Origin of the sequence: Streptomyces sp. NPDC059247 (genome assembly GCF_042754005.1) — a bacterium.
Taxonomy (GTDB): Bacteria; Actinomycetota; Actinomycetes; order Streptomycetales; family Streptomycetaceae; genus Streptomyces.
Window position 1 is genome coordinate 54,897 of record NZ_JBHYZW010000003.1, and the last position, 57,257, is coordinate 112,153.

Sequence of the window (57,257 nt, forward strand, 5' to 3'; positions counted from 1 at the left end):
CGCCATTGCCTCAGAAAAGGGGCGATCGGCCAGGGATCATCCGATACTCGGCGCAGGGCGGCGGCCTCTGCCGCGGCGGCGACGCGGAGGAGGGTGGACCGTGCAGTTCGACGACGACGCCGACCTGGACACCTCGGAGGTCAAGGACGTCCGGGGCAGCCGCGTCCCCGGCGGGAGGGCGACCATCGGCGGCGGCATCGCCGGGGTCGTCGCGCTGCTCCTCGGGCTGTTCTTCGGGATCGGTCCCGAGCAGCTCGGGCTCTCCTCCGGCAACGACGAACCGGCGGCGACCGCGTCCTCGGTCGCCCAGGTCGACCAGAGCTGCCGGAAGGGCTCCGACGCCAACACGCGCGCGGACTGCCGGATCGTCGCCGTCGTCAACAGCGTGCAGGACTACTGGCGGGCCGCGTACGCGCGCCGGGGCGGTACGTACGCGAACGCCCGGACCGTGCTGTTCAGCGGCCGGGTCGCCACCGCGTGCGGCACCGCGACCTCGGCCGTCGGGCCCTTCTACTGCCCCGGCGACCGGCAGGTCTACCTGGACCTGGGCTTCTTCGACGAGCTGCGCACCACGTTCGGGTCGAGGGGCGGGCCCTTCGCCGAGGCGTACGTGGTGGCGCACGAGTACGGCCACCACGTCCAGAACCTGATGGGGACGCTGAGCCGCGCCCAGGACGGGCGGACCGGCGCGGACTCCAACGCCGTCAAGGTCGAGCTCCAGGCGGACTGCTACGCGGGGGTGTGGGCGCGGCACGCGACCACCAGCCCCGACGACCGGACGGGCCGGCCGCTGCTCACCCGGCTCACCGACGCGGACGTCCGGGACGGCCTGGACGCGGCGGCGGCGGTGGGGGACGACCGCGTCCAGGAGCGGTTCCAGGGCCGGGTGACACCGGAGAACTGGACGCACGGCTCGGCGGCGCAGCGTCAGCGGTGGTTCCTGGAGGGCTACCGGACCGGTGACATGGCCCGGTGCGACACGTTCCGCTGACCTGTCGGAGGCGGCTGCGAGAATGAGACCCGGGTCACACGGGAACGGATCGAGAGGAAGTGATCGGGATGACCGGGGCACCCCAGGTCTGTCCGACCCTGCTGTACGCGGACGCGAAGGCGGCGGTCGCGCAGCTCACGGACGCGTTCGGGTTCACCGCGACGGCGGTGTACGAGGGCGAGGACGGGCGGATCGCGCACGCCGAGCTGTCGTACGGGAACGGGATGGTGATGCTGGGCAGCAAGGGCACCGGGAGCGAGTTCGACCGGCTGATGACCGGTGCGGGCCCGGTCGGCGTCTATGTGCACGTGGACGACGCCGACGCCCACCACGCGCGCGCGGTCGCCCACGGCGCCGAGATCGTGCTGCCGCTCCGGGACCAGGACTACGGCTCGCGGGAGTACGCGGCACGGGACGCCGAGGGGAACGTCTGGAGCTTCGGGACGTATCTGCCCGGCGCCGCCGAGTAGCGGGGCGCCGGGCGGAGGACGGGACGCGCCGGGCCGGGGCCCGTCACGCTCCCCCGGTGTGGACCTGGAAGGCGGCCCTGCGGACCGCCTTCGCCAGGGCCGGGTCCGGGTGGGCGGCGGCGAGGGCGACCAGGACCTGGACCGTACGGGGGTGACCGACGGCGCGGACCTCGTCGAGCAGCGCCGGGACGGTGCCCTGCACGGCGGAGTCGAGGTGCCGGACGAGCAGCGTGCTCTCGCCGTGGTCCGCGACGGCCGCCGCCGTGTCCACCCAGAGCCAGGTGGCCTCCTCGCGGGTCAGCACCTCCTGGGCGTCGTCGGGGTCGGCGCCCTCGTACTCGGCGAGCCAGAGCAGGGCGTACGGGCGCAGCGACGGCTCGGCGACGGTGGCGCGGACCTCGGCCTCTGCGGGGGCGCCGACGACCCGGAGCGCCTCGAAGGCGAGCCCGCGCAGCAGGGCGTCCTCGCCCCGGGCGACGGTGAGGAGTTCGGTCACCGCGCTGGAGAGGGTGCGGGCGGCGAGCCAGGCGCGGTATTCGGCGCGGGCGGGTCCGGGGGTGAGCCGGGCGCAGCCCCTGAGCATGTCCTCGGCGGACTGCTCGATGTTGCCCGCGGGGCTCTGCGCGGCGACGCAGATCTGCTCCAGCTTGACCCAGACCGCCCAGTTGCCGAGCGGGGTGAGGGTGGCGTGGCGCCCTTCGGTGCCGGGGCCGAGGGTGAGCGCGCCGACGGCCGCGAGGCCTTCGAGGGCCCAGTCGAGGAGGGCGGGGAGCCCGTCGGTGCCGGGGGTGTCCTGGGTCTCGGGGGCGGGTTCCGCGGGCGGGACCTCGCAGCGCTCCTCGCGCAGTTCCTCGACGCGCTGGCCGAGGAGGTCGAGGAGGACGGGGACGTCGACCGGGCCCTGGGAGAGCTGGAGGAGCGTGAGGACCTGCGGGAGGGCCTCGACGACCTCGGCGACGGCGCCGGGGGCGACGTCCTCGGGGGACGGGTGCACCAGGGACCAGGCGTCGAGGAGCGCGACCCAGCCGCGCAGCACGGCGGAGTCGTCGCGGTCCCAGGCGTGGAGGCGCCAGCCGGGGCGGGCGGTGCCGCCGTGGAGTTCGACGAGTCCGGCGAGCCGGGCCCGGTCCCAGCCGGCCCGGATCTGGCCGGGTGTCAGGTCCAGTGCGGCGGCGGCCCGTTCCTGGGCGGGGCCGCTGCCGGGGGCCGCGTCGGCGCCGCGCTCGACGGCGGCCCAGCGGGCGATCCGTACGGCGTCGGCGAGGACGTGCCGGGCCTGGCGGGCGAGTTCCGCGCGGGGCGGAGTGCCCTCGGGCGGCCTCGGCGCCGGCCGGGTGCGCCGGGTCGTCACGGCCCGTCGGGCAGTGGCCAGCGCCCGCGGGCGGACGAGTCGGAGTCTGGAGTTGCGCGCCAATGGTTCATCGGGCTTTCGAGACGTCACGGGGGCAGTCTTCCCGCTGACGGCCCGAAAGCCCAATCGGAATCGGCCACCCCGTCGCGGCGGGCGCGGGCGGAGGGGTCCGGGGCCCGGTCGGCCCCGGCCGTCCGGCCCTTCTCAGAGGAGGGGGGTGAGGAAGCGGCGGAGGCCCTCCTCGTAACGGACGGGGTCGGCGTTCCACAGACAGGCGTGCGGGGCGTGCCGGACGGTCTGGAGGGTGACGAGGTCGGGGCGGCGGGCAGCCAGCTCGACGGAGGGTTCCCAGGGGGCGAGGGTGTCGTCGGGGCCGTGCAGCAGGAGGACGGGGACGCGCAGGGCGCCGGGCGCGGAGGCGGCTTCGAGGAGGTCGCCGTGCGGGCCGGTCCTGCCCTGGGCGGCGCGGACGGCGAGCGGGACCAGCGGTCCGGGGACGTGCCGGGCGGCGGCGAGGTTGCGCAGAGTGGCCTCCCAGTCGAGGACCGGGGAGTCGAGGACGAGTCCGGCGATCCGGTCGCGGACGCCGGATTCGGCGGCGGCGCGCAGGGCCATCGTGGCGCCGGTCCCCCAGCCGTGCAGGACGACCTTGGTGGCGCCCCGGCGGAGGGCGTAGCGGAGGGCGGCGTCGACGTCGCGCCATTCGGAGGCGCCGAGGTGGGCGAGGCCGTCGGGGGAGGGCGGCGCGCCCTCGTCGCCCCGGTAGGCGGGGATCAGGACGGGGACCTTGCTCCGGTGGAAGAAGGGGAGGACGTTCAGCGGGTGTTCCCGGGTGGTGCCGAGGCCGTGCAGGGCGATGACCCAGGTGGTGCGGGGGGCGGCGGCCAGCCAGGCGGGCAGGGGGCCGAGTTCGCCGGGGATCTCGGTGTCCTCGTGGGGGATGCCGAGGGCGGAGGCCGGGGTGCCCCGGTGGAGCTGGGGGGTGAGGCGGACGCGGACTCCGGGGGCGACGACGCCCAGCTCGACCCGTTCCAGGCGCCGGACGACGGTGTCGGCGGTGTGCGGGACATGGTCGAGGACGGGGCCGACGACGGCGTGCAGGCCGTGGCCCTCGATGCCGTAGGTGCCGGGGCGCAGTGAGGCGAGGTCGCGGGTGAGGGTGATCTGTCCGGGACCGGTGGCGTGCACGGTCAGCCGGGGTTCCCCGGGCAGGGGACGTCCGGACGGTGCCTTGAGGACGGCATCGCTGGCGTACCGGCCGGCCGCGACCGCGACCGCGCCGACACCGAGCAGGGTGGTGACGGCCGCTGCCGTCGCTGTAGCCGGGCGCACGTTCCCAGTCTCGGCAGGGTGGCGGCGGGCTGCCACCGGACGGGGCCGACCGGGGGTCCGGGGAGCGGTCCCGGGGTCCCCCGGGGGAGTGACATGGGTCTCCTCAGGGGGGTCCCCCGGTCGGATGATCCGGTCCGGGGAGCGGAACCGGGTGGCGGGGGTGGAACCGGGACAGGTCGTACGTGCCCGGTGTCGTCCGGGATTACCCGGGGTTGCGGGGTGACCGCATCGTGGACAGCGGGTGCTCCGGAGCCATAAACGGAATCTGTTGACACCGGATAGAGACACCGTCGCGCCCTACCCAGTTCACCTTCCGTTCACCCAGGTTGCTTACGTTCGGCTGGCCACTGACGTCAAACGATTGCCTGGGTAAATGGAACACATCACGCTGCTGCTCGCCATTGTGGTCGTGACAGCTCTCGTGTTCGATTTCACGAACGGTTTCCACGACACCGCGAACGCGATGGCCACGACCATCTCGACCGGTGCGCTCAAGCCCAAGACGGCGGTGGCCATGTCCGCCGTGCTCAACCTCGTCGGCGCGTTCCTGTCCGTGGAGGTCGCCAAGACGATCTCCGGCGGGATCATCAACGAAGAGGGCATCCGAACAGAGGTGATCTTCGCCGCGCTGGTCGGCGCGATCCTGTGGAACCTGCTGACCTGGCTCCTGGGCCTGCCGTCCAGCTCCTCCCACGCCCTCTTCGGCGGCCTCATCGGCGCCGCGGTCATGTCGGCCGGCTGGTCGGCCGTGAACGGCCCGACGATCATCACCAAGGTGCTGATCCCGGCCATCGCCGCCCCGCTCGTCGCCGGTCTCGCCGCGATGCTGGCGACCCGCCTGACGTACAAGATCGGCGCGAAGACCGAGCAGAAGCACACCGCCAAGGGCTACCGGGTCGGCCAGATCGCCTCCGCCGGTCTCGTCTCGCTGGCCCACGGCACCAACGACGCCCAGAAGACGATGGGCATCATCACCCTGGCGCTGGTCACCCAGGGCGTCGTCGCCCCCGGTGCCAACCCGCCCTTCTGGGTCATCGTCTCCGCCGGTGTCGCGATCGCCCTCGGCACCTACCTCGGCGGCTGGCGCATCATCCGCACCATGGGCAAGGGCCTCACCGACCTCCAGCCGCAGCAGGGCTTCACCGCCCAGACCAGCGCCGCGACGGTCATCCTGGCCTCCTCGCACCTCGGCTTCTCCCTCTCCACCACCCAGTCCTGCTCGGGTGCCGTGATGGGTGCCGGTCTCGGCCGCAAGGGCGGTGTCGTCCGCTGGTCGACCGCGACCCGGATGTTCGTCGCCTGGGGCCTGACCCTGCCCGCCGCGGGTCTGGTCGGCGCCGGTGCCGAGTTCCTCACCAAGCAGGGCCCCTGGGGCATCGCCGCCACCGCGGCCGTCCTGGTCGGCGGCTCGGCCTACATCTGGGTGCTGTCCCGCCGCAAGCCGGTCGACCACCACAACGTCAACGAGGTCGAGTCCGACGCCCCGGCGGAGCCCGCGGGCGTGGTGACCACCGCGATGGCCGCCGTCACCCCGCCGCCGCCGGCCGGCTCCTTCGCCGCCGTCACGGACGCGGACCTGAAGACGACCATCCCGGCCCCGGCCCCCATCGACCCGTCCGCTCCCCCGGCCTCCGCCGCAGCGGTGTAAGGAACGAACGACATGAAGATCGACTGGGCGGCCCTCGGCTCCGTGTTCGGAGTCAGCCTCGTGGCCACGCTCGCCCTCGTGGGCCTCTTCACCCTCGGCATCGTCGGCCTCTCCAAGCAGGAGCAGGCCGCCGCCCGGGGCGGCTCCGCCGTCCTGGCCCGCACCGGCGCCTACGCCTGCTTCGCCCTGTGCGTGGCGGCCGTGTCGTACGGCATCTACCTGATCGTCGCCTGACGGTCCACGCCCCCCGGAGGCCGGGTGGCCGCACCTCGTGTGCGGCCACCCGGCCTCCGCGCGTCCGGGCCGTGTCTGTGGTGCTCCGCACAGTGACCCGTCGCAGGTCAAGGTGAGTTGACGGCTGTTCTCGGGGCGTGGTGGACTGCCGGGGCCAAGACGGCGGCAGAAGAGGAAGTCCGGTGCGAATCCGGCGCGGTCCCGCCACTGTGACCGGATCCGAGGGGTCCGGGAGCCAGGAACTCTCGCCGCCGGTGACGTCGATCCAGGGCGCGGACCCTGAGTGAGGACGGAGCGCCATGCCCGGCCGCCCCAGTACCACCGGTGTGTTCGCGTGCGGCGCCGCCGCCGGTCTCGCCGTGGACCTGCTCGTCGGCGACCCCCGGAGGGGCCATCCCGTCGCCGCGTTCGGCCGGGCCGCCGCCGCCGTCGAGGACCGCCTCCACCACGACCACCGGGGCTGGGGCACCCTGCACACCGCCGTCTGCGCCGGGACCGCCGCGGCCCTGGGCGCCCTCGCCGCGCGGACCGTGCGGAACCGGCCGTCCGCCGCCGTCGCCCTCACCGCCGTCTCCGTCTGGGCCGTGGTCGGCGGGACGACCCTGGGCCGGGAGGCCCGCGCGATCGGCGGGGCGCTGGCCGCCGGGGACCTGGAGGTGGCCCGGGAGCGGCTGCCGCACCTGTGCGGGCGCGACCCGCAGTCCCTGGACGGGCCCGCGATGGCCCGCGCCGTCGTCGAGTCCGTCGCCGAGAACACCTCCGACGCCGTGGTCGGCGCCCTGTTCTGGGGCGCGGTCGCGGGCGTGCCGGGGCTGCTCGGCTTCCGTGCCGTCAACACCCTGGACGCGATGGTCGGCCACAAGTCCGCGCGGCACCGCCGCTTCGGCTGGGCCTCGGCCCGGCTCGACGACCTCGCGGGCTGGCCCGGCGCCCGGCTGACGGCCGTCCTCGCCACCGTCGCGGGCGGGGACCCGCGCGGGTCCGTACGGGCCTGGCGGGCGGACGCGGCGCGCCACCCCAGCCCCAACGCGGGCCCCGTCGAGGCGTCCTTCGCGGGCGCGCTCGGCGTACGGCTCGGCGGCACCCTCGCGTACGGCGGCCGGGTCGAGCACCGGCCGGTGCTCAACGCGACGGGCCGGGCCGTCGAGGTGCCCGACATCGAACGGGCGGTCCGGCTGTCCCGCCGGGTCACCGCGCTCACCCTGGCCGTCTGCGTGGGCGGCCGGATACTGACCGACACCGTGAAGCGGAGGACGAAGTGAGGGGTGGGGGGCTGCTGGTCGCCGGTACGACGTCCGACGCCGGGAAGAGCGTCGTGACGGCCGGGATCTGCCGCTGGCTGGTCCGCGAGGGCCTGAAGGTGGCGCCGTTCAAGGGACAGAACATGTCCCTGAACTCCTTCGTGACCCGCGAGGGCGCCGAGATAGGCCGGGCCCAGGCCATGCAGGCGCAGGCCGCCCGGGTGGAGCCGACGGCGCTGATGAACCCGGTGCTCCTCAAGCCGGGCGGCGACCGCTCCAGCCAGGTCGTCCTGATGGGCCGGCCGGTGGGCGAGATGAGCGCCCGGGGCTACCACGGCGGACGGCAGAAGGAGCTGTTCGAGCCGGTGATGGCCTGCCTGGAGGAGCTGCGGAGCACCTACGACGCGGTGATCTGCGAGGGCGCGGGCAGCCCCGCCGAGATCAATCTGCGGCGCACCGACATCGTCAACATGGGGGTCGCGCGGGCCGCGCGGCTGCCCGTCGTGGTGGTCGGCGACATCGACCGGGGCGGGGTCTTCGCCCAGTTCTTCGGCACGACGGCGCTGCTGGCCCCCGAGGACCAGGAACTGGTCGCCGGATACCTGGTGAACAAGTTCCGGGGCGATGTGAGCCTCCTCGAACCGGGCCTCGACATGCTGCACGGGCTGACCGGCCGCCGCACCTTCGGCGTCCTGCCGTACGCGCACGGCCTCGGCATCGACGAGGAGGACGGGCTGCGCGTCTCGCTGCGCGGCACGGTCCGCGAGTCGGTCGTCGCCCCGCCGGTCGGCGCGGACGTGCTGCGGGTCGCGGTCTGCGCCGTACCGCTGATGTCCAACTTCACGGACGTGGACGCGCTGGCGGCCGAGCCGGGCGTCGTCGTCCGGTTCGTCGACCGGCCCGAGGAACTCGTCGACGCGGACCTCGTCGTCGTGCCCGGCACCCGGGGCACGGTCCGGGCGCTGGCCTGGCTGCGCGAGCGGGGACTCGCCGACGCCCTGGTCCGGCGCGCGGCCGAGGGCCGTCCGGTGCTGGGGATCTGCGGCGGCTTCCAGGTCCTCGGCGAGCACATCGACGACGAGGTCGAGTCGAGGGCGGGGGCCGTCGCCGGGCTCGGGCTGCTGCCCGTACGGGTCCGCTTCGCCCGTGAGAAGACCCTCGCCCGGCCGTCCGGCGAGGCCCTCGGGGAACCGGTCGAGGGGTACGAGATCCACCACGGCGTCGCCGAGGTGCTGGGCGGCGAGGCGTTCCTCGACGGATGCCGGGCGGGGTCCGTGTGGGGCACCCACTGGCACGGCTCGCTGGAGAGCGACGGTTTCCGGCGCGCGTTCCTGCGGGAGGTCGCCGCGGCGGCCGGGCGCCGCTTCGTCCCTGCGCCCGGCACCTCGTTCGCGGCGCTCCGCGAGGAGCAGCTCGACCGGCTCGGCGACCTGATCGAGGAACACGCGGACACCGACGCGCTGCTGCGGCTGATCGAGAACGGTCCGCCGCCCGGCCTGCCGTTCGTGCCGCCGGGAGCGCCGTGAGCGCGGGCGGGGCCCCGGGCGCGGGCACCCGTACGGCCGTCCCCACCGGCACCGGAAGCGCGGGGTCCCGGACGGGACGCCCGTGGAGCGAACTCGACGAAAGGACCGGCCGATGAGCGCCCGGTACCCGTTCACCGCCGTCGTCGGCATGGCCGACCTGCGGCTCGCACTGCTGCTCAACGCCGTCAGCCCGGCCGTGGGCGGGGTGCTGGTCCGGGGCGAGAAGGGGACCGCGAAGTCCACCGCCGTCCGGGCGCTCGCCGAACTGCTGCCGCCGGTGCCGGTCGTCGCGGGCTGCCGGTTCAGCTGCGACCCGGCCTCGCCCGACCCGGGCTGCCCCGACGGCCCGCACGACGCCGCCCCGGCGGCCGAGCGGTCCGCGCGGATGGTCGAGCTGCCCGTCGGCGCCTCCGAGGACCGGCTCGTCGGCGCCCTCGACTTCGAGAAGGCGCTCGCCGAGGGCGTGAAGGCCTTCGAGCCGGGGCTGCTCGCCGCCGCGCACCGGGGCATCCTGTACGTCGACGAGGTCAACCTGCTGAGCGACCACCTCATCGACCATCTGCTCGACGCCGCCGCCATGGGCTCCTCGCACGTGGAGCGCGAGGGCGTCTCCGTGCGGCACGCCGCCCGCTTCCTGCTCGTCGGGACGATGAACCCCGAAGAGGGCGAGCTGCGTCCGCAGCTGCTCGACCGGTTCGGCCTCACCGTGGAGGTCGCGGCCTCCCGGGAGCCCGCGCAGCGGGTGGAGGTGGTCCGGCGGCGGCTCGCGTTCGAGGACGACCCGGACGCGTTCGCCGCGCGCTGGGCCGACGAGGAGTCCGCGCTGCGGGCCCGGATCGTCGCCGCCCGCGAACGGCTGCCTCGGGTGGTCCTCGGGGACGCGGCGCTGCTCCAGATCGCCGCGACCTGTGCCGCGTTCGAGGTGGACGGGATGCGCGCCGACATCGTGATGGCCCGGACCGCGACCGCGCTGGCCGCGTGGGCGGACCGGACCGAGGTGGACTCGGAGGACGTGCGGCAGGCCGCGCTCCTCGCGCTGCCCCACCGCCGCCGCCGCAACCCCTTCGACGCGCCCGGTCTCGACGAGGACAAGCTCGACGAGACCCTGGAGCGCTTCAAGGGCGAGGAGCCCCAGGGGGACCCGGACGACGAGCCCGAGCCGGACGGTCCGGGCGACGGCGGCCCGGACGGCGGCCCCGGCGGGGGCGTACCGCCGCAGGGCGAGGGCCCGGACGCGGTGCCGCAGGGCCCGGCGGACGGCCCGGCGCCGGAGGCCCCCGCGCCCGACGCGCCCGCGCCCGACTCCCCCGCGTCCGCTCCGGCGCCCGCCGCGCGGGAGACCGGCGCGGAATCCGGCCCGGACTCCGGCGCGGGCTCCGGCGAGCGCGCCGCCGTCGCCGCCGCCGAGCCGTTCCGCACGAAGGTGCTCAGCGTGCCCGGTCTCGGCGAGGGCGCGGCCGGGCGCCGGTCCCGGGCGCGGACCGAGCAGGGCCGCACCACCGGCTCCGTACGGCCCCGGGGGGCGCTGACCAAGCTGCATCTGACGGCGACCGTACGGGCCGCCGCGCCGCACCAGCGGGCGCGCGGCCGGAGCGGGCCCGGACTGGTGCTGCGCCGGGACGACCTGCGGCAGGCGACACGGGAGGGGCGGGAGGGGAACCTGGTGCTGTTCGCCGTGGACGCCTCCGGTTCGATGGCGGCGCGGCGGCGGATGAGCGCGGTCAAGGGCGCCGTCCTCTCCCTGCTGCTCGACGCCTACCAGCGGCGCGACAAGGTCGGTCTGGTCACCTTCCGGGGCCGGGACGCCGAGGTCGCGCTGCCGCCGACCTCGTCCGTGGACGCCGCCGCCGCCCGGCTCGAACAATTGCCGACGGGCGGCAGGACCCCGCTGTCGGCGGGGCTCCTCAAGGCCCACGACGTGCTGCGGATCGAGCGGCTGCGGGACCCCTCGCGCCGCCCGCTGCTCGTCGTCGTGACCGACGGCCGGGCGACCGGCGGCGGCGCCGACCCGGTGGCGCTCGCGGCCCGCGCGGCCCGGCTGCACGCCGCCGAGGGCATCGCGTCGGTCGTCGTGGACTGCGAGACGGGGCCGGTGCGGCTGGGGCTCGCCCGGGAACTCGCCCGTGAACTCGGCGGCACCGCCGTCACCCTGGAGGAGCTGCGCGCCGACGCGATCGCCGGGCTCGTCAGGGACGTACAGGGGGCGCGTCCGGCTCGCGCGGGGCGCGCGGGACAGACCGCACACACCATCAGGAGGGCCGCTTAATGCCACAGGGACAGCCGACCGTCGTTCCGGACGACGGTCTCACCACCCGTCAGCGCCGCAACCGGGCCCTGGTGATGGTGCACACCGGCGTCGGCAAGGGGAAGTCGACCGCCGCGTTCGGCATGGCGCTGCGCGCCTGGAACCAGGGCTGGCCGGTCGGGGTGTTCCAGTTCGTGAAGTCCGCCAAGTGGAAGGTCGGCGAGGAGAACGCCCTCAAGGCGCTCGGCGAGACCGGCAAGGGCGGCACCGTCACCTGGAACAAGATGGGCGAGGGCTGGTCCTGGATCCAGCGGGAGACCGCCGAGGGCGAGCAGACCCACGAGGAGAAGGCCCGCGAGGGCTGGGAGCAGGTCAAGCGGGACCTCGCCGAGGAGACGTACAAGTTCTACGTCCTCGACGAGTTCGCCTATCTGCTGCACTGGGGCTGGATCGACGTCCAGGAGGTCGTCGAGGTGCTGCGGGACCGTCCCGGGCAGCAGTACGTCGTCATCACCGGCCGCAACGCCCCGGCGGAGCTGGTGGACTTCGCGGACCTCGTCACCGACATGTCCAAGGTCAAGCACCCGATGGACGCCGGGCAGAAGGGCCAGCGGGGCATCGAGTGGTAGCACGTCTCGTCATCGCCGCGCCCTCCTCGGGCGCGGGCAAGACCACGGTCGCGACCGGTCTGATGGCCGCGTTCGCCGGCCGTGGCCTGGCCGTCTCCCCGCACAAGGTCGGCCCCGACTACATCGATCCCGGTTACCACGCCCTGGCGACCGGCCGCCCCGGACGCAACCTCGACTCCTACATGTGCGGTACGGGGCTCGTCGCGCCGCTCTTCGCGCACGGGGCGCGCGGCTGCGACCTGGCCGTGGTCGAAGGGGTCATGGGCCTCTACGACGGGGCCGCCGACCAGGGCGAACTGGCCTCCACCGCGCAGGTGTCGAAGCTTCTGAAGGCGCCCGTGGTGCTGGTCGTCGACGCCTCCTCGCAGTCGCGGTCGGTGGCGGCGCTCGTCCACGGGTTCGCGTCCTGGGACCCGGAGGTGCGGATCGGCGGTGTGATCCTCAACAAGGTGGCCACCGACCGGCACGAGCACCTGCTGCGGGAGGCGCTCGGGGAGTCCGGGGTGCCGGTGCTCGGCGTGCTGCGGCGGGCGCCCGCCGTGGCCACGCCGTCACGGCACCTGGGGCTCGTGCCGGTCGCCGAACGGCAGGCGGCGGCCGTGGCGGCGGTGGCCGCGCAGGCGGAGCAGGTACGGGCCGGGTGCGATCTGGAGGCCCTGCTCGCGCTGGCGCGCAGCGCGCCGGAACTGTCCGCCGAGCCGTGGTCGGCCGGGTCCGCCGAGGTCGGGGCTCCCGGTGGACCGGCCGGGGCCGTTGCAGTGGCCGGGTCGGGGGCCGTCGGGGTGCGGCGGCCGGTGGTCGCCGTCGCCGGAGGGGCCGCTTTCACCTTCTCGTACGCCGAGCACACCGAGCTGCTGACGGCCGCCGGGGCGGAGGTCGTGACCTTCGACCCGCTGCGGGACGAGGAGCTGCCGGAGGGCACCTCGGGGCTGGTGATCGGCGGCGGGTTCCCCGAGATGTACGGGGAGGCGCTGTCCGCCAACGAGCCGCTGCGGAAGGCCGTGGCCTCGCTGGCCGCGTCGGGGGCGCCGGTCGCCGCCGAGTGCGCCGGACTGCTGTATCTGGCGCGGTCGCTCGACGGCCTTCCGATGTGCGGGGTGCTCGACGCCGACGCCCGGATGTCGGAGCGGCTCACGCTCGGGTACCGGGACGCCGTCGCCGTCAGCGACAGCGTCCTCGCGCCCGCCGGGGCGCGGATGCGGGGCCACGAGTTCCACCGGACCGTGATCGAGCCGGGCGCCGGTGAGCTGCCCGCGTGGGGCCTGCGGCAGCCCGAGCGGCGGGTCGAGGGCTTCGTACGACGGGGAGTGCACGCCAGTTACGTGCACACCCACTGGGCGGGCGCGCCGGGGGTGGCCGCGCGGTTCGTCGGGCACTGCGCGGGCGGTCCGGTCGCGTGAGGTCAGCCGCCGGAGATCCCCACCACGCACCAGATGAAGCCGACGCCCGCCACCGTGCACAGCAGGGTGGAGAGGGCCGGGTGGTCGTGGTGGGCCTCCGGCAGGATCTCGGCGGCGGCCAGGTAGAGCAGGACTCCGCCGAAGAAGCCGAGATAGGCGCCGAGCAGTTCCTCCGGAAGGGTGAACAACAGGGTGGAGGCCGCGCCGACCAGGGGCGCGAGGGCGTCCGCGACGAGCATCCCGAGGGCCTTGCGGCGGTCGTTCCCGTAGAGGCTGGTGATCGTGTACGTGTTGAAGCCGTCGGCGAAGTCATGGGTGATGACGGCGAGCGCGACGGTGGCGCCCATGCCGCCGCCGACCTGGAAGGCGGCGCCGAGGGCGATGCCGTCCATGAGGCTGTGGCCGACCATCGCGGCGGCGGCCGTGAGGCCGACCTGCGGGACCCGCTCCTTCCCCTTCGACGGGCCGCCGGGCTCCGCGCCCCAGTCGGCGGCACCGTGGGCGGCCCTGCGCACGGCGAGGAGCCGTTCCACCACATGGGCGAAGAGGAAGCCGCCGACGAAGAGCAGCAGGGCCTCGGGGACGCCGAAGACCTCGCCGCCCGCCGCCGACAGGGCCTCCGGCAGCAGGTCCAGTCCGACCACGCCGAGCATGAGGCCCCCGGCGAGCCCGAGGACCAGATGGCGCCGGTCGGTGACGCGCTGCGCGACCCAGCCGCCGAAGAGCGTCATGAGGAACGCGCCGAGCGCGACGACTACAGCCATGGGCCTTTGGTAACGGATGGGGTGCCGTACGCGCACCTCGGCGTCGGGGCGCGGTCCGGGGTCCCCGCCGACGAGGTCCTAGCCCTGATCGGGGCGGTACTGCGGGAGGCGGGGCTGACGCGCGGGGACGTCCGCGCGCTGGCCACGCTGGACGCGCGGGCGTCGGAGCCGGGCATCAGGGCGGCGGCGGAGTCGCTCGGCGTACCGGTGCGGGGGTATCCGGCAGAGGACCTCGCGGCGGTACCCGTACCGCATCCGTCGGCGCTCCCGCTGGCCGCCACGGGCACCCCGTCGGTGGCGGAGGCGGCGGCCCTGCTGTCGGCCGCGCGCGCCGGTACAGGGGCGCTTCCGCGTGCGGGGGCGGGGGCGATGCCCGGGGCCGAAGCTGGGCCCGGGGCAGGAGCGGGGCCCGGGGCAGGAGCGGCATCCGGGGCAGGAGCGGGGCCCGGGAGCGGAGGGGAGTCCGGGGCGGACGCGGGGGGCGGGGACGGAGGGGAGCCCGGGGCCGGAGGGATCGCGGGCCGGGGCTTACTCCTCGTACCGAAACGGAAGTCGCGGCGCGCAACGTGCGCTCTCGCCGCTTTCGTACCGGTTCGTCCGAACGAAGTTGCCTCAGGCGTACGGTTGTTGCCCGTGACGCACGGGTACATCGCTGGCGAGCCCGGCTCACCCCCCACCCTCCCCACCCCCCCACACGACGGCGGTCATGGATCTGTACCCCGATACCGACGCCCACGACCTGCGCCACCACGGTGACGCCGAGGTCCGGGACGAGAAGCTCACCGATCTGGCGGTCAACGTCCGGACGGACACCCCGCCGCACTGGCTGCGCGAGCGCATCGCCGCCTCCCTGACCTCGCTGGCCGCCTATCCCGACGGCCGGGCCGCGCGGGCGGCCGTCGCCGAACGGCACGATCTGCCCCCGAACCGGGTGCTGCTCACGGCGGGCGCGGCGGAGGCGTTCGTGCTGCTGGCGCGGGCGCTGCCGGTGCGGCGGCCGGTGGTGGTGCATCCGCAGTTCACCGAGCCGGAGGCGGCGCTGCGCGACGCGGGCCACACGGTGGGCCGGGTGGTGCTGCGCGCGGCGGACGGATTCCGGCTGGACCCGGCGGCGGTCCCGGAGGAGGCGGACCTGGTGGTGGTCGGGAACCCCACGAACCCGACCTCCGTCCTGCACCCCGCCGACCGGATCACCGAGCTGGCCCGCCCCGGGCGGATCCTGGTGGTCGACGAGGCCTTCATGGACGCGGTGCCGGGCGAGCGGGAGTCGCTGGCCGGGCGGACCGATGTGCCGGGGCTCGTGGTGCTGCGCAGCCTCACCAAGACGTGGGGTCTCGCCGGGCTGCGGATCGGGTACGCGCTGGCCGCGCCGGAGACGCTCGCGCTCCTGGAGCGGGCGCAGCCGCTGTGGCCGGTGTCGACGCCCGCGCTGGTGGCGGCGGAGGCCTGTGTGTCGCGCGGGGCGCTGGCGGAGGCGGAGCACGCGGCGCACCGGATCGAGGTGGAGCGGGCCCATCTGCTGGCCGGGCTCGCGGAGTTCGAGGAGGTGCGGACGGTGTCGGCGGCGGCGGGTCCGTTCGTGCTGGTCCGGATCGAGGGGGCGGACGCGGTGCGGGAGCGGCTGCGGACCCTGGGGTTCGCGGCCCGCCGGGGCGACACGTTCCCGGGGCTCGACCGGAACTGGCTGCGGCTCGCGGTCCGGGACCGGGTGACGACGAACCGGTTCCTCCAGGCCCTCGACCAGGCCCTGTTGATGGGCGGGTGAGCGGGGGCCGGGGAGGGCGGTGTCGTCACCGCCCTCCCCGGCCCGGACCGCCCTTCGGCGCCCCCGGCGCGCCCCCTCGGGCCGTCAGCCCCGCGAGCGGGCGCGCGAGCGGGTCAGCGCGAGGGCGCCGCCGCCCGCCACGAGGAGGGCGAGCGCCCCGCCCGCGAGGTACGGGGTGGTGGAGCTGCCGCCGGTCTCGGCGAGGTTCTCGGTGGGCGTGTTCCCCCCGGTGTGCGGCTCGGTGCCGCCGGTGCCGCCCGTGCTGCCGGACCCGCCGGACCCGCCGGTGCCGCCCGTGCCGCCCGTGCTGCCGGACCCGCCGCTGCCACCGGTGCCGCCCGTGCCGCCGGGCTGGCCGGTGGGCTGGGTGGTCGGCTTCTCCGTGGGCTTCTCGGTCGGCTTCTCGGTCGGCTTCTGCGTGGGCTTCTCGGTGGGCTTCTCCGTCGGCTTCTCGGTGGGAACCGTGCCCTTGGGCGTCTCGCAGGTGGCCTCGACGAGCGTCACGGTGCCGTCGACCTCGGCCACGCCGAGGTTCAGCGGGTTGACCTTCACCTTCAGTTCGAGGGCGGTCGCCGCCGCCGTACGGGAGGTGGTGGAGGTGCGGGAGAGGTCGAGGGTGACCTCGCCGACACCGGGGACGGAGACGTGCGTCCGGCCGCCGGTGGACAGGGTGGTCTTCTTGCCGAGCACGGTGACGTGCCCGAGCAGGTTGGACTCGGCGACCGGCTTCCTGCCGACCTCGCACAGCGCCCTGGAGGTGACCTGCTCGACCTCGATCAGGGAGAGCAGCGGGAGACCGGGCACGTGGACCCGGGCCTTGACGAGGTTCACGTACCCCTCGGACTTCCGCTTGTCGACGGTGGCCTTCGAGGTGGCGACGTCGGCGGCGAGGACGTCGACCGGCTTTCCGTTCTCGGCGCCCTGGACCCTCACGGAGAGGGCCGTCTCGCTCTCGGTCTCCGGCGCCTTGACCTCGTTGAGGGAGGCCCGCAGCGGCACGTTCACCGTCTTGCCGAGGAGGGAGACGTCGAGACCGGCCCGCAGGACGACGGCGGTGGCGCTTCCTTCGCCGCCCGCCGCCTGGGCCGCCGGCGCCCCGAGGAGGACGGGACCGGCGGCCAGGGCGGCGACGGTCGCGGCGGCGGCGGAACGGCGCACGGACATGCCGAAGGTGTTGCTGTTCAAGATGGTGGAACCCCCACAAGAGACATGGCGTCGCCTGCCGCTCACCACGGGGACAGTGGGTCGGTGCGGCCTCGGCGACTTGAGACACCGGAATCTTTACGCACGGAGAGTGAACCGGCAGTCGCCTGGCGTGAGTTCACTCCAAAGGGGGGTTTCCGTGTTCATTTTCGATTTTTTTCGACACAACCGTTGCCGGTCGTCACGCGTCTTTCGCACGCGGGGGCGAACCGGCACGGGTGCGGGAAGAGTGAGAACGACCAGCCCCGTGCGGGGGTAACGGATCGTCAACCCGGCGCGTCCCGCCCCCGGCGGCCCGGGGCCCGGCCGTTCAGCTCGCGCGCCAGTACCCGAGCGCGTGGACGCGCTCCTTCGGCAGGGCCAGTTCCTTGCGCGCGTACGTGGCGAGGGTGCGGGTGGTGGCGGTGTCGCAGGCGATCCAGACGTACGGGTCGGCGTCGGCGAGCGCCGGGAGTTCGGCCTTCACCCGGGCGACCAGGTCCGCGCCGCCGTCCTTGCGGGGCACCCGGCGCAGCTCGTGGTGGTCGGGGTCGAGCCGGACCGGCAGTTCCTCGTCGGAGGCGTGCTGGGTCTCGAACCAGACGGTGGCCGGGATTCCGGGGAGCGCGTCCAGCAGGGAGTTGACCGCGGGCAGGGAGGCCGGGTCGCCGATCACCAGCAGCCGTCCGGGGCGCGGCTCCGGCGCCTCGAAGCCGGTCCCCTGGAGGGTCGCCTCCAGGGTGTCGCCGGGGGCGCAGGCGCGGGCCCAGTGGCTGGCGGGGCCGTCGTGGAGGGCGAACTCCAGGCTGAAGGTGCCCGCGTCGACGTCCGGGTCGACCAGGGTGTAGCCGCGCTGGTGCGGTTTGCCCGCGTTCTCGAACCAGGCGCGCACCCACATCGTCGGGTGGGTCCCGGCAGCCGCGAGGAGCCCGCCGTCCGTGAAGCGCACCCGGCGGTAGTCCTCGGTGACCCGCTCGGCTCCCGTCACGGTGAACGTGAAGTCCTTGCCGCGCATCAGCTTGAGAACGGCACCCTGCCAGCCGTGACCCACCGTGATCCCCTGTCCTGAAGTCCTGTAGATTAATTTAGGTCAGCCTAACCTAAGAAACACCGGAAGGGCATGGCCGTGACCATGGCGGAATCAGGGACGGGAACGGGGTCTGCGTGAGCATCGAGGTCTACCGGGACGCCTGGGGCGTCCCCCATCTGCGCGCCGCCGACCCGGACGAACTCGCCTTCGCCCAGGGCCGGACCACCGCCCACGACCGGGCGTGGCAGCTGGAGGTCGAACGGCACCGGGCCCAGGGCACCACCGCCGCGTTCCTCGGCTCCGCCGAACTCGACTGGGACGTCTTCGCCCGGCGCACCCGGCTCGCCGACACCGCCCGGCGCTGCTACGAGCGGCTCGCCCGCGAAGACGCCCCGACGGCCGCGTGGGTCCGCGCCTACGTGGCCGGGGTCAACGACGGTCTCGCCGAAGGGGCCCGGCGCGCGCCGGAGTTCGCCACGACGGGACTCGTGCCCGGCCGCTGGGAGCCGTGGACCCCGCTCGCGGTCTGGCTCTCCACCCACATCCTCTTCGCCGGTCTCCCCACCAAGCTGTGGCGCGAGGAGGTCGCCGGGCGGCTCGGCGAGGAGTGGACCGAGCTCTTCGCCACGGACGGCCCCGGCACCTCGGGCTCCAACGGCTGGCTGGTCACGGGCGCCCGGACGGAGAGCGGGGCGGCCCTGGTGGCCGGGGACCCGCACCGGTTCATCGAGGCGCCCGGCGTCTACCAGCAGATCCGGCTCGCCTGCCCCTCGTACGACGTGGTGGGACTCGCCGTGCCCGGTGTCCCCGGGCTCGCCCACTTCGGCCACACCGGCCCGGTGGCCTGGGCGATCACCAACGCGATGGCCGACTACCAGGACCTCTACCGGGAGCGGCTGCGGCGGCTCCCGGACGGCGGTCTGGAGGCGTACGGCCCCGACGGCTGGAGCCCGGCGACGGTCCACACGGAGACCGTCGAGGTCAGGGACGCGGAACCGTTCGTCATCGAGGTGATCGAGACGGACCGGGGCCCGGTGATCTTCGACGCGGCGGCCCGGCCGGGGGCCCCTGCCGCCGGGGACGGACGGGTGGGCGAGGGTGCCGGGGACGGGCCGGTGGGAGACGGTGTCCTCCACGCCCTCAGCCTGCGGCACCCGCCCCGCGTCACCGGCGACCTCGGCTTCGGGACGCTGCCCGCGCTGCTGCGCGCCCGGACCGTCGCCGACGTGGACACCGCCCTCGACGGCTGGGGCGAGCCCGTCAACGTGGTCCTCGCCGCCGACACCGGGGGCGGCACCCTGCACCGGACCGCCGGCCACGTACCCGTACGGCACCGGGCCAACTCCCTCCGGACCGTGCCCGCCTGGGACCCGGCGCACGCCTGGGGGCCCGCGCCCGCGCCGCTGCCGCGCGCCGAGGTGACCGGGCACGCCGTGATGGCGAACGCCCGGGGCCTGGCCGCGCCCCTCGGCATCGAGTTCGCGCCGCCGCACCGGGCCGACCGGATCGACGCGCTGCTCGGCGCCCGCGACCGGTGGACCCCGGAGAACACCGCGACCGTCCACACCGACACCGACAACCCCTCGGCGGCGCGGCTCCTCGCGGCCGTGGACCGTGCCGGGAGCGGCCTCTCCCCCGCCGCGTCCGCCGTGCGCGACCGGCTCCTCGCCTGGGACCGGCGGATGGACGCGGAGAGCACCGGAGCCGGGCTCTACGCGGCCGTGCGCGGAGCCGTGGTGCGCCGCCTCGCCGCCCACGAGGCCTTCGCCGCGCTGCGCGACGCCCACACCCCGTACCCCGCGCTCCTGCGGCCCTGGCTGGTCCTCGGCCCCCGGGTGGCCTTCGCCCTGGAGACGCTGCTGGTGGCCGGTCCCGTGCCCGCGGGGGACGTCGACCGGATCGTGCGCGAGGCGCTCGACGAGACCGGGTCCGGCGAACCTCCCGCCGCCTGGGGCGCGACCCACCGGCTCGCGCCCTGGCAGGCGCTGCCCGACCCGGACGACGAGCGGTGGCCGGGACTGGGCGGTGACCACGACTGCGTGCTCTCCACGTCCAGCGTGCCCGGCTGGACCGACCGCAGCGCCCGCGCCTCCGCCGCCCGCTACGTCTGGGACCTCGCCGACCGGGAGCGGAGCCGCTGGATCGTGCCCCTCGGCGCGTCCGGCGTGCCCGGCGACCCGCACCACCGGGACCAGCTCCCGCTGTGGCTGCGGGGCGAACTCGCCCCCGTCACCACCGACTGGCACCACCTCACCAAGGAGCAGGGATGACCACCGCCGTTCACGTCCAGCACGTCGAGGGCTTCGGCACCGTCACGGTCCGGCCCGTGGACCCCGACCGGGACGCTCCCCTCCTGCACGGCTGGGTCAACGAGGAGCGGTCCCGCTTCTGGGGCATGGTCGGCACCACCGTCGAGCAGGTCCGCGAGATCTACGCGCACCTCGACTCGCTCACCACCCACCACGGCTTCCTGGTCAGCAGGGACGACGAGCCGGTCGCGCTCTTCCAGACGTACGACCCGGCGGCCGACCGCGTCGGCGAGTGCTACGAGGTGCTGCCCGGGGACCTCGGAGTGCACCTGCTGATCGCCCCCGGCACGGCCCCTCGGCCGGGCTGGACGGGACAGCTGCTCACCGCGCTGATCGCGTTCTCGCTGCGGGACCACGACCGGGTGGTGGTCGACCCGGACGCCTCCAACGAGAAGGCCGTCGCCCGCATGGTCCGGGCGGGCTTCGCCCTCGGCCCGCTGGTCGTGCTCCCCGAGGTGGACCTGCCGGAGGTCTTCATCCCGGAGAAGAAGGCCCAGCTCGCCTTCCTGACGAAGCGCTGAGGCCGGGGCCCCGGGGAGCGGCCGGACCGTCCCTCCGGGGCACCCCTTGGGGTGCGGTGCCGGACCCTCGGGCCGGGGCCGTCCGGACTCCGGCTTCCGGGGCCCGGACGGTCCCGGCCACCGACGAGCGGCGAGCGCTCGGCCCGGCCCTCACGGTCTGACGGCCGGGCGGCCCCGGGCTCCGGACGCCCGCGGGGCCTACGGGCGGCATCGGGCCGACGGGTGGTCGGGCCGTGGGCCCCCTAAGGCCGCAGGGCCTACGGGCGGCACCGGAGCGACGGGCGGTCAGGTCATGGGGTTATGGGTTCATGGGCCCGTGAGGCCACCCGGCCGTCACGTCGTCACGCCACCGCCCGGCCGTTGACGACGATCCGGCGCGGGGCCGCGAGGGCGCGGACGTCCGCGCGCGGGTCCTCTCCGTAGACGACGAGGTCGGCGGGGGCGCCCTCCTCCAGGGACGGGCGGCCCAGCCAGGCCCTGGCCCCCCAGGTGGTGGCCGACAGCGCGTCGAGCGGCGGGATGCCCGCCCGGGTCAGCTCCTCGACCTCCTCGGCGACGAGACCGTGCGCCAGGGAGCCGCCCGCGTCGGTGCCGACGAAGACCGGGACGCCCGCGTCGAAGGCGGCGCGGACGGTGTCGTACCGGCGCTCGTACAGCCGTCGCATATGTGCCGACCAGCGGGGGAACTTCGCCTCCCCGCCGTCCGCGAGGTGCGGGAAGGTCGCGATGTTGACCAGCGTCGGGACGATCGCGACGCCCCGCTCCGCGAAGAGCGGGATGGTGTCCTCGGTGAGCCCGGTCGCGTGCTCGACGCAGTCGATGCCCGCCTCGACGAGGTCCCTGAGCGAGTCCTCCGCGAAGCAGTGCGCGGTGACGCGGGCACCGAGCCGGTGGGCCTCGGCGATGGCCGCCCCGACCTCCGCGTGCGGCCAGCAGGCGGTGAGGTCCCCGGCCTCCCGGTCGATCCAGTCGCCGACGAGCTTGACCCAGCCGTCACCGCGCCGGGCTTCCCGGCCCACGTACGCGACGAGGTCGGCGGGCTCGATCTCATGGGCGTAGTTGCGGATGTAGCGGCGGGGCCTCGCGATGTGCCGACCGGCCCTGATGATCTTCGGAAGGTCCTCGCGCGCGTCGATCCAGCGCGTGTCGGCGGCCGAACCGGCGTCCCGGATGAGCAGCGTCCCCGCGTCCCGGTCGGTGAGGGCCTGCTTCTCGCTGGTGGCCTCGTCGACGGGACCGTGCCGGTCGAGACCGACGTGGCAGTGGGCGTCGACGAGTCCGGGCAGCGCCCAGCCCTCGACGGTGACCGCCTCGGCGGCCGGGCGGTCGAAGGTGATCCGCCCGCCGACGCACCACAGTTCGTCCCGTACGTCCTCGGGTCCGACGAGCACCCGCCCCTTCACGTGCAGCACCGTGTGATCGCTCATGCCCGCACTGTACGAGGACGGGCCCCCGCGCCGCCGCCCCGCGTCCCGCCGCGATCAGCGACCCGCGCCCTCCCCTCCCGGCGGCCCGCACCGGACCCACCGGACCCACCGGACCCACCGGAACGAAGATCCCTTTTTGTACAGGTGGGCCAAGGGGCGCCGGGCCGCGCCTCGGTACCCTGATGCCCAGTTCCGCCCACCGCACCGAGTCGAAGAAGGCACCGCCGTGACCGTGACACATCCGCTCCTGGACCTGGCCCCGCTGACCGCCGCGCACTTCGCGTCGATCGAGCGCCGGGTGGCCGCGCTGCTCTCCACGGAGCAGGACGTGGTGATCACCCAGGGCGAGGCGCTGCTCCCCCTGGAGGGCTGCATCCGCAGCGGGGCGCGGGCGGGTTCGACCGCGCTGAACGTGGTCACGGGCCCGTACGGGCAGACCTTCGGCAACTGGCTGCGGGACTGCGGCGCGACCGTGGTGGACCTGGTGGTGCCCTTCCACGCTGCGGTCACCGCCGCGCAGGTGGAGCGGGCCCTCGCCGAGCACCCGGAGATCGACTTCGTGTCGCTCGTGCACGCGGAGGCGGCGACCGGCAACACCAACCCGGTGGCGGAGATCGGTGAGGTCGTGCGGGCGCACGGCGCGCTGTTCTACCTGGACGCGGTGGCCTCGATCGGCGCCGAGCCGGTGCTGCCGGACGCCTGGGGCGTGGACATGTGCATCATCGGCGCGCAGAAGGCGATGGGCGGCCCCGCCGGTGTGTCGGCGGTGTCGGTGAGCGCGAGGGCCTGGGAGCGCTTCGCGGCGAACCCGGCGGCGCCGCGCCGCTCGTACCTCTCCCTCCTGGACTGGAAGGAGCGCTGGATCGACGGCGGACGGAAGGCGCTGCTGCACGCCCCCGCGCAGCTGGAGATGCTGGCCCTCGAAGCGTGTGTGGAGCGGATCGAGGCCGAGGGTCTGGACGCCCTGATGGCGCGGCACGCGTCGGCGGCGGCGGCGACCCGGGCGGGCGCGCTGGCGCTGGGCGGCGGTCTGGAGCCGTACGTGTACGAGGCGGCGGACGCGGCTCCGGTGGCGACGACGCTGCGCGTCCCGGCCGGTACGGACGCCTCGGAGCTGGTGGCGAAGGCGCTGGCCGCCGATCCGTCGCTGCCGCTGATCGCGGGCGGCGGGGCGCTGGCCCAGGAGATGATCCGGGTCAACCACTACGGGGTGGACGCGACTCCGGGCGCGGTGCAGTCCTCGCTGGCCGCGCTGGGCGCGGTGCTCGGCGAGACGGGCCGCGCGGTGGACCTGGAGGGCGCGCGCCGGGCGGTCACCGAGGCCTGGTGAAGCCCCCGGGGAGGGGCGGTACGTCGTCGTACGACGGGAGGTCGTCGTACGACGGGAGGGCGGGGTCCGGTCGCGGGTCCCGCCCTCCGGCGCGTCCGGGTTACAGGGCCGGGTAGTCGACGTATCCGCGCCCGTCGCCGCTGTACAGGGTGGTGGGGTCCAGCGGGTTGTAGGGGCCGTCGGTGCGCAGCCGGGCGGGCAGGTCGGGGTTGGCGACGAAGAGCCTGCCGAAGGCGACGAGGTCGGCGGTGCCGTCCTCGACCAGGGCGAGGGACTCGGCGCCGGTCGGGCCCTCGGTGGCCGGGCTGAGGATGAAGGTGCCGGTGAACCGCTTGCGCAGGTCGAGGACGAGGGGGCGGCGCTCGGGGGCGGTCTCCAGGACGTGGAGGTAGGCGATGCCGACCGGTGCGACGGCGTCGAGCAGGGCCGCGTACAGCTCTTCGGTCTCCGTCTCGGAGATGTCGTTGAGGGTGTTGGCCGGGGAGATGCGCAGGCCGGTGCGCTCGGGGCCGATCTCGGCGGCGACGGCCCGGACGACCTCGGTGGCGAAGCGGATGCGGTGGGCGACCGGGCCGCCCCACTCGTCGGTGCGGTGGTTGGAGCCGGTGGCCAGGAACTGGTGGATGAGGTAGCCGTTGGCGCCGTGGATCTCGACGCCGTCGAAGCCTGCCTCGACGGCGTTGCGGGCGGCGGTGGCGAAGCCCTGGACGGCCTCGCGGATCTGGTCTCCGGTGAGTTCGCGCGGGACGGGGTGGTCCTTGGGTCCCTCGGGGGTGAAGACCTGTCCGGCGGCGGCCACCGGGGAGGGCGCGACGGGGTGCAGGTCGCCGTCGAGGAGGTCGGGGTGGCCGATCCGTCCGGCGTGCATCAGCTGGGCGAAGATCCGGCCGCCGCGCGCGTGCACGGCGTCGGTGACCTCGCGCCAGGCGGCGATCTGCGCGCGGCTGTGCAGTCCGGGGGTGAAGGGGTAGCCCTGGCCCCCGGGGACCGGCTGGACGCCCTCGGTGATGATCAGCCCGGCGGTGGCGCGCTGGGCGTAGTACTCGGTGACGAGCGCGGTGGGGGTGCGGCTCGTGGCGTCGGCGCGGCTGCGGGTCATGGGTGCCATGGCGATGCGGTTGGCGAGCCGGGTGCCGGCGAGGTCGACGGGGTCGAAGGCGGTGGTCATGGCTGTCCCCTTCACAATTTATGTGGTCGGCCAACTATCTGGCCCGGATGTCACTGTAGCCCATTGATTGGCCGACCAAGGTAATCTGGGGAAGAGCCGTCCCGAGGAGTCCGCATGTCTGGAAACGACCCCGTCTGTACCGAACCGGCGCCGTCCGCCGCCCGTGGCGGGCCCGTCGGTGTCGCCCTGGCCCGTGTCGCCCGGATGCACCGGATCGCCGCCGGACGCGGGCTGCGGGAGCTCGGCCTCTACCCCGGCCAGGAAATGATGATGATGCGGCTCTGGGACTGCGGGCCCGTCCGCCAGTCCGAGCTGATCCAGTCCCTCGGACTCGACGCCTCCACGGTCACCAAGATGCTCCAGCGCCTGGAGCAGTGCGGTCATGTCCGGCGCGGCCCGGACCCGGCCGACCGGCGCGCGGTCCTGGTCGAGGCGACGGAGGAGGGCCGGGCGCTGCGGGCCGGGGTCGAGGGCGTCTGGACGGATCTGGAGACGCTCTCCCTGCGCGGCCTGCCCCCGCAGGAGCGCGCCGAACTGGCCCGGCTCCTCGGCCTCGTGGCGGAGAACCTGCGCGAGGAGGCGGGCGAGGCGGGCGAGTGCCCGACGGGGCCGGGGAACTGCTGAGGACGCGGACCGCCGGGGACGTGGACCACTGAGGGAGGGGCGGTACGGGGACCTGGCCGGTCTCCGTACCGCCCCTCCTCCACGACACCGGACGGGGCCCGGGGTCTCGGGCGGTCCGGTCCTACGGTCCTCCGGAGCCTTCGGTCCTCCGGAGCCTTCCGGGCTTCGGGTGCCGCCGGGCCTTTCGGGGCTCCCGGCTGTCGGGGCTCCGGGCCTTCGGATCTCCCGGATTCGGGATTCCGGCTACCGGCTACGAGATTCGGGTTTTCGGGATTCGGGATTGGGGATTTCGGGCGTCGGGATTCCGGTCAGCCCGCCAGGACGTCCAGGGCGCGGTCGACCTCCGCCGCCGTGTTGTACAGGTGGAACGAGGCCCGCAGGTTCCCCGCGCGGTCCGAGAGCAGGATGCCCGCCGCCCGCAGCGCGTCCGCGCGATGACCGAGGCCGGGGACCGCGACGACCGTGGAGTCGTCCGCGACCGGCTCGTGCCCCAGGGTGCGCAGACCCGCGCGGAAACGGGCCGCGAGCCCCTTGTCGTGGGCCTCGATCCGCTCGATGCCGACCTCTTCGAGGAGCGCGAGCGAACTGGCGGCGCCGTGGTAGGCGTGGAAGACCGGCGGCTCGTCGAAGCGGCGGGCGGAGCGGGCGAGTTCGCGGACCGGGCCGTAGCTGTTGACCCACAGCTCCTCGCCGGTGACCCAGTTGGCGTGGATGGGGAGCAGCGAGTCCTGCGCCTCCTCCGTGACGGTGAGGAAGGACGCGCCGCGCGGACAGAGCAGGTACTTGTAGCCGCCCGCCACGGTGTAGTCCCACTCCCCCGCCCGCAGCGGCAGCCAGCCGGCCGACTGGGTGGCGTCGAGGAGCGTACGGGTGCCGTGGGCCGCGGCGGCGGCCCGTATCGCCGCGAGGTCGGCCGTGCGCCCGTCGGCCGACTGCACGGAGGAGAAGGCGACCAGCGCGGTCCCGGGACCGATGGACTCGGCGAGGCGGTCCAGCGGGACGAACCGGGTCTTGAGGTCGCCCCGGATCGTGAAGGGGGTGAGGACGGAGGAGAAGTCCCCCTCGGGGAAGAGGATCTCGGCCCCGGCGGGCATCGACTGGGCGATCATCCCGCAGTGCACGCCGACGGAGGTGCCGAGGGCGACCCGGTCGGTTCCGACGCCGACGAGACGGGCGTACGCGGCACGGGCCTCGGCCACGACGGAGAAGCTGCCCGCGCCGTCGGGGCGGCCCTCGGCGGTCTCCCGCGCGAGGAGCGTGACGGCCTCGACGGTACGGCGGGGCAGCAGCCCGCAGGCGGAGGTGTTGAGATAGGTCTTCGTCGGCGCGAACTCGGCGCCGCCGAGCGGCTGGTCCAGGGATTCCATGGGCCCAGCCTGGGTTCCCGGCGATCACCCGTCAATCACCCGGCCCCCGGGACCGGCCCGCGCCACCGCGGGCCGGACGGACCGGAGAGCGGATACCGGACGGCCGCTGCGGGCCGGAGGGCACGGGACTCGGACCGGTCGGGGGCAGGGCCGTGGGGCCGGGTCCGGGAGGCCCGGGGCCGGAGGCCGCGGGTCCCGCTCACGCCCCGGGCCCCGGGCCCCGGGCCCCGGCACTGTCACAGCCCCCGGCCCCCGGTCGTTCAGGCTCCGGGGACCTCGCAGGTGCCGTCCGGGCCGCAGGTCTCCGCGTCCCCGCCGACCGGCTGGAGGGTCCGGCCCTGCCAGGCCTGCTCCAGGGCCTGGGTGAAGACCTCGGCGGGCTGGCCGCCGGAGACGCCGTAGCGGCGGTCGAGGACGAAGAACGGGACGCCGTTGGCGCCGAGTTCGGCGGCCTCGCGCTCGTCCGCGCGCACGGCGTCGGCGTACGCGGTCGGATCGGCGAGGACGGAGCGGACCTCGGCCTCGTCCAGACCGGCCTCGACACCGAGCGCCAGCAGGGTGGCGTCGTCGAAGACGGAGCGCTCCTCGGCGAAGTTGGCGCGGTAGGCCAGGTCCAGGAGTTCGCCCTGCCGGCCGCGCTCCTTGGCCAGGTGCAGCAGACGGTGGATGTCGAAGGTGTTGCCGTGGTCGCGGCCGTCGGTCAGGTAGCCGAGGCCCTCGGACCGCGCGTTCGACGCGACGTGCGCCTCCATGGCGCGCGCCTCGTCGAGGGTGCGGCCGTACTTCTCGGCGAGCATCTCCAGGACGGGGCCCGTGTCGTCCTTGGCGCGGTTCGGGTCGAGCTCGAAGGAGCGGTGCACCACCTCGACGTCGTCGCGGTGGGCGAAGGCCGCGAGCCCCTGCTCGAACCGGGCCTTCCCGATGTAACACCAGGGGCAGGCGATGTCGCTCCAGATCTCGACGCGCATAGGACTTCTCTCCGAGGGGTGCCGGTGGTCGGACGGGTGTTCCCCGGGGGAACGTCCCTGCCGGTCCGGATCATTCCGTTTCGGGCCCCGGTGTGAGCCGGAGCACGAGGTGGTCGCCGTCGCGGGGGCGCTCGGGGTCCGGGACCCAGCCGTGGGCCGCGTAGAACGCCAGGGCCCGTTCGTTCTTCTCGAAGACCTCCAGGCGTACGGAGGGGGTCCCGGCGGCGCGCCAGACGCGGACGCAGGCGGTGTGGAGCGCGGTGCCGACGCCGGACCGCCAGCGGGCGGGCAGCACATGGAGCTGGGTGAGGTGGGTGAGGCCGTCGCGCTCCCCGTACGCGGCGACGCCCACGACCTCCGCGTCGCGCTCGGCGCAGAGCACGGTCCCGCGCCCCACGGCGGCGGCCCAGCCCGCCCGGGAACGGGCGACCTCCTCGGGCCCGAGGAACTCGGCGTCCGGCAGGTGGCCCCGGTAGTAGGTGGCGCGGGCCTCGGTGTGGAGGGCGACGACGGCGTCGAGATCGGCGGCGGTGGCGAGTCTGATCACAGCCTCACAGGACGCGGGAGCCGGAGACCCGGTTCCGGTGGGCCCCGGCCTCCGGGACGCGAGACGGCACCCACCGGGCAGGCCCCGGGGCCTGGGCGTGCGGGCCCGCCCGGTGTCGCCGGTGCAGGCCTCGGGGCAGGGGCGGGCCGCCCCCGTACGGGTCTCCCCCTGATCCGGCGCCGCCGGGAAGCCCTGGTGCGGCGGGGTGCGGGGAGGGCCCGCCCGGTACGACCGGGGAGCCGTGCCTGCCGCACCGGGGCTCCGTCCGGTGCGGCAGGGGCCGGGGCCGAGGGGGTACGGCCGGACTCCGTCCGGTGCGGCAGGCATCAGGGCGGAAGCGGGTACGGCAGGGGTTCCATCCGGCACGGCAGGCACCGGGGCCGAGACGGGACGGCCGGGACCGGGCCGGGGCTTCTCCGGTACGGCCCAGGCATCGGTCCGGTAGGACAGCCCGGCGGCCGGGGCGCGGCAAGGGCCGGGACCTGGCCGGGACGGACTTGTCCACCGCGACCGGTACCGGGGCCGAGACGGGACGGCCGGGGCTCGTCCGGTACGGCCCAGGCATCGGCCGGTATGACCGCTCGGCGGCGGGGACGCGGGCAGGGCCCGCCGACAAGCCCGGGGCCTGGCCAGTACGAACTCCTCCACTGGGGCCGGGGCCCGGTGCGGCCCGGTACCAGGGCCGGGATCGGGGCCGGGGCCGGGGCCGGGCAGAGCCCCGTTCGAGCGGGCCCAGCCGGAGCGGGCCCGCCGACCCCCCGGGGCCCGCCAGACAGGACCAGGGCGATGCCCCGCCCGTACAGACTCGTCCGCTACCGCCAGGCCCGTACCCCGGGACGGCCGGGACCGAGGCGGACTCGTCCCTCCGGCGCGGAGTGCCACGCCAGGGCAGGGCCCACACAGTGAGCCCGGGGCCCTCGTGGCGGGCCCCAGGGGCAGCCTCGGCCGGGCCAGGAGTCCTCCACCGCGACCGGTACCGGGGCCGCTCGTCCGGTCCGGCCCCCGGGCAGGACCGTGGAGTCCGCCCCTTGCCTTCGGCGCTCAGGGGCGGGCGGGCCCCGGGCCGAGCCCGCCCGGTAGGAACGGAGTTCGGAGCGGCAGGACCGGACAGGCCCCGGTGGAAGCCCGGCCGGGACCGGCCCCGGGCCGCGATCCGGGCCCAGCGGCCGGACGGCAGGCAGTGGACGACAGGCAGCGGACGACAGGCAGTGGGCGACAGGCGGCGGACGCCGGGCGGCGGAGGCCCGCCCCCTCCCGTCTCAGTGTCTCCGTACTCCCCGCGGGTTCCCGTCGCGGAGTTCCGGCGGGAGCAGGTGGTCCGGGGTCGACTGGTAGGCGACCGGGCGGAGCCAGCGCTCGATCGCGGTCGCGCCGACCGAGGTCGAGGTGGAGGTGGTGGCCGGGTAGGGGCCGCCGTGGTGCTGGGCGGCGGCGACCGCGACGCCGGTGGGCCAGCCGTCGACGAGCACCCGGCCCGCGAGCGGGGCGAGTTCGGCGAGGAGCCCGGCTGCCTCCCGGTCGTCGGCGCCGATGTGCAGGGTGGCGGTGAGGCTGCCGGGCAGCCGGGAGAGGACCTCCGTCAGCTCCGTACGGGAGGTGTAGCGGGCGACGACGGTGACGGGACCGAAGCACTCCTCCAGGAGGAGGCGGTGGCCGTCCTCGGTGAGCCGGGCGGCGTCGACGGCGAGGACCCCGGCGGTGACCGTGTGCGGGTCCGCCGCCCCGGGGGCGACGGGCGTCTTCACCCCGGAGAGCGCGGCGCGCCCGGCGGCTCCGGTGACGAACGCCTCCCGCATCCGGTGGTCGAGCAGGACGGCCGGGCCGGTCGCGGCGAGCGCGGCGGCGAGGGCGTCGAGGAAGCGGTCGCCCGCCTCGCCGGAGGGGGCGAGGACGAGGCCGGGCTTGGTGCAGAACTGGCCCGCGCCCAGGGTCATGGAGGCGGCCAGACCCGCGCCGAGCTCCTCGGCGCGCTCCCCCGTCGCGGCGGCGGTGAGCACCACCGGGTTGAGGGAGCCGAGTTCGCCGTGGAAGGGGATGGGGACGGGTCGGGCCGCGGCGGCGTCGAAGAGGGCGCGGCCACCGCGCACCGAGCCGGTGAATCCGGCCGCCGCGACGAGCGGGTGCCGGACCAGTTCCACGCCCGCGTCGAAGCCGTGGAGGAGGACGACGACGTCCTCCGGGAGGCCGCTGTCGGCGGCGGCGCGGCGGAGCAGCGCGGCGCACAGCTCGGAGGTGGCCGGATGGTCGGGGTGGGCCTTGACGACCACGGGGCAGCCCGCCGCGAGGGCGCTGGCGGTGTCGCCGCCGGGTACGGAGAAGGCGAGCGGGAAGTTGCTGGCCGCGTAGACGGCGACGACGCCCAGGGGGATCTTCCAGCGGCGCAGGTCCGGCCGGGGCGGGACGGCCCCGGGGTCGGGCAGGTCGATGCGCACATCGAGATAGGAGCCGTCGTCGACGACCTCCGCGAAGGCCCTCAGCTGGGCGGTGGTGCGGGCGAGTTCGCCGGTGAGCCGGACGGGTCCTAGGGCGGTCTCGGCGTCGGCGGCGGCCACGATCCGGTCGGCGGCCCCGTCGAGGAGGTCGGCGGCGGTACGGAGGAAGGAGGCGCGCACGGTCCGGTCGGCGAGGCTCTCCCGGACCGCGTGCGCGGCCCGTACGGAGCGGTCGACGTCCTCGGCGGTGGCCTCCACCGCGACCCGCTCCCGCGGCTTCCCCGTCCGGGGGTCCACGCTCCACACTGGTCCTGCCGCCACCGTCACGCCCCTGTTCGCTATTCTGAACAACGTTCCTGTGGATGAACAAGCATCCGTACGGGACTCTAGGGACGGCCCGGCCGTCCCACAAGGGGCCTGTCCGGCCAGGCGGCCACCGGACGAGGGGAAAGGGGCGAGGGTCATGGGGACTTCCGACGCGGGCGGGGCACAGGTGAAGTCCGCGGTGCGGACCGTGGAACTGCTGGAGTACTTCGCGGGGCGCCCCGGGATGCACTCGCTGGCCACGGTCCAGGAGGCCGTCGGCTACCCCAAGTCCAGCCTGTACATGCTGCTGCGGACCCTGGTCGAACTGGGCTGGGTGGAGACGGACTCGACCGGCACCCGGTACGGCATCGGGGTCCGGGCGCTGCTCGTCGGCACCTCGTACATCGACGGCGACGAGGTGGTGGCCGCCGCCCGGCCCGCTCTGGACCGGCTCTCCGACGACACCACCGAGACCATCCATCTGGCGCGGCTCGACGGCACCAACGTGGTGTATCTGGCGACCCGTCAGTCCCAGCACTATCTGCGCCCGTTCACCCGGGTCGGGCGCAGGCTGCCCGCGCACTCGACCTCGCTGGGCAAGGCGCTGCTGGCCACCCACACGGACGAGCAGGTGCGCAAGCTGCTGCCGGAGACGCTGCCCGCGCTGACCGAGCACACCGTCACGGACCGCGAGCGGCTCATCGAGGAGCTGCGGGTCATCCGTGAGCGGGGGCTCGCGGTGGACCGCGAGGAGAACACGGTGGGGCTGCGCTGCTTCGGCGTCGCGATCCCGTACCGGACCCCGGCGCGGGACGCCATCAGCTGCTCGGTGCCGGTCGCCCGGCTGACTCCGGCCCATGAACAGACCGTCAAGGACGCGCTGTTCGACGCGCGGGACCGGCTGGCCCTGGCGACCCGGCGGCTCTGAGCCCGGGGCCGGGCCGGAATCCGGGGCCGGGCCGGAATCCGGTCAGGCCGGGGTCCGGTCAGCCGCGCTCGGCGAGCGCCGCACGCCAGACCGGGCTGTCCACGTAGTGGTTGTCGTACTGCTCCGAGGACGCCTTGATCTCCTCGAAGTCCGCCTCGCCGCGCATGACCCGGCCGAGCAGGCGCAGGTAGTCGAAGCGGGCCATCCCCGGGGTGAAGACGAACAGGACGTCCGCCTCGGCGCCGGGCGCCGCCGCGAAGGCGTGCGGGGTGTGCGGCGGGACGAGCAGGAAGTCGCCCCGCTCCAGGACGGACAGCTCCTCGCCCACCAGGACCTGGAGCGAGCCGTCGAGCACGTAGAACATCTCCGACGCCTTGGTGTGGAAGTGCGCCGGGGCGCCGCCCGCGCCCTTCGCGAAGGTGGAGCGGTAGCTGGTGAGCTGTCCGCCGGTGCCCTCGGAGTCGGCGAGGAGGGTCATCACACTGCTCGGGTCGGCGGTGGTCTCGGCGGTGGCGGCGCGGGTCAGGAGCGGGGCGAAGGTCGTGTTCTCGTTCATGAGGACAACCCTAGGCGCCCATTGACCCTGGGAAGTGGTGCAATTCACCAGTGAATTGTCGGGTCAATTCTGCCCGTCCCACGCCCCGGGACGAGGGTCGGCGTACGGCGGGATGAGCACGGGCGGCGGGGCCCGGTGGAGGGAAGCCCGGCGGAGGGAAGCTCCGGGGACGGCGGCGGCCGGACATGAAGGTTCGCTGAGAAACCGGACACATCCGGAACGTCCCCCACCGGCCCGTTCGTCCCTCTGGGTGCCATGAACAAGACGATCAGGCGCACCTCTGTCTTCGTGCTGATCCTGGTGCTCGCCCTGCTGGGCCGGGCCACCTGGGTGCAGGCGTACCAGGGCAAGGCGCTCGCGGACGACCAGAAGAACCGGCGGAAGACGATCGCGCAGTACGCGCAGCCGCTCGGGAACATCGTCGTGGCCGGTGATCCGGTCACCGGCTCGAAGAGGACGGAGGGGACGGATCTCCGGTACCAGCGCACGTACACCGACGGCGAGCTGTACGCGGCGGTCACCGGCTACAGCTCGCAGGCGTACGGGGCGACCCAGCTGGAGGGCGTCTACGCGGACGTCCTCGACGGCACCGACGACCGGCTGAAGAGCCCGCTCGACGCCGTCACCCGGGAACAGCAGAAGCCCGGCACGGTCGTCACCACGATCGACCCGGACGTGCAGAAGGCGGCCTACCGGGCGCTCGGGAAGAAGAAGGGCGCGGCCGTGGCCGTCGATCCGGCGACCGGCCGGATCCTCGCCATGGTCTCCACCCCGTCCTACGATCCGTCGAGGATCGCCGGGACCTCGGACGGCGCGGCGTGGCAGGCGCTGACCACCGACGAGGACAAGCCGATGGTCAACCGGGCGCTGCGCCAGCCGCTGCCGCCCGGCTCGACCTTCAAGCTGGTCGTCGCGGCGGCGGCGCTGGAGGACGGGCTCTACGGCTCCGTGGACACGGCGACGGACAGCCCCTCCCCGTACACCCTGCCGGGCACCCGGACCGTGCTGCCGAACGAGAGCGCCTCGGCGCCCTGCGCGGACGCCACGATCCGCACCGCGCTCCAGTACTCCTGCAACAACGTCTTCGCGAAGCTGGCGGCCGACCTGGGGCAGGACAAGGTGCGGGCCATGGCCGAGAAGTTCGGCTTCAACGACGCCGAGCTGGACGTCCCGGTCCGCGCCTACGCGAGCGTGTACCCCTCCGGCATGGACCGGGCGCAGACCGCGCTCACCGGCATCGGACAGTTCGACGTGACCGCCACCCCGCTCCAGATGGCGATGGTGTCGGCGGCGATCGCCAACGACGGTCTGCTGGCCGCCCCGCACATGGTGTCGGAGGTCGTCGACTCCGGCGGCGACCCGCTCACCACGTTCGAGGACGGGGACACCCGGCGGATCGTCTCCTCGTCCACCGCGGGGCAACTGCGCAGCGCGATGCAGACGGTCGTGGAGCGGGGCACGGGCGGCAACGCGGCCGTCGCGGGGGCCGAGGTCGGCGGCAAGACGGGTACGGCCCAGCACGGCGAGAACAACAGCAAGACCCCGTACGCCTGGTTCACCTCGTACGCGAAGGACCCGTCGACCGGGAAGCAGGTCGCCGTCGCGGTGCTGATCGAGGACTCGGGCGCGGCCCGCTCCGAGGTCAGCGGCAACGGGCTCGCGGCCCCGGTGGCGCAGAAGATGATGGCGGCGGCGCTGAAGCGCGGGTGAGCACGGGCGGGGCGGGCGCTCCGGCGGGGCGGGCGGGGGCTCCGGGCGGGCGGGCGCTCCCGTGCGGCGCGCGGTTTCCGGCCGTGGAACGGCCTGTTCGGGGCCCCGATTGGCCGTCGGGGCCCGTCACACGGTAAGCAGGGGCACGCTCGTTTCCGAGCACGCATTCGAGTCGGGTGGACGACCCGAACAGAGATCCCGCGGAGGACCGCCGTGCGCCTGCCCCGTTCCCTCTCCGGCTGGACCATGGCCGTCTTCGGGGTGCTCGCCGCCGTGCTCGGGGTCGTCGGACTGGTCGTCCCGGACGCCCTGCTGACCGTGATGGGCTTCGAGCCGGTGCCCGACGGCGGGCGCGCGGACGGCGATCACACCCTGGTCTTCCTGACCGCCTCCTCGATGGCCGCACTCAACATGGGCGTCTACTACGTGCTGGCCGCCCTCGCCGACTGGAAGCCCTTCTTCCGTTGGACGGTCCCCTTCCGGCTTCTGACCTGCGCGGTCTTCACCCTCGCCGTCCTCACGGGCCGCGCCCCGAGCGGTTTCCTCGGCGTCGGCCTCTGGGAGGGCCTGGGCGCGCTCGCGACGGGGGCGGCTCTGCGGTACGAGAAGCGGGGCGCCGGACGGGTGGCCGAGGAGGCTCCCCAGGGATGAGGGAGGAGCTCCGGCGGCCGGGCTCCGTCCGGCTCAGGGGTCGATGTCCGGGCCCAGGGGTCGATGTCCGGGCCCATGGAGCGGTGTCCGGGCTCAGGGGTCGACGTCCGGCCCAGAGGTGATGTCCGGGCCCTGCGGGACGGAGAAGAACACCAGCGGGCCAGGAATCGCCGGGGCAACGCTTCGCCCCGGGACGGCCCCGGCTGGGACTCTGAGCGGATGGGGAGAATCGGATCGGCGGCCCGGCGGGCCGCCACCGGCGACGGGCACGGGGGCGCCGCGCTGGCCGTACTGACACTGTCGTGGGGCCCGGCCCTCGCCGCGCTGGCGCTGATGCTGTCCGGGGACGTACCGCCCTACTCGGAGCAGTTGTACAGCGTCGCGGACGTCACGGACGCCCTGGTCTACGGCCTGACCGCGGCCGTGGTCCTGCGGCGCCGGTTCCATCCGGTGGCCTGGATCGTCGCCCTGCACTCCGTCGGCGGCGGGGTGGCCGCGCTGACACCGCAGCTCGTCCCGATGTTCGGCGGCATGGAGTCCCCTCCGCCCTGGGCCGTCCTGCAGGGCACCGCGTGGATCCCGGGCACCTTCGCCCTGATCCTGATCGTGCCGTACCTGCTGGCCGCGCCGCGCCCCGGGCGCCTCGCGAAGGCGGCGGTGGCGGCCGGGGTCATGGCGATCGCGCTCGGGCTGACGGTCAGGCTGACCTCGGCGTGGCCGTGGCCTGCGGACGAACCGTTCTCCCCGCTGGCGATCCGCGACGAGGGCTGGACCCGGTTCCGCGACGTCCTCCAGCTGTGGGTCCTGGGGGCGGTCGCGGTGCTGGGCCTGGCGGCGGCGGCCCACGCCGGTCTCCGGCGGCTGCGGGAGCCGTCCGCGCGCGGACTGGGCTGGCTGGCCATCGGCGGCGCGCTCGTCTCCCTCACGTTCGTCCCGCTGATGATCTGGCAGGAGAGCGGGCACCCGATGACGGAGGTGGTCATCCCGCTCACCCATCTGGCCTCGCAGGCGTTCTTCCCGGCGGCGATCATGGTCGTGGTCCTCGGGCAGCAGCTGTGGGACATCGGACTCGCCGTCAGCCGGACCCTGGTCGGGGCGCTCCTCACCGGTCTGCTGATCGCCACCCACTTCGGCGCGGTCGCCCTGCTCGGGCTCGCGCTGCCGGGCGGCGACGACGTCCTGACCGGGGTCCTCGCGACGGCGGCGGTGGCGGCGTGCTTCCAGCCGTTGCGGGCCTGGCTGCAACGGCGGGTGGACCGGCTCGTGCACGGCGAGGCGGCCGTTCCGGCGCTCAGCCGGGTCAAGGGACACCTGAGCAGCGCGGCCACCCCCGAGGAGGTCCTGACCGGCATGGCGGAGAGCGTCGCCGCCTCCTTCAACCTCAGCTCCGTACAGGTGTTCGGTACGGACGGGCGGCGGCTCACCCACGCCGGGGCTCCGGCCCCGGGGACGGAGCCGATCCGTCTCGCCCTGGCCGTGGGGCGGCGGGCCGCCGGGGAACTGCTGGTGACCTGCCGCCCCGGAGAACGCCTCGACCGGCGGGCCCGCACCTCGCTGGGCGAGGTCGCGCCCGTCGTCGCGAGCGCCGTGCGGCTCGCCACGGTCACCAGGGAGCTGCGCGAGTCCCGGGGCCGGCTGGCCGCCGCCCGCGACGACGAGCGGCGCGCCCTGCGCCGTGAACTCCACGACCACCTCGGGCCCGCCCTCGCGGGCATCGGCCTGGGTCTGGCGGCCGTCGAGCTCGGCCGCCCCGGGACGGGCCCCGCCCCTCCGCTGCTCGCCCGGCTCCGGCACGAGCTGGACCTGTGCGTCGAGGACGTACGGGTCCTGGCGCGGGGGCTGGTACCGCCCGTCCTCGCCGAACTGGGGCTCGTCGGGGCGCTCCGGGAACTGGTGATGCGGTACGAGGCGGACGGCCTCGCGGTCAGCGTGCGCGACCGGGGCGCGGGGCCGGTGCCCGCCGAGATCGCGGGGACGGTGTACGCGATCGTCGCGGAGGCTATCCGGAACGTGGCCCGGCACTCCGGGGCCCGTACCTGCGTGGCGGAGCTCGAAGGCCGTGAGGTGCTCACCGTGGTGGTCGAGGACGACGGCCGGGGCGTGGTCCCGGGCAGTCGCCCGGGGGTGGGGACGCAGTCGATGCGGGAGCGGGCGGAGGAGGCCGGCGGCACCGTGACCTGGCATCCGGGCAGCTCGGGGCAGGGCACCCGACTGGTCCTCCGCATCCCCCTCCAGCGGAAGGCGGCCCCTTCGCATGAGCGGTGATCCGGGGGTGGGGATCGGTGTCGGAGTCGGAGTCGGGATCGGGGTGGAGAGCGGAATGAGGGCCGGGGCCGGGGCCGGAATGGAGAGGGGAACGGGGGTCGGGGTCGGGGTGGGGGCGGGGCCGGACTCCGGACCGGGCTCCGGGCCCGGCATCCGGGTGGTGCTCGTCGACGACCATCCGGTGTTCCGCATGGGCCTGTCGATCCTGCTGGGGGCGCTCCCGGGGGTGACCGTGGTCGCCGAGGCGGGGACGGCGGAGGCGGCCGTGGCGGCGGTGGGGACGCACGGCCCCGACCTCGCCGTCGTCGATCTCCACCTGGGCGACCGCCTGCCGTCCGGGATCGACGCCATCCGCACCATGCTGCGGGTCCGGCCGGGGACCGCCGTACTGGTCCTGACGATGCTGGACGACGACGACTCGGTGTTCGCCGCCATGCGCACGGGCGCGCGCGGCTACCTCCTGAAGGGCGCGGGGCCCGGGGAGATCGAGCGGGCGGTACGGGCCGTGGCCAACGGCGAGGTCATCCTCGGCCCGGCCGTGGCCTCGCGCGCGGTGGCCTACCTCACCGGGCTGCGCTCCCCCGGAACGGCCCCCGTGCCCCTGCCCGAACTGACCGTGCGGGAACGGGAGGTCCTCGATCTGGTGGCCCGGGGCCTGGACAACCCGGCCGTCTCCCGGCGGCTCGCCCTCAGCCAGAAGACCGTCCGCAACCACGTCTCCAACATCCTGGCGAAGCTCCAGGCGGCCAGCAGGGCGGAGGCCGTCGTACGGGCGCGCGAGGCGGGGCTCGGCGGCGCCTGACGGGGACCCGGCCCCGCCCCCGTCCCCGACGGTCCGGCGGACGTACCGGCGCCGGACCGTCGGGGACGGCGTCCGGGTCCGGCGGTCCGGTCCCCTACGGTGGTGATCAGGGAAGACTCGGGGGCCCTCGCGGGTGCGGCGGGGCCGGTGGGCGGGGAGCATGGAAGGAGGCGCGGCGGGAGGAGGGCAGCGTGACGGCCGGTTCCTTCTCTGGGACGACAGGGCGGGCGGGTGTGCCCCTGGACGGGGCGGGGCTCCTCGATGTGCTCGGGGTCGCCGCCGTCGTGGTGGACGCCCGGGGGCGGATCGTGCTCTGGAGCCCCCGGGCCCAGGACCTCTTCGGCTTCAGCGCCGAAGAGGCCCTCGGGCGGTACGCGGCACGGCTGATCGTCGGCGAGGAGCACCGGGAGGACGCCCTGCGGCTCTTCGGCGAGGTGCTGCGCGACGGCACCACCTGGGCGGGCGCCTTCCCCGTACGGCACAAGGACGGCACGGTCCGGCGGGTGGAGTTCCGGAACATGCGGCTCACCGACGACCTGGGGGGCCTGTTCGCCCTGGGGATCGCCGCCGACCACACGGTCGTCGAGCGGATCGAGACCGAGCTGGCGCTCTCCGACCGGCTGGTCTCGCAGTCCCCGATCGGCCTCGCCGTCCTCGACCCCGAACTGCGGTACGTCCTGGTCAACCCGGCCCTGGAGCGGATCAACGGGCTGCCCGCCGCCCTGCACGTCGGACGGCGGATCGGGGACATGCTGCCGCTGGTGGACTCCGTCTCCCTGGAGGGCTCGCTGCGGGCCGTCCTGGCCACGGGGACCCCGCTGCTCGACCACCAGGTGGTCGGCCGGACCCCCGCCGACCCCGACCACGACCACGCCTGGGTGGTGTCGCTCTACCGGCTCGAAGGCTCCGAGAACCGCGTCCTGGGCGTCGCCGCCTCCGTGATCGACGTGACCGAGCGGTACCGGGCGGACGCCGAGGCGGACCGGTCCCGGCGGCGGCTCGCGCTGGTCGCGGACGCGGCGGCCCGGGTCGGCACCACCCTGGAGGTGGAGCGGACCGCCGACGAGCTGGCGGACGTCGTGGTGCCGGAGCTGGCGGACGTCGCCGCCGTCGACGTCCTCGACTCCGTCCTGACCCTGCGCAGGCCGGGCGCCCCCTCGGAGGGCCCCGAGGTGTTCCGGGCGCTCGCGCTGAAGGCGGCGACCGGGACCGGGGCGCGGGAGGCGGCGGACCCGCCGGGGACGGTCGCCCGGTACGGGGCGGACCGGCTCGTCACCCGGTGCGTGCGCACCGGGCTGCCCGTGCTGGTCGAGCGGGTCGGCCCCGGTGACCTGGCCAGGATCGCGCGGAGCCCCGAGGCGGCGGTGCGGCTCGCGCGGGCCGGGGTCCACTCGTATCTGGCGGTGCCGCTGATCGCGCGCGGTGAGGTGCTGGGCGCGCTCGACCTCAAGCGGGACCGCAACCCGCTGCCCTTCGACGCCGACGACGTGCTGCTCGCGACGGAGCTGGCGGCCCGCGCGGCCGTGAGCATCGACAACGCGCGCTGGTACCAGAGCGTCCGGAACTCGGCGGTGACGCTCCAGCGCAGTCTGCTGCCGGGGCTGCCGCCGGAGCGCCCGGGTCTGGAGCTCGCGGCCCGCTACCAGCCCGCGCAGGCGTCGAGCGAGGTCGGCGGCGACTGGTACGACGCGATCGCGCTGCCCGACGACAAGACGGCGCTGGTCGTCGGGGACGTGATGGGCAGCGGCATCGAGGCGGCGGCGGTCATGGGGCGGCTGCGGACCGCGACCCGCGCCTTCGCGGACCTCGACCTGTCGCCCCCGCAGGTCCTGCGGCACCTGGACCGGATCACGGAGGACCTGGAGCACTCCATCGCGACCTGTCTGTTCGCGGTGCACGACCCCGCCAGGGGCCGGTGCCGGATCGCGAACGCGGGCCATCTGCCGCCCGTACGGGTCCCGGTGGACGGCCCCGCCGAACTGGTGTCCGTGGAGCCGGGGGTGCCGCTCGGGGTCGGCGGCGGGACGTTCCGTACGACCAGGGTGCCGTTCCGTCCCGGGGACCGGCTCGTGCTCTACACGGACGGGCTGATCGAGACCCGTGACGATCCGATCGACGAGCGCCTCGCGCTGCTCGTGGGTCTGCTCGACGAGGCGCGGGGGCCCCTGGAGGAGAGCTGTGACCTGCTGCTCCGGGCGCTGCGGCGGCCGGGCGCGGCGGACGACGTGGCGCTGCTCGTCGCCCGGAGCACGGGATGAGGGCCCGGGGACCGGGACGCGGCGCGGGGCGCGGCCCGGCCCGCCGCCCGGACCGGGACCCGACTCAGCTGTCGGCTCCCGGGGCGCCCCCGGATCAGGGCCCGGGGGCGGGCACGGTGCCCGGGGCGGGTCCCGACGCGGTGGCGTCCGGGCCCCTCTCCCCTCCGGCTCCCGGGGCGGTACGGGTGGGAGGCGCGGGCCCGGTGGCCGGGCAGGGGACGGCCGGGGCCGGTGGTCCCGCGGCGGGCCGCGAACCGGGTCCGGGCCCCGCCCCCGGCGTCCCGGCGGCGCCCGCGCACGGCCCCCGGGCGGGCGCGGGCCCCGGGACCACGGCCGGGGCGGGGCCCGGTCCGGGCTCCCCGTCGGGTGCGGGTCCTTCGGGTCCCTCCTCGCCCGCTCCCGGTTCAGGAGCGGGGTCGGGGGGCGGGTCCGGGGCCGGGACGGCGTCGGGGGCGGCTCCCGGGCCCGGTCCCGGGGCCGGGTCGCGGGGGCGCGGGAGCGGGCTGCGGAGCGTCGCCGGGCAGGTGTTCGCCCTGGAGGCGCTGATCGCGCTCCTGGTGATCGTGTCGGCCGCGTTCGTCACGTTCCACCAGGCGCGCGGCGACACCCTCCGGGACGCCCGGGTCCGTTCGCTCTCGGTGGCCGAGGGCTTCGCGAACGGGCCGGGCATGGCGGCGGCGCTGGCCTCGCCCGATCCGACGACGGCCCTCCAGTCGCACGCGGAGGCCGCCCGCGTGGCCACGGGGGTGGACTTCGTCACCGTCCTGAGCCCCTCCGGCGTGCGGTACACCGACTCCGACCCGGCGCTGATCGGCCGGGTGGCGGCCGGTGACTTCACCCGGGCGACCGTGGACGCCGAGTCCTACACCGAGGAGTACCAGGGCAACCCCCATGACGCCGTGCGGGCCGTGGTGCCGGTGCTGGACGCCCGGGGCCGGGTCGTCGGCATGGTCACCAGCGGCATAGAGGTGGAGAGCATCTCGCACATGATGGGCGACCGGCTGCCGGTCCTCGCCGGGGCGGCGGCGGGCGCGCTGGTGCTCTCGGTGGGCGGGGCGGCCCTGGTGAGCAGACGGCTGCGGCGGCAGACGCACGGCCTCGGGCCCGCCGAGATGACCCGGATGAAGGAGCACCACGAGGCGGTCCTGCACGCGGTCCGCGAGGGCGTCCTGATCGTGGGGCCCGACCAGCGGCTGCTGCTCGCCAACGACGAGGCCCGCAGACTGCTGGACCTGCCGGGGGACGCGGAGGGGCGGCGGGTCACGGAACTGGGTCTCGATCCCGGTACGGCCGGGCTCCTGGTGTCGGGGCGGACGGCGACCGACGAGGTGCACCGGGCGGGCGGGCGGCTCCTCGCGGTGAACGTGCGGCCCACGGCGCCGGACGGCGCCGGGCCCGGCAGTGTGATGACGATGCGGGACACCACCGAGCTGGCCGCGCTGGCCGGGCGGGCGGAGCTGGCACGCGGCCGTCTCGAACTACTATACGAGGCCGGGGGGCGGATCGGGACGACGCTGGAGGTCGTACGGACGGCGGAGGAGCTGGCGGAGGTGGCGGTGCCCCGGTTCGCGGACTTCGCGACGGTGGAACTGCTCGAACCGGTGCTGCGCGGGGAGGAGCCGACGACGGTCGGCGTCACCCGGATGCGGCGGACGGCGCTGAGCGGGCTGCGGTCCGGCCAGCCGCTCCAGCCGGTCGGGGACGACGTGCGGTTCGAGGTGCCCGGCGCCCCGATCGCGACGGCTCTGGCGGCGGGCCGCGCGGTGCGGACGGAGCTGGCGGCGGCGGAGGGCTGGCGGACGCAGGACCCCCGGGGGGCGGCGGAGGCCCTGGCGTACGGGATGCACTCGCTCCTGACGGTGCCGCTGCGGGCGCGGGGCGTGGTCCTCGGGATGGCGAACTTCTGGCGGGCGGACACCCCGGAGCCGTTCGGCGAGGAGGACCTGTCGTTCGCGGAGGAGCTGGCGGCGCGGGCGGCGGTGGCGATCGACAACGCGCGCAGGTTCACCCGGGAGCACACGATGGCGGTGACGCTCCAGCGGAGCCTGCTGCCCCGGGCGCTGCCCGAGCTGAGCGCGGTGGACGGGGCGTACCGCTATCTCCCGGCGAAGGCGGGCGTGGGCGGCGACTGGTTCGACGTGATCCCGCTGCCGGGGGCGCGGGTGGCGCTGGTGGTGGGGGACGTGGTGGGGCACGGGCTGCACGCGGCGGCGACGATGGGGCGGCTGCGGACGGCGGTGCACAACTTCTCGACGCTCGACGTGCCGCCGGACGAGCTGCTCGGGCACCTGGACGAGCTGACGGGCCGGACCGACGAGCGGGTCACGGGGCAGGGGCCGGACGGGGGTGAGGCACGGCGCCGGGAGGAGGGCATCACGGGAGCGACGTGCCTGTACGCGGTCTACGACCCGGTGTCCGGGGTGTGCACGCTGGCGAGCGCCGGGCATCCGGGACCGGCGGTGGTGGGTCCGGACGGGCGGGTCGAGTTCCCGGAGGTGCCGCCGGGGCTGCCGCTCGGCCTCGGGCTCGGGGACGCGTCGTTCGGGACGACGGAGCTGCGGCTGCCGGAGGGCAGCAAACTGGTGCTGTTCACGGACGGGCTCCTGAAGGACCGGGACCGGGACTTCGGCGCGGGGCTCGGGCTGCTCGCGTCGGCGCTCGCCCGCCCGGACCGGTCGCCGGAGCAGACCTGCGCGGACGTGCTGGCGACGCTCCTGTCGCCGACGCCGGAGGACGACATCGCGCTGCTCGTGGCGCGGACCCGGCTGCTCGACCGGGACCGGATCGCGGAGTGGGAGGTGCCCCGCGACCCGTCGGCGGTGTCCCCGGTGCGGAACGCGGCGGCGGCGAAGCTGTCGGAGTGGGGGCTCGACGGGCTGGCGTTCACGGCGGAGCTGATCCTCAGCGAGCTGATCACGAACGCGGTGCGGTACGGGGCCGATCCGGTCCGGGTCCGGCTGATCCACGACCGGACGCTGATCTGCGAGGTGTCGGACGGCAGCAGCACCTCGCCGCACCTGCGGCACGCGGCGGCGACGGACGAGGGCGGGCGGGGACTGTATCTGGTGGCGCAGTACGCGGAACGGTGGGGCACCCGGTACGAGCGGCGCGGGAAGACGATCTGGGCGGAGCTGAGGGCGGGCGGGGACGACCAGGAACCGGAGGAACCGGAGGAACCGGACCTGGACGCGCTGGAGAACCTGGCGTGGTGAGCGCCGCCGGGGCAGCGGGCCGGACCCGCACGGCCGCAGCCGCGCCGCCTCTCGACCTCGTACGGCTCCGGCTCGTACGGCTCGGGGCCGTAGGGCTTGGCTCGTACGGCTTGGCCCGTACGGCTTGGCCCGTACGGCTTGGCCCGTACGGCTTGGCCGGTATGGCTTGGCCCGTACCGACGTTCGGGCTGTAGGGCTTCGATCCACCCGCCTCGGTCCGACGGGGCCCGGCCCCGGTGACGGACTGCGCTGGTGAGGGGTGGGGCGGCGAACCCGGGAAGCACCCGTGGTATACCAGATTGCTGTGACGGCACACCCGCGAATCCGGTCCGGTCTGATCCGGCTTCGGCCGGTCCGGAGCGAGTCCGGGCCGGGTCGTAGCGGTCCGGTCCGGTTCTGGAACGGCCCCGTTCCGGAACGGCCCCCGGCCCCGTCCGGCCGGGGTCCGGCTCCGGCCGGTCCGGCCGGTTCCGCCGCGATGGTCCGTCCACCCGCCCACGCATCCCGCCCCACCCCGTCCCGCCCTGCCCACCCGAGGAGACCCCGTGACCCCGCCGCCCCGTATCGCGACCCTGTTCCACGACGTCCGGCCGTTCGGCGGGCCGGTCCGTGACCTGGTCGCGGTCGACGGAATCCTGGTGGCGGAGGTCCCCCGGGACGCCGTCGTGGAGCGGATCGACGGTGGTGGGCGGCTGGCGCTGCCGACCCTGGTCGACGCGCACATCCACCCCGACAAGACGTCCTGGGGCGAGCCCTGGCGGAGCAGGCGCCCGGCGGACGGCATCGCCGAGTACGTCGCGGGGGACGTGGAGCTGGCCCGCGCGCTGCCCACCCCGGTGGGCGAGCGGGCGCTGCGGCTGATGTCCCACGCGGCGGCGACCGGCACCCGGGCGATGCGCGCCCACGCGGACGTGGCCCCGGCGTACGGCCTGGCGGGGATCGAGGGCGTGGCGGAGGCGGCCCGGCGGCTCGCGGACGTCGTCGACGTGGAGCTGGTCGCCTTCCCGCAGCACGGGGTGGTCCGTACGCCGGGGGTCGCGGAACTGCTCGCGGAGGCCGCGGCGAGCGGACTGGTCAGCCATGTCGGCGGGATCGACCCGGCGGGCTTCGACGCCGTCGGCGGGGCCGGGGGCGATCAGCTGGGCACGGTCTTCGCGCTCGCCGAGAAGCACGGTCTGGGGCTCGACATCCACCTCCACGACCGGGGCGAGCGGGGTCTCGCGCCGCTGCGGGACATCGCGGCCAGGACCAGGGCCCTCGGGCTCCAGGGGCGGGTGAGCGTCGGGCACGCCTTCGCGGTGGCGGAGCTCTCCGGGCGGGAGCTGGACGAGACGGCGGACCTGCTCGCGGAAGCGGGGATCGCGCTGACGACGGTCGCGCTGTCGGTGACGACGATCCTGCCGTTCCGGCGGCTCGCCGAGCGCGGGGTGCGGGTCGGGCTCGGCTCGGACGGGGTCCGGGACAACTGGAGCCCGTTCGGCAACGCGGACATGCTGCACCGCGCCTGGCTCGCGGCCTGGGCCCTCGACCTGCGGCTCGACGAGGAACTGGAGGCCTGTTTCCGGCTGGCCTCCGACGGCGGCGCGGAACTGCTGGGCCTGCCGAAGGCGGACCTGACCCCGGGCTCCCCCGCCGACTTCATGCTGCTCGACGGCGAGTGCCTGCCCCAGGTGGTGGTGGACCTCCCCCGCCGCGACCTGGTGGTCCGCGCGGGCCGGGTGGTCGCCAGGGACGGCCACCTGGTCTGACGGCCGCCCACGGACGGCGAGGGGCGGACCCCGGAGCGTCTCCGGGGCCCGCCCCCCTTTCCCCGTGGAGCCCGGCGGACGTCGTCCGTCCCGCCCGTGTCCGGGCCGCGGCCTCACCCGCGCGGGGCGGAAGACCGTCCGTCCGGGGCTTCGGCGAGCCAGGTGTTCCAGGTGTGCCGGGAGACCGCCAGCCCGGGGTTCCCGAGCAGCCGGAGGACGCAGCCCGCGTTGAGGCGGACCCACGGCTCGTCCGAGGCGGCGAGGGCCGTGAGCCGACGGCGCGGCTCCTCGCTGTCGACCGCCCGTGCCACGTGCGCGTACGTGCGGTCCTCGCAGCGGTGGGGCCGTCGCACGACCAGCTCCACCAGGTCGGTGAGCTTCGCCCTGACCGTCTCGTCGTGTCCGGCGAGGGCGAGTCTCCGCAGGAGGGACTTCTTCGTCTCCCATGCCTTGGCGTGCTCCGTCCACTCCTGCGGGAAGCGGGCCTCCCACTCCAGGAAGAGAAGGGCGTACGGCAGTCCCGGCCAGGACCGGATGTCCCGGCCGGACATGTTCCCCCAGAGACCGTCGGGCAGCGTGCGGCTCACCGCTTCCCCGTACGCCTTGTGCGCCTCGGCCACCCGTACGAAGGCGGGGTCACGGCGTTGCTCCTCCCACCCCAGCGCCCCGGCCTCCCGTCCGCGCTCGTTCCACCGCTCGTGGGCCTCGTGGGCGTTCCGCCGGGCCCCGGCCTGGCGTTCGACCGCGAGGGCCCGCTCGGCGGGGTCCTCCGCGATCAGCCCGAAGGCCCAGCCCAGTCGTGCGTCCCAGGCACGCGCCTCGTCGTCCGGCCCCACCGTCCACCCCGTTCTTCCGCTTCTTCCCCCGCCGCCGGAGATCCTCTCCCCCACGGCGGGTGCGGGTCATCCCGGTTTTCCGGGTCAGTCCCGTTCCACGTCCACCGTGGTCAGGGACGCGTACCGGGCCGGGTCGGTGCGGCGGACGCGGAGGGCGACCGCGAGACCGGCGGCCCGGGGCGACCGGAGACCCCGGGACGACCCGCAGCGGGGACGGTCGGCCGCTCGGCGGCGGGAGGGGCGGGGACGGGGTCGGTCGGCGGCGGGCCTGGGGCCTCGCTCATGGCTGCTCCTTCGCGGATTCCGTTTCGGCTCGAAGGAGCCGTCGAGATCTCTCCTGGTGAGCGCGGTGCGGCGCCAAGCCAACTGGTATACCGAATACCAGACAATGGTTTACGCCCGCTGGATTTCCGGGGCCCTCCCCCGCCTCCGGCCCGCGCGCCCCGGCGCGGCCCCGTCTGCGAAGATCGGATCAGCACCGCCCCGGGCGCCGCCCGCCGCCCCTCCGGGACGCCCCCCGTCCGGGCACCCGCCCCCGGCACCGGCCGGGCACCGCCCCGCCACCACCCGTCCCGTCTGGAGCCGCCCGATGACCGTCCACCGCCCCGCCGACCGCGCCGCCGCCATCGGGGACACCCACACGTCCCTGCGGGAGCGGGTCTACGTGGAGCTGCGCGAGCGGATCATCGAGGCGGAGTACCCGGCGGGGACGCGGCTCGTGGAGCGGGAGATCGCCGACGAGCTGCGGGTCTCCCGGGTGCCGGTGCGCGAGGCGATGCAGCGCCTGGAGTCGGAGGGGTTCCTGTCGGTGCAGCCGCGCCGGGGCTCGGTGGTGGCGGACTTCGGCCCCGAGGAGGCCGCGTACCTCTTCGACGTACGGGAGAACCTGGAGGGACTGGCCGCCCGCCTCGCGGCGCGGCACGCCGACCCGGCGCGGCTGCGGGACCTGGAGCGGCTCCTGGCGAGGGCCAGGAGGGCGGCGGAGTCCGGGCGGCTCCGCGAGGCCGTCTCGCTCAACGCCGACTTCCACCGGCGGATCGTCGAACTCTCCGGGAACCCGCTCCTGGTGGACCTGATGGCCCCGCTCGACTCACGGCTGCGGCGGCTCTTCCGGCTGACCTCGGCGCAGTCGGACGGCGAGCCGATGTGCGGGGCGCACGAGCGCCTGTACGAGGCGGTCCGGGACGGCGACGAGGACGCGGCGGAGACACTGGCCCGCGCCCATGTCGCGGACACCCGCGCCTCGACCGCCCGTCTGCTGTCCGCCCCGTCCGGGACCCCGCACGGGACCTCGGACGGAACCCCGGACGCGGAGACGCACAGGGGGACGGACGGGAAGACGGACGGGAAGACGGACGCGGGCTGAGCCCGTCCGGCCGGGCACGGCACCCGCGACCGGCCGGGCGCCCGGCACGGGAGGCGGAGACGAGCACGCGGGGGCCCGTCCCCCACGAGCCGTCAGGGGCGCTTCCCGCCGGGGCCGTTCACTCCGGCTCCGCCGGAAAGCACCCCCGGCGGTCCCTCAGGACGCGTCCCGTGCCAGTGCGTCCAGTGCCGTGCGGACCGCCGCCAGGTCCCCGTCCGAGGCGAGGCCCGCGTGGTAGAGCCGCAGTTCGGTCGCGCCCTCGTCGCGGGCCCGGCGGGCGTCGTCGGCGAGGCGGGCGGGCGTGCCGCCCATGCCGGTGACGACGGGCAGGTTCACCGCGAGGACGGTGTCCCGGCGGGCGTGGGCCGCGAAGTGCGCGACCCGGGGCGGCCGGGCGACGACCCCGTCCGCGAGGCCGAGGACGTGCGCCGGGTCCGTACCGGTGTCGGCGCCGCAGCGGTACGGGTCCGGGTCGGCGTGCAGCAGGATCCGGAATCCGGGCGGGGCGGCGGCCCGTACGGCGGCGACGGCGGCCTCCTGGAAGGCGCGGGCGGTCCCGGCGCGCCAGGCCAGGGCCGGGCCCTCCAGGGCGCCGAGTCCGCCCGCCGGTCCCGCCCCGGCCCAGACGGGCGCGAGGGCGGCGCGCACGGCGGCGGCCAGTTCGTCCGGGTCGGCGCCCCCGGCCCCGTACCCCTCGCGGCAGGAGGAGCAGAAGCAGAGCGACATCAGGTACTGCTCCCGGTCGCCCAGCGGGACGCCGCCCGTCTTGTCGTGGGCGTGGAGGTGGGCGAGGCCGTACCAGCCGCAGGACTCCAGTTCGGTGCCGGAGGCGCCGGGCCGTACGGCGGCCTCGGCGGCCAGGTCCACCAGGAGGGCGCGGACCTCGGGGCGGCCGACGCAGGGGGCCCAGGGGTAGCGGTCGCCGTAGGCGTTGACGACGGAGGTCGCGGGATGTTCGGCGCCCAGCCGGGAGTTGTGCGCCAGGACGACCCAGCTGTGCACGTCGAGACCGGCGGCGGCGAGGGCGTCGGCGGCCCGCCCGTAGGCGTCGCCGGGGGCCCACTCCCCCGCCGGGTACGGGTGGAGCCCGCGGCCCGCCCAGCGGTCCGGGTCGGGCGGGTAGAGCACGGCGGCGTGGGCGGCGGTGACGATCCGGTGGGCGGGGTGGCGGGGGGTCAGGGCGCGGGTGGAGTGGTAGGCGGCGGCGAGGGTGACCTGCGCGAGGCCGAGTCCGGCGAGGAGCCCGGGGGCGGCGGGGTCGCCGTCGACGTCCCAGGGGTAGACGAACGCTCCGGCCCTCACGCGCCGGTCTCCTGGACGAGACGACGGGCGCGGGCGACGAGCCGGAGGAGTTCCCGGACGTGCTCGGGCGCGGGTTCGCTCAGCGGCGGCCGTACCCCGCCGACGTCCTGGCCGCCTTCCCGTACCGCCGCCTTGACGAGCGAGACGGCGTATCCGCGTCCCTTGTCGCGGAGTTCGACGAGGGGCCGGTAGAAGACGTCGACGAGCAGGTCCGCGGTGGTGTCGTCGCCGGTGGCGAGGGCGCGGTGGAAGGCGAGGGCGAGGTCGGGGGCGAAGCAGAAGGCGGCGGAGGAGTAGAGGGTGACGCCGATGCCCCGGTAGGCGGTGGCGGTGAGTTCGGCGGTCGGCAGGCCGTTGAAGTAGAGCAGGCCGAGGCCCTCGGAGCGGACGGCGCTGACGATCCGCTGCATCAGACCGAGGTCGCCGACACCGTCCTTGAGGCCGATGACGCCGTCGGTGCGGGCGAGGGCGACGGCGGTCTCGGGAGTGAGGACCGCGTTGTCGCGCTGGTAGACGATGACGTCGAGCCGGGTGGCCGAGGCGAGTTCGGTGTAGTGGCGGAGGAGTCCGGCCTGGTCGGCGACGACGAGGTACGGCGGCAGGGCGAGGAGCCCGTCGGCGCCCGCCTCCTCGGCGAGCCGGGCGTAGCGGACGGCGAGGGCGGTGCCGTAGCCGGTGCCCGCGACGACGGGCACCCGGCCCCCGGCCGCCTCGACGGCGGCGGCGACGCAGTCCCGGAACTCCTCGGGGGCGAGGGCGTGGAACTCGCCGGTGCCGCAGCAGGCGAAGACGGCCCCGGCCCCGGCGTCCACGCCCGCGCGCACATGGGCGCGGAAGGCGTCGAGGTCGACGGAGCCGTCGGGCGCGAAGGCGGTGACGGGGAAGAACAGCAGGCCGTCGAGCCGGTCGGCGAGCGGGGCAGGGGTCACGGGGGCTCCCGGGGAAGTCCTGTGTACACAGCCGTCCTGTGCACAGTCCTGACTGTCATCCACATGCGTGAACAGCATCCCCGCGCACGCTAGTTCAGCCCGTCCTGGCCGGTCAAGGACGGAAGCGGACGACGGGGCCCGCCCCTTGACGCCCCCTCGGAGCCTCCCTAGCGTGTCCACGGTTGTGAATGGCACCCAGCTGAGGGAATGAGCCCCATGTCCGCACCCCGCACCGTTCTGCTCACCGGCGCCGCCGGGGGCGTCGGCACGATGATGCGGGAGCTGCTGCCCCCGTACGGCCACGAGCTGCGCCTCCTGGACGTCCGGCCGGTGCCGGGCGCGCCGGACGCGGTCGTCGCCGACCTCGCGGACCGCGCCGCGCTGCGCGAGGCGGTCCGGGGCGTGGACGCGATCGTGCACCTGGCGGGCATCTCCCTGGAGTCGACCTTCGAGAAGGTCCTCGCGGCCAACGTCACCGGGACCCACCATCTGTACGAGGCGGCCCGCGAGGAGGGCGTCCGGCGGGTGGTCCTCGCCTCCAGCAACCACGCCGTCGGGTTCACCCGGCGCCCGCGCGGGGGCGGGCCGCTCGTCCCGGTCGGCACCCCGCACCGGCCCGACACCTTCTACGGGCTGTCCAAGTGCTTCGCCGAGGACCTGGCCCAGCTCCACTGGGACCTGTACGGCACCGAGACCGTCTCCGTCCGGATCGGCTCCTGCTACCCCGAGCCCACCTCGGTGCGGATGCTGTCGACCTGGCTCAGTCCCGCCGACTGCGCCCGGCTGCTGCACGCGGCCCTGACCGCCGGGGACGTCGGCCACACCGTGGTGTACGGCTCGTCGGCCAACACGCGCGCGTGGTGGGACCTCTCCAGCGCGCGGGCGCTCGGATACGTGCCGCAGGACGACTCGGAGCCGTACGCGGAGCGGCTCGTCGCCGCGTGCGGGCTCCCCCCGGAGGGCAGCGCCGAGGACCTCTACGTGGGCGGCGGCTTCTGCGTGGACCCGCCCCGGTGGCCGCACTGAACGGGCGGGCGGCGGACCCGCGCGGAACCCGGCCGGACCGATGCGGAGGATCCGCGCGGAACCCGGCCAGACTGATACGGGGGAGCCGGCCGGGCCCCGGGCCACGGGAGCGCGAGCGCTCCTGACCCACCCACCGTAGGCCCGCCCGAAGATCATCGCGAGCCGCGGAACGCGGCACCTGTCCGGAATGCGCGGCGGGGTGCCGCGGGGGTGCGCGGCGGGACCCGGGGACGCCGCAGGAGTACGCGGTGGGGTGCCGGGGCCCGCCACGGACCCGGGCCGCTCCCCGGGCGGACCCCTCCCGGCCGGGCCGCTCCCCCGGCCGGACCCCGGGCCGTCAGCGCCCCGCGCGCAAGGTGCGGGACGGGGACTCGCCGTACTTCTCCCGGTAGCGCGCCGCGAACCGCCCCTGGTGGCCGAAGCCCCAGCGCCAGGCGACCTCGCTCACGCTCACCTCGTCCGGCGCGGCGGCCCGCAGCTCCTCGCGGACCCGGTCGAGCCGGACCTCCCGCACGTACGCCATCGGGGACATCCCCACGTACTCCCGGAACGACTCCTGGAGGCGGCGGACGCTCACCCGGGACAGGGCGGCGAGTTCGGTGGTGGTGAACGGATGCTCCGGCCGCTCCCGCACCGCGTCCATCACCCGCTTGACCGGGGCCGGGCGGCGCGGCTCCCCCGGGTGCGCCAGCGCCTCCCGCCAGGGGTGCTCGGCGGCGAGCAGCAGCCCGTTGAGCAGGGCCTCCTGGAGCGGGCCCGCCACCAGCTCGTGCCGGGCCAGGCCCTCCCCCGCCAGCGCCCCGGCGGCGACCTGACGGGCGAAGCGGACCCAGCTCAGACCGGGCCCCCGGGTGATGTCCAGGGCGGGCGCGAAGGCGAGCGGACCGCGCGGCGGACGGCCGACGAGCTGTTCGAGCCGCTCGCGCAGGGCGTCGGCGCCGACCTTCACGGCGAGCGTCCGGCAGTCCCCGCTCCACCGGTCGAGGAAGGTGTCCCCCGCCGGGTCGAGCAGCAGGGCCCGCCCGGCCGTCGCGACCACCGTCGACCCGCCCTGGCGCATCTCCATCGTGCCGCGGAGCGGCGCGTTCAGGTGGTACGCGCCCAGCTCGCCGAAGCTCATCCGGACGTCCGTCCCACAGCTCAGGTCACCGATGACCAGCGGGCCGAACACGACGATGTCGAAGCGCGCCGCGAAGGGGCGCCGCTCCCGGTCGACGACGTCCATCCGGCTCGTGTAGTAGCGGGCGTCCAGTTCCTCGCGCGCCTCGTCCACGTCCCGTGTCCGGAAGCGACCGCCGTCCACGGGGCCCGCCGGAACCCCACCGTCCTCTGTCCCCACGGGTCACACCAGCCTCTCAACCCCCACCGCACCCGCCGCCGAAAGAATATTCATATGACGGATCTGACCGGGAACGGCAGGATGCCCGTCATGCCACGACCCCACGGATTCGCCTACGAGGAGCGCCGGGACGGCTCCGTCGTCCTCACCCACCTCGGCCGCGCCGCGGGCGTGCTGCGCGGCGCACGTGCCGGGAAGTTCCTCGCCGAGGCCGGGAGCGGGGACGCCCAGCTCGTCATGGCCCGCTGGACCGGGGCCTACCGCTTCGGCAACGAACGCCAGGCCAGGGACCATCCCCGTCACCGGAGTGGCCGAACGGGACGGAAGTAAGGGAACGGCAAAGGCGCCCGGTTCGTTACCCCTGGCATGACCGCAATGACCCCCGGCTCGAACATCCCTCTCACCGCCGCGCGCGTGGCGGTGGACGTGGCCGCCCCCGTGCGGCTCGACGTCTCGGGCCTGCTGCTCGGCGCCAACGGCAAGGTCCGCTCGGACGACGACTTCATCTTCTACAACCAGCCGTCCGGACCCGGTGTCACCTACCGCTCGGGCGGCGGGACCGCCCCCGACGCGATCCTGGTGGACACGTCCGCCCTGCCGGCCGGTGTCGAGCGGATCGTCGTCACCGCGAGCCCCGACGCCGCCGGACAGACCTTCCAGGGCGTCGAGCCCACGGCCACCCTGCGCGACGCGGCCGACGGCAGCGTCCTCGCCACCTTCACCCCGCCCCAGCTGGCGGGCGAGACCGCGCTCGTGGTCGTCGAGATCTATCTGCGCAACGGCGCGTGGAAGGCCCGCGCCGTCGGCCAGGGCTACGCGAACGGGCTCGCGGGCATCGCGACGGACTTCGGCGTCTCGGTGGACGACGCGCCCGCCGCCGCCCCGGCGGCCCCGGCGCCCGCCGCCCCGCCGGTGGCCCCGGCCGACCCCCGGATCGCGGCCCCCGTGCCGCCCGCTCCCCCGGCCGCCACCCCCGCCGCCGCACCGGTCTCCACCGGCAAGATCAATCTCGACAAGGGCCGGGTCAGCCTCCAGAAGAACCAGACGGTGTCCCTGGTCAAGAACGGCCGCCCGCTGCTGTCCCAGGTCAAGATGGGCCTCGGCTGGGAGCCCGCGTACCGGGGCAAGGACATCGACCTGGACGCCTCCGTCATCGCGTACGGCCCCCAGCGCAACCACCTGGACAGCTGCTACTTCGGCAAGCTGGCCATCCTGGGCGGTTCCGTCAAGCACTCGGGCGACAACCTCACCGGCGAGGGCGCGGGTGACGACGAGGTGATCGTCGTGGACCTGGGACGGCTCCCGGCCGAGGCCACCGGCCTGGTCTTCACCGTCAACTCGTTCTCCGGCCAGAAGTTCACCGAGGTCGCCAAGGCGTACTGCCGACTGATGGACGCGGCGACCGGTGAGGAGCTGGTCCGCTTCGACCTCACCACCGCCGAGCCGCAGACCGGCGTGATGATGGCCAAGCTGATCAAGCAGTTCAGCGGCGAGTGGGAGATGACCGCCATGGGCGAGTTCGTGAAGTCGCGGACCGTCCGGGGCATGGTGAAGCCGGCCGCGCAGGCACTCTGAGCGACCGGCCCGCCGGACGCGCCCCGGGTCCCGTCCGGCCCGGGGCGCCGTCCTGTCCGGGACCGTCCGGCGCCCGCCCGGCCAGAAGGACGGCCCGGGAGGACAGCCCGGGAGGACAACCCGGGGAACGGCCGGGGAGGACGGCCCCGGGCGGGACGGCGGCTAGGAGAACAGGGCGCTGTACGCGTTGAGGGCGGGCTGGCCGCCGAGGTGGGCGTAGAGCACGGTCGAGTCCCCGCCGATCTCCCCCCGGTCCACCAGATCGATCAGGCCCGCCATCGACTTCCCCTCGTAGACGGGGTCGGTGACCATGCCCTCGGTGCGGGCGGCGAGCCGCATCGCGTCGAGGGTGGCCTCGTCCGGGATGCCGTACACCCCGCCGTGGTAGCGCTCGTCCAGCTCGACGTCCGCCTCCGTCACCGGGCGGTCGACACCGATCAGGGCGGCGGTGTCCCGGGCGATCCGGGTGATCTGCCCGTGCGTCTCCACCGGCTTCGCGGAGGCGTCGATCCCGACGACCCGGCGGGCCCTGCCGCCCTCCTCGGCGAGCGCGGCGAAGCCCGCCACCATGCCCGCCTGGGTGGAGCCGGTCACCGAGCAGACGACGACGGTGTCGAAGAAGACGCCCAGCTCCCGCTCCTGTTCCGCCACCTCGTACGCCCAGTTGGCGAAGCCGAGGCCGCCGAGCCGGTGGTCGGAGGCGCCCGCCGGGATCGCGTAGGGCTTCCCGCCGCCCTCCTCGACCTCGCGCAGGGCCTGCTCCCAGCTCTCCTTGAAGCCGATCCCGAAACCGGCCCGCACCAGCCGGACGTCGGCCCCGGCCAGCCTGCTGATCAGGATGTTGCCGACCTTGTCGTAGACCGCGTCCGGCCAGTCGACCCAGCTCTCCTGGACGAGCACGCAGCGCAGCCCGGCGCGGGCGGCGACGGCGGCGACCTGACGGGTGTGGTTGGACTGGACCCCGCCGATGGAGACGAGGGTGTCGCAGCCCTGCGCGAGGGCGTCCGCGACCAGGTACTCCAGCTTGCGGGTCTTGTTCCCGCCGTACGCGACACCGGAGTTGCAGTCCTCGCGCTTGGCCCACAGGGTGGCGCCGCCGAGGTGGTGGGTGAGCCGTTCGAGGGGGTGGACGGGCGAGGGCCCGAAGAGGAGCGGATAGCGTTCGAAATCGGTGATCGGCAAAGCGGCTCCCGGTGAGTGACGGCTGCTGGTCGACGTTCCTGGACGCGCTACGGCCCCGGCGACGCGGCTCCGGACCCGCCCCCGGCCCCTGACGGGCCGGACGCTCCGGATACTTCGGACACTCCGGACGCGAACGGCCCCGAGCATCCGAGCGGTCCGGGCGATCCGGTCCCGGTCTCGGGCCCGGTCTCGGGCCCGGTCTCGGGCCCGGTCGGTGCCGGTATCCCCGTGACCTCGGCGACCTCGATGGCGTCGTCCGCGAGCTGTTCGAGGGCCGCCCATATCTCCGTGGTGACCCGTACCGCCTCCCCCGGGTCCCCCGCCTCGCACGCCTCGATGAGCCGGGCGTGCAGCTCGGCCGAGCCACAGCTTCCGGCGTCGCCGAAGAGCCGCCGCTCGACACGGCGGATCAGCGGGGTGTACCGCGCGATCGTCGCGGCGGCGGCGTGGTTGCCGCTGGCGACGACCAGCACCTGGTGCAGTTCGTCGTCGGCGCGCAGGGCCGCCTCCACGTCGGAGGCGCGGACGGCCGCGGCGAAGCGCTCGTTGGCCTCGCGCATGGTCCGGATGCCCTCGGGCCCGAGCAGCGGCACACCGGTCCTGGCGGCGAGTTCGTGCATCACCCGCACCACCGAGGCGGCGTCCCTGACGACCCGGCTGACCGGCCGGGTCACCCGGGTGTAGCTCTGCGGCTTGGACTCGACGAGCCCTTCGTCGCCGAGCCGGGCCAGGGCCTCGCGCACGGGTGCGCGCGAGAGCCCGAGCCGTTCGGCGAGATCGGCGTCCTTGAGGGGGGCGCCGGGGGCGAGGTCACCACGCACGATGGCCTCGCGCAGCGCCTCGTAGGCGCGGTCACGCAACAGGGTCCGGCTCACGGGCCGTAAGGCGTCCATGGACTGACATGTTAGATGTCAGTCCATGGAGCTGACCAGGGGTCGGTTCCGGAGTCAGCGGCGGGGCTGGCGGCGCCAGGGTCCGGTGACAGCCACCATGATGCCCGGCTCCTGGATGTTGGCGAACAGCGTGTCACCGTCCGGCGAGAAGGTGACCCCGGTGAACTCGCTGTCGTTGAGGTCGTTCCGGGCGATCGGGTACGTACGGCCCGAGTCCGTCGCGCCGAAGAGGTGCTGGACCCCTTCGCCGTCCTCGGCGATGACGAGCCCGCCGTACGGGGAGACCGTGATGTTGTCGGGGCCGTCGAAGGCGCCGTCCTCGTCCGGGTTCGCGTTCACGCCGAGCAGCACCTTGAGGGTGAGGGTGCGGCGCTTGGGCTCGTAGAACCAGACCTGGCCGTCGTGCGCGGCGCCGGGGCTCTCGGCGCGCGCGTACGAGGAGACGACGTAGGTGCCGCCGTCGGCCCACCACATGCCCTCCAGCTTGCGGGCCCGGGTGACCTCACCGGCGGCGAACTGCTTGCGGACGGAGGTGGTGCGGCCGTCGCGGTCGGGGACGTCGACCCAGTCCACGCCGTAGACGGTGCCGATCCGGGTGGCCCGGGACAGGTCGTCCACGAACCGGCCCGCCGCGTCGACGCACCTGAACGCCTGGAGCACACCGGCGTCGTCGGCGAGGGTGCGGAGCCTGCCCCGGCCGTGCTCGAAGCCCTTCGGCGGGGTCCAGCGGAAGAACAGCCCGTTGGGGTTGGAGGCGTCCTCGGTGAGGTAGGCGTGGCCCCGCACGGGGTCCACGACGACGGCCTCGTGGTCGTAGCGGCCGAAGGCCTTGACCGGCTTGGGGGCGCGGTTGGCCCGCCGGTCGCGCGGGTCGACCTCGAAGATGTAGCCGTGGTCCTTGGTCATGCCGTTGACCCCGGCGCGGTCGGAGTTCTCCTCGCCGGTCAGCCAGGTACCCCAGGAGGTACGGCCGCCCGCGCAGTTGGTGGAGGTGCCCGCGAGGCCGACCCACTCGGCGACGGTGCCGTCGCGGTGCACCTCGACGACCGTGCAGCCGCCGGAGGCCGCCGGGTCGTAGACGAGCCCCTCGGTGAGCGGCACGGGGTGCGCCCACTTGTCGCGGGTGCCCTTGAGCTCGTGGTTGTTGACCAGGTACGTGGTGCCGCGCGGGCCCGCGAAGGCGGCGGTGCCGTCGTGGTTGGAGGGGGTGAACTCGCCGGTCTCCAGGCGGGTCACCCCGCTGTGGGTGACGACGCGGTACGAGAACCCGGCCGGGAGCGCCAGCATCCCCTCGGGGTCCGGGAGGAGGGGCCCGTAGCCGATCCGGTGCCCGTGCCCGTGGTCATGCCCGTGGCCGTGGTCCTCGCCGTGCCCGGGGCCGTACGTCCCGGGCTCGTCGGAGGCGAGGGCCTCGGGCGCGGTGGCGAGGGCGCCCACGACACCGGTGAGGGCGAGCCCGGCACCGGCGACGGCGGACTGCTTGGTGAACTCTCTGCGGTTGAGGGGCATGGTGTGGCGTTCTCCCTGTGGTGGCCGAATCTCGCGGGCCACCCTCCCGCGCCGCCGCGAACGGCACCTGAACACCACGGGAACACCGCCGGTCACGACCGGTGGCGGTGCCCCGTGCGCACATGGCCCGGGTCGGGCCGGTGCCCCGCGCGGACCGCCGTCCGGCACGGGCCCGCACCTCGCACGGGCCCGGTCCGGGTGCCGTCCGTCAGTTCGGGCGCTGGGAGCGGGCCTTGAAGGCGGCCTTGCGGGCCTCCTTCGCCGAGGCCTTGTCCCGGTGCAGGCGTCCCATCGCCTCCAGGACCTCCGCCGTCGCCGGGTGCGGCACCCGCCAGGCCGCCTCGAAGAAGCCGCTGTGCCGTC

Annotated in this window: 46 protein-coding genes, 1 pseudogene and 1 riboswitch (1 of these 48 only partly in view); of the genes and pseudogenes, 27 read left to right on the forward strand and 20 right to left on the reverse strand. The window is 75.2% G+C overall.

The features are described 5' to 3' along the window. Nucleotides 1-100 precede the first annotated feature (100 nt). Complete coding sequence (locus ACFXGN_RS07355) at nt 101-991, forward strand: neutral zinc metallopeptidase (protein ID WP_384854701.1); 891 nt, start codon at nt 101-103, stop codon at nt 989-991. Between the two features lie 68 nt (nt 992-1,059). After that, complete coding sequence (locus tag ACFXGN_RS07360) at nt 1,060-1,461, forward strand: VOC family protein (protein ID WP_384854704.1); 402 nt, start codon at nt 1,060-1,062, stop codon at nt 1,459-1,461. A gap of 43 nt (nt 1,462-1,504) precedes the next feature. Here ACFXGN_RS07360 and ACFXGN_RS07365 read toward each other — a convergent pair whose 3' ends face one another. Both ACFXGN_RS07365 and ACFXGN_RS07370 read right to left on the reverse strand, forming a co-directional pair. After that, nucleotides 1,505-2,902, reverse strand: coding sequence for a hypothetical protein (locus tag ACFXGN_RS07365; protein ID WP_384854707.1), 1,398 nt, complete (start codon nt 2,900-2,902; stop codon nt 1,505-1,507). A gap of 114 nt (nt 2,903-3,016) precedes the next feature. Then, a complete protein-coding gene (locus ACFXGN_RS07370; protein ID WP_384854709.1) occupies nt 3,017-4,144 on the reverse strand; it encodes an alpha/beta hydrolase in 1,128 nt (375 codons plus the stop codon). A gap of 373 nt (nt 4,145-4,517) precedes the next feature. Here ACFXGN_RS07370 and ACFXGN_RS07375 point away from each other — a divergent pair, with 373 nt between their 5' ends. The 7 genes from ACFXGN_RS07375 (at nt 4,518) to ACFXGN_RS07405 (ending at nt 13,067) form a co-directional block, all read left to right on the forward strand. Beyond that, the gene (locus ACFXGN_RS07375) at nt 4,518-5,792 is read left to right on the forward strand and encodes an anion permease (protein WP_384854711.1); all 1,275 of its coding nucleotides are present in this window, start codon (nt 4,518-4,520) and stop codon (nt 5,790-5,792) included. Nucleotides 5,793-5,804: 12 nt separating this feature from the next. Further along, the gene (locus ACFXGN_RS07380) at nt 5,805-6,026 is read left to right on the forward strand and encodes a hypothetical protein (protein ID WP_366443083.1); all 222 of its coding nucleotides are present in this window, start codon (nt 5,805-5,807) and stop codon (nt 6,024-6,026) included. Nucleotides 6,027-6,150: 124 nt separating this feature from the next. Continuing rightward, nucleotides 6,151-6,294: riboswitch (cobalamin riboswitch) on the forward strand. Nucleotides 6,295-6,325: 31 nt separating this feature from the next. Beyond that, complete coding sequence (locus ACFXGN_RS07385) at nt 6,326-7,288, forward strand: cobalamin biosynthesis protein (protein WP_384854714.1); 963 nt, start codon at nt 6,326-6,328, stop codon at nt 7,286-7,288. Next, nucleotides 7,285-8,793, forward strand: coding sequence for a cobyric acid synthase (locus tag ACFXGN_RS07390; RefSeq protein ID WP_384854716.1), 1,509 nt, complete (start codon nt 7,285-7,287; stop codon nt 8,791-8,793). Before ACFXGN_RS07385 ends, ACFXGN_RS07390 begins: the two co-directional genes overlap by 4 nt. Nucleotides 8,794-8,905: 112 nt before the next feature. After that, nucleotides 8,906-11,059 (forward strand): putative cobaltochelatase, encoded by a 2,154-nt coding sequence (locus ACFXGN_RS07395; RefSeq protein WP_384854719.1) that lies wholly within the window; start codon nt 8,906-8,908, stop codon nt 11,057-11,059. Next, on the forward strand, nt 11,059-11,667 hold the full coding sequence (cobO, locus tag ACFXGN_RS07400) for a cob(I)yrinic acid a,c-diamide adenosyltransferase (RefSeq protein WP_366443079.1): 609 nt from the start codon (nt 11,059-11,061) through the stop codon (nt 11,665-11,667). The genes ACFXGN_RS07395 and cobO overlap by 1 nt, the downstream gene beginning before the upstream one ends. Beyond that, nucleotides 11,661-13,067: a cobyrinate a,c-diamide synthase gene (locus tag ACFXGN_RS07405; RefSeq protein ID WP_384854722.1), complete on the forward strand. Its 1,407-nt coding sequence runs from the start codon at nt 11,661-11,663 to the stop codon at nt 13,065-13,067. Before cobO ends, ACFXGN_RS07405 begins: the two co-directional genes overlap by 7 nt. A 2-nt stretch (nt 13,068-13,069) precedes the next feature. Here ACFXGN_RS07405 and ACFXGN_RS07410 read toward each other — a convergent pair whose 3' ends face one another. Continuing rightward, on the reverse strand, nt 13,070-13,831 hold the full coding sequence (locus ACFXGN_RS07410) for a ZIP family metal transporter (RefSeq protein WP_384854725.1): 762 nt from the start codon (nt 13,829-13,831) through the stop codon (nt 13,070-13,072). Between ACFXGN_RS07410 and ACFXGN_RS07415 the strand changes: the two genes are divergently transcribed. Together ACFXGN_RS07415 and cobC are read left to right on the forward strand one after the other, a co-directional pair. Then, nucleotides 13,748-14,587: a cobalamin biosynthesis protein gene (locus ACFXGN_RS07415; RefSeq protein ID WP_384854728.1), complete on the forward strand. Its 840-nt coding sequence runs from the start codon at nt 13,748-13,750 to the stop codon at nt 14,585-14,587. The genes ACFXGN_RS07410 and ACFXGN_RS07415 overlap by 84 nt on opposite strands. Continuing rightward, the gene (gene cobC, locus ACFXGN_RS07420; protein WP_384854731.1) at nt 14,538-15,596 is read left to right on the forward strand and encodes an Rv2231c family pyridoxal phosphate-dependent protein CobC; all 1,059 of its coding nucleotides are present in this window, start codon (nt 14,538-14,540) and stop codon (nt 15,594-15,596) included. Before ACFXGN_RS07415 ends, cobC begins: the two co-directional genes overlap by 50 nt. Nucleotides 15,597-15,680: 84 nt before the next feature. Here cobC and ACFXGN_RS07425 read toward each other — a convergent pair whose 3' ends face one another. Then, nucleotides 15,681-16,781, reverse strand: a complete 1,101-nt coding sequence (locus ACFXGN_RS07425; protein ID WP_384854733.1) for an SCO1860 family LAETG-anchored protein — start codon at nt 16,779-16,781, stop codon at nt 15,681-15,683. A 328-nt stretch (nt 16,782-17,109) separates the two neighbouring features. Beyond that, complete coding sequence (locus ACFXGN_RS07430) at nt 17,110-17,829, reverse strand: siderophore-interacting protein (RefSeq protein ID WP_384854735.1); 720 nt, start codon at nt 17,827-17,829, stop codon at nt 17,110-17,112. A gap of 113 nt (nt 17,830-17,942) precedes the next feature. Between ACFXGN_RS07430 and ACFXGN_RS07435 the strand changes: the two genes are divergently transcribed. Both ACFXGN_RS07435 and ACFXGN_RS07440 read left to right on the forward strand, forming a co-directional pair. Then, nucleotides 17,943-20,078, forward strand: coding sequence for a penicillin acylase family protein (locus ACFXGN_RS07435; RefSeq protein ID WP_384854738.1), 2,136 nt, complete (start codon nt 17,943-17,945; stop codon nt 20,076-20,078). Beyond that, a complete protein-coding gene (locus ACFXGN_RS07440) occupies nt 20,075-20,638 on the forward strand; it encodes a GNAT family N-acetyltransferase (RefSeq protein WP_384854740.1) in 564 nt (187 codons plus the stop codon). The genes ACFXGN_RS07435 and ACFXGN_RS07440 overlap by 4 nt, the downstream gene beginning before the upstream one ends. A gap of 341 nt (nt 20,639-20,979) precedes the next feature. On the opposite strand, the gene ACFXGN_RS07445 is transcribed toward ACFXGN_RS07440, so the two are convergent. Continuing rightward, complete coding sequence (locus ACFXGN_RS07445) at nt 20,980-22,065, reverse strand: amidohydrolase family protein (protein ID WP_384854743.1); 1,086 nt, start codon at nt 22,063-22,065, stop codon at nt 20,980-20,982. Nucleotides 22,066-22,297: 232 nt separating this feature from the next. On the opposite strand from ACFXGN_RS07445, the gene ACFXGN_RS07450 reads away from it, so the two are divergent. Beyond that, on the forward strand, nt 22,298-23,395 hold the full coding sequence (locus ACFXGN_RS07450; RefSeq protein ID WP_384855866.1) for a pyridoxal-phosphate-dependent aminotransferase family protein: 1,098 nt from the start codon (nt 22,298-22,300) through the stop codon (nt 23,393-23,395). A 100-nt stretch (nt 23,396-23,495) separates the two neighbouring features. Here the strand turns inward: ACFXGN_RS07450 and ACFXGN_RS07455 are convergent, their stop codons facing one another. Further along, nucleotides 23,496-24,563 carry an alkene reductase gene (locus ACFXGN_RS07455; protein ID WP_384854745.1) on the reverse strand — a complete coding sequence of 356 codons (1,068 nt, stop codon included), beginning with the start codon at nt 24,561-24,563 and terminating at the stop codon, nt 23,496-23,498. A gap of 114 nt (nt 24,564-24,677) precedes the next feature. Between ACFXGN_RS07455 and ACFXGN_RS07460 the strand changes: the two genes are divergently transcribed. Continuing rightward, nucleotides 24,678-25,187 carry a MarR family winged helix-turn-helix transcriptional regulator gene (locus ACFXGN_RS07460; RefSeq protein ID WP_384854748.1) on the forward strand — a complete coding sequence of 170 codons (510 nt, stop codon included), beginning with the start codon at nt 24,678-24,680 and terminating at the stop codon, nt 25,185-25,187. 308 nt (nt 25,188-25,495) lie between these two features. On the opposite strand, the gene ACFXGN_RS07465 is transcribed toward ACFXGN_RS07460, so the two are convergent. From ACFXGN_RS07465 to ACFXGN_RS07480, 4 genes are all read right to left on the reverse strand, one after another. Next, the gene (locus tag ACFXGN_RS07465) at nt 25,496-26,554 is read right to left on the reverse strand and encodes an aminotransferase class V-fold PLP-dependent enzyme (protein ID WP_384854751.1); all 1,059 of its coding nucleotides are present in this window, start codon (nt 26,552-26,554) and stop codon (nt 25,496-25,498) included. Nucleotides 26,555-26,814: 260 nt separating this feature from the next. Next, on the reverse strand, nt 26,815-27,522 hold the full coding sequence (locus tag ACFXGN_RS07470; protein ID WP_384854753.1) for a DsbA family oxidoreductase: 708 nt from the start codon (nt 27,520-27,522) through the stop codon (nt 26,815-26,817). Between the two features lie 70 nt (nt 27,523-27,592). Beyond that, complete coding sequence (locus ACFXGN_RS07475; protein WP_384854756.1) at nt 27,593-28,069, reverse strand: GNAT family N-acetyltransferase; 477 nt, start codon at nt 28,067-28,069, stop codon at nt 27,593-27,595. Nucleotides 28,070-29,328: 1,259 nt separating this feature from the next. Further along, the gene (locus ACFXGN_RS07480; RefSeq protein WP_384854759.1) at nt 29,329-30,822 is read right to left on the reverse strand and encodes an aldehyde dehydrogenase (NADP(+)); all 1,494 of its coding nucleotides are present in this window, start codon (nt 30,820-30,822) and stop codon (nt 29,329-29,331) included. A gap of 142 nt (nt 30,823-30,964) precedes the next feature. Here ACFXGN_RS07480 and ACFXGN_RS07485 point away from each other — a divergent pair, with 142 nt between their 5' ends. Further along, the gene (locus ACFXGN_RS07485; RefSeq protein ID WP_384854762.1) at nt 30,965-31,735 is read left to right on the forward strand and encodes an IclR family transcriptional regulator; all 771 of its coding nucleotides are present in this window, start codon (nt 30,965-30,967) and stop codon (nt 31,733-31,735) included. A 58-nt stretch (nt 31,736-31,793) separates the two neighbouring features. Here ACFXGN_RS07485 and ACFXGN_RS07490 read toward each other — a convergent pair whose 3' ends face one another. After that, nucleotides 31,794-32,291 (reverse strand): cupin domain-containing protein, encoded by a 498-nt coding sequence (locus ACFXGN_RS07490; protein WP_384854763.1) that lies wholly within the window; start codon nt 32,289-32,291, stop codon nt 31,794-31,796. Nucleotides 32,292-32,546: 255 nt separating this feature from the next. Between ACFXGN_RS07490 and ACFXGN_RS07495 the strand changes: the two genes are divergently transcribed. The 7 genes from ACFXGN_RS07495 to ACFXGN_RS07525 all read left to right on the forward strand — a co-directional run bounded on the left by ACFXGN_RS07495 (nt 32,547) and on the right by ACFXGN_RS07525 (nt 44,937). After that, complete coding sequence (locus tag ACFXGN_RS07495; protein WP_384854766.1) at nt 32,547-34,001, forward strand: peptidoglycan D,D-transpeptidase FtsI family protein; 1,455 nt, start codon at nt 32,547-32,549, stop codon at nt 33,999-34,001. Nucleotides 34,002-34,247: 246 nt separating this feature from the next. Beyond that, a complete protein-coding gene (locus tag ACFXGN_RS07500; RefSeq protein WP_384855869.1) occupies nt 34,248-34,652 on the forward strand; it encodes a hypothetical protein in 405 nt (134 codons plus the stop codon). Nucleotides 34,653-34,871: 219 nt separating this feature from the next. After that, nucleotides 34,872-36,917 (forward strand): sensor histidine kinase, encoded by a 2,046-nt coding sequence (locus ACFXGN_RS07505; RefSeq protein WP_384854768.1) that lies wholly within the window; start codon nt 34,872-34,874, stop codon nt 36,915-36,917. 79 nt (nt 36,918-36,996) lie between these two features. Beyond that, complete coding sequence (locus ACFXGN_RS07510) at nt 36,997-37,719, forward strand: response regulator (RefSeq protein ID WP_384854770.1); 723 nt, start codon at nt 36,997-36,999, stop codon at nt 37,717-37,719. 191 nt (nt 37,720-37,910) lie between these two features. Beyond that, nucleotides 37,911-39,977 (forward strand): SpoIIE family protein phosphatase, encoded by a 2,067-nt coding sequence (locus ACFXGN_RS07515; RefSeq protein WP_384854773.1) that lies wholly within the window; start codon nt 37,911-37,913, stop codon nt 39,975-39,977. Between the two features lie 524 nt (nt 39,978-40,501). After that, the gene (locus tag ACFXGN_RS07520; protein WP_384854775.1) at nt 40,502-43,189 is read left to right on the forward strand and encodes a SpoIIE family protein phosphatase; all 2,688 of its coding nucleotides are present in this window, start codon (nt 40,502-40,504) and stop codon (nt 43,187-43,189) included. Nucleotides 43,190-43,713: 524 nt separating this feature from the next. Further along, nucleotides 43,714-44,937, forward strand: coding sequence for an amidohydrolase (locus ACFXGN_RS07525; RefSeq protein WP_384855872.1), 1,224 nt, complete (start codon nt 43,714-43,716; stop codon nt 44,935-44,937). A gap of 113 nt (nt 44,938-45,050) precedes the next feature. Here the strand turns inward: ACFXGN_RS07525 and ACFXGN_RS07530 are convergent, their stop codons facing one another. Then, on the reverse strand, nt 45,051-45,773 hold the full coding sequence (locus ACFXGN_RS07530; protein ID WP_384854778.1) for a hypothetical protein: 723 nt from the start codon (nt 45,771-45,773) through the stop codon (nt 45,051-45,053). A 589-nt stretch (nt 45,774-46,362) separates the two neighbouring features. Here ACFXGN_RS07530 and ACFXGN_RS07535 point away from each other — a divergent pair. Continuing rightward, nucleotides 46,363-47,139, forward strand: coding sequence for a GntR family transcriptional regulator (locus tag ACFXGN_RS07535; protein ID WP_384854781.1), 777 nt, complete (start codon nt 46,363-46,365; stop codon nt 47,137-47,139). Nucleotides 47,140-47,295: 156 nt separating this feature from the next. Here ACFXGN_RS07535 and ACFXGN_RS07540 read toward each other — a convergent pair whose 3' ends face one another. Together ACFXGN_RS07540 and ACFXGN_RS07545 are read right to left on the reverse strand one after the other, a co-directional pair. After that, nucleotides 47,296-48,441, reverse strand: a complete 1,146-nt coding sequence (locus ACFXGN_RS07540) for a hypothetical protein (RefSeq protein WP_384854783.1) — start codon at nt 48,439-48,441, stop codon at nt 47,296-47,298. Further along, nucleotides 48,438-49,370 (reverse strand): 5-dehydro-4-deoxyglucarate dehydratase, encoded by a 933-nt coding sequence (locus ACFXGN_RS07545; RefSeq protein WP_384854786.1) that lies wholly within the window; start codon nt 49,368-49,370, stop codon nt 48,438-48,440. The genes ACFXGN_RS07540 and ACFXGN_RS07545 overlap by 4 nt, the downstream gene beginning before the upstream one ends. 216 nt (nt 49,371-49,586) lie before the next feature. Between ACFXGN_RS07545 and ACFXGN_RS07550 the strand changes: the two genes are divergently transcribed. Further along, on the forward strand, nt 49,587-50,396 hold the full coding sequence (locus ACFXGN_RS07550) for an NAD-dependent epimerase/dehydratase family protein (protein ID WP_384854789.1): 810 nt from the start codon (nt 49,587-49,589) through the stop codon (nt 50,394-50,396). A gap of 337 nt (nt 50,397-50,733) precedes the next feature. On the opposite strand, the gene ACFXGN_RS07555 is transcribed toward ACFXGN_RS07550, so the two are convergent. Then, nucleotides 50,734-51,669: an AraC family transcriptional regulator gene (locus ACFXGN_RS07555; protein ID WP_384854791.1), complete on the reverse strand. Its 936-nt coding sequence runs from the start codon at nt 51,667-51,669 to the stop codon at nt 50,734-50,736. 156 nt (nt 51,670-51,825) lie between these two features. On the opposite strand from ACFXGN_RS07555, the gene ACFXGN_RS07560 reads away from it, so the two are divergent. Both ACFXGN_RS07560 and ACFXGN_RS07565 read left to right on the forward strand, forming a co-directional pair. Beyond that, on the forward strand, nt 51,826-52,065 hold the full coding sequence (locus ACFXGN_RS07560) for a hypothetical protein (RefSeq protein WP_384854794.1): 240 nt from the start codon (nt 51,826-51,828) through the stop codon (nt 52,063-52,065). Between the two features lie 45 nt (nt 52,066-52,110). After that, complete coding sequence (locus ACFXGN_RS07565) at nt 52,111-53,310, forward strand: TerD family protein (RefSeq protein WP_384855874.1); 1,200 nt, start codon at nt 52,111-52,113, stop codon at nt 53,308-53,310. Between the two features lie 162 nt (nt 53,311-53,472). On the opposite strand, the gene ACFXGN_RS07570 is transcribed toward ACFXGN_RS07565, so the two are convergent. From ACFXGN_RS07570 to ACFXGN_RS07585, 4 genes and pseudogenes are all read right to left on the reverse strand, one after another. Beyond that, nucleotides 53,473-54,492, reverse strand: a complete 1,020-nt coding sequence (locus ACFXGN_RS07570) for a 1-aminocyclopropane-1-carboxylate deaminase (protein ID WP_384854797.1) — start codon at nt 54,490-54,492, stop codon at nt 53,473-53,475. Nucleotides 54,493-54,746: 254 nt separating this feature from the next. Beyond that, nucleotides 54,747-55,385: pseudogene (locus tag ACFXGN_RS07575) on the reverse strand (GntR family transcriptional regulator); the annotation flags it as partial. 54 nt (nt 55,386-55,439) lie between these two features. After that, nucleotides 55,440-56,894 carry an alkaline phosphatase PhoX gene (locus tag ACFXGN_RS07580; RefSeq protein WP_384854800.1) on the reverse strand — a complete coding sequence of 485 codons (1,455 nt, stop codon included), beginning with the start codon at nt 56,892-56,894 and terminating at the stop codon, nt 55,440-55,442. A 208-nt stretch (nt 56,895-57,102) separates the two neighbouring features. After that, nucleotides 57,103-57,257: the 3' end of a hypothetical protein gene (locus tag ACFXGN_RS07585; protein ID WP_384854803.1), read on the reverse strand. It continues 1,300 nt past the right edge of the window; only the last 155 of its 1,455 coding nucleotides appear in the window; the start codon falls outside the window, past its right edge; it ends in the stop codon at nt 57,103-57,105.

Excerpts from the sequence above, each read along its gene's own strand:
- ACFXGN_RS07500 (WP_384855869.1), top strand. The coding sequence starts at position 34,248 with ATGGCCGTCTTCGGGGTGCTCGCCGCCGTGCTCGGGGTCGTCGGACTG.
- ACFXGN_RS07465 (WP_384854751.1), bottom strand. The coding sequence starts at position 26,554 with ATGGAATCCCTGGACCAGCCGCTCGGCGGCGCCGAGTTCGCGCCGACG.
- cobC (WP_384854731.1), top strand. The coding sequence starts at position 14,538 with ATGGATCTGTACCCCGATACCGACGCCCACGACCTGCGCCACCACGGT.
- ACFXGN_RS07375 (WP_384854711.1), top strand. The coding sequence starts at position 4,518 with ATGGAACACATCACGCTGCTGCTCGCCATTGTGGTCGTGACAGCTCTC.
- ACFXGN_RS07560 (WP_384854794.1), top strand. The coding sequence starts at position 51,826 with ATGCCACGACCCCACGGATTCGCCTACGAGGAGCGCCGGGACGGCTCC.
- ACFXGN_RS07410 (WP_384854725.1), bottom strand. The coding sequence starts at position 13,831 with ATGGCTGTAGTCGTCGCGCTCGGCGCGTTCCTCATGACGCTCTTCGGC.
- ACFXGN_RS07535 (WP_384854781.1), top strand. The coding sequence starts at position 46,363 with ATGACCGTCCACCGCCCCGCCGACCGCGCCGCCGCCATCGGGGACACC.
- ACFXGN_RS07440 (WP_384854740.1), top strand. The coding sequence starts at position 20,075 with ATGACCACCGCCGTTCACGTCCAGCACGTCGAGGGCTTCGGCACCGTC.
- ACFXGN_RS07485 (WP_384854762.1), top strand. The coding sequence starts at position 30,965 with ATGGGGACTTCCGACGCGGGCGGGGCACAGGTGAAGTCCGCGGTGCGG.
- ACFXGN_RS07510 (WP_384854770.1), top strand. The coding sequence starts at position 36,997 with ATGGAGAGGGGAACGGGGGTCGGGGTCGGGGTGGGGGCGGGGCCGGAC.
- ACFXGN_RS07460 (WP_384854748.1), top strand. The coding sequence starts at position 24,678 with ATGTCTGGAAACGACCCCGTCTGTACCGAACCGGCGCCGTCCGCCGCC.
- ACFXGN_RS07550 (WP_384854789.1), top strand. The coding sequence starts at position 49,587 with ATGTCCGCACCCCGCACCGTTCTGCTCACCGGCGCCGCCGGGGGCGTC.
- ACFXGN_RS07580 (WP_384854800.1), bottom strand. The coding sequence starts at position 56,894 with ATGCCCCTCAACCGCAGAGAGTTCACCAAGCAGTCCGCCGTCGCCGGT.
- ACFXGN_RS07395 (WP_384854719.1), top strand. The coding sequence starts at position 8,906 with ATGAGCGCCCGGTACCCGTTCACCGCCGTCGTCGGCATGGCCGACCTG.
- ACFXGN_RS07415 (WP_384854728.1), top strand. The coding sequence starts at position 13,748 with ATGGCGCCGGTCGGTGACGCGCTGCGCGACCCAGCCGCCGAAGAGCGT.
- ACFXGN_RS07495 (WP_384854766.1), top strand. The coding sequence starts at position 32,547 with ATGAACAAGACGATCAGGCGCACCTCTGTCTTCGTGCTGATCCTGGTG.
- ACFXGN_RS07490 (WP_384854763.1), bottom strand. The coding sequence starts at position 32,291 with ATGAACGAGAACACGACCTTCGCCCCGCTCCTGACCCGCGCCGCCACC.
- ACFXGN_RS07565 (WP_384855874.1), top strand. The coding sequence starts at position 52,111 with ATGACCCCCGGCTCGAACATCCCTCTCACCGCCGCGCGCGTGGCGGTG.
- ACFXGN_RS07470 (WP_384854753.1), bottom strand. The coding sequence starts at position 27,522 with ATGCGCGTCGAGATCTGGAGCGACATCGCCTGCCCCTGGTGTTACATC.
- ACFXGN_RS07505 (WP_384854768.1), top strand. The coding sequence starts at position 34,872 with ATGGGGAGAATCGGATCGGCGGCCCGGCGGGCCGCCACCGGCGACGGG.
- ACFXGN_RS07380 (WP_366443083.1), top strand. The coding sequence starts at position 5,805 with ATGAAGATCGACTGGGCGGCCCTCGGCTCCGTGTTCGGAGTCAGCCTC.
- ACFXGN_RS07360 (WP_384854704.1), top strand. The coding sequence starts at position 1,060 with ATGACCGGGGCACCCCAGGTCTGTCCGACCCTGCTGTACGCGGACGCG.
- cobO (WP_366443079.1), top strand. The coding sequence starts at position 11,059 with ATGCCACAGGGACAGCCGACCGTCGTTCCGGACGACGGTCTCACCACC.
- ACFXGN_RS07445 (WP_384854743.1), bottom strand. The coding sequence starts at position 22,065 with ATGAGCGATCACACGGTGCTGCACGTGAAGGGGCGGGTGCTCGTCGGA.
- ACFXGN_RS07455 (WP_384854745.1), bottom strand. The coding sequence starts at position 24,563 with ATGACCACCGCCTTCGACCCCGTCGACCTCGCCGGCACCCGGCTCGCC.
- ACFXGN_RS07385 (WP_384854714.1), top strand. The coding sequence starts at position 6,326 with ATGCCCGGCCGCCCCAGTACCACCGGTGTGTTCGCGTGCGGCGCCGCC.